This is a genomic window from Hymenobacter segetis (assembly GCF_038448715.1).
GTDB classification, from domain to species: Bacteria; Bacteroidota; Bacteroidia; order Cytophagales; family Hymenobacteraceae; genus Hymenobacter; species Hymenobacter segetis.
Genome location: NZ_JBCEVZ010000023.1, coordinates 1 through 57671 on the forward strand (window position 1 = coordinate 1; position 57671 = coordinate 57671).

General features: G+C 63.2%; 48 protein-coding genes and 1 tRNA gene (1 of these 49 running past the window's edge). 28 read left to right on the plus strand and 21 right to left on the minus strand.

Annotation, left to right across the window (positions count from 1 at the left end):
- Positions 1-173 precede the first annotated feature (173 nt).
- From AAFH49_RS11155 to AAFH49_RS11215, 13 genes are all read left to right on the plus strand, one after another.
- Positions 174-1508, plus strand: coding sequence for an O-antigen ligase family protein (locus AAFH49_RS11155; RefSeq protein ID WP_342298128.1), 1335 nt, complete (start codon positions 174-176; stop codon positions 1506-1508).
- Positions 1477-2517 carry a nucleotide-diphospho-sugar transferase gene (locus AAFH49_RS11160; protein ID WP_342298130.1) on the plus strand — a complete coding sequence of 347 codons (1041 nt, stop codon included), beginning with the start codon at positions 1477-1479 and terminating at the stop codon, positions 2515-2517. Before AAFH49_RS11155 ends, AAFH49_RS11160 begins: the two co-directional genes overlap by 32 nt.
- Positions 2514-3863 carry a glycosyltransferase family 4 protein gene (locus AAFH49_RS11165; RefSeq protein ID WP_342298132.1) on the plus strand — a complete coding sequence of 450 codons (1350 nt, stop codon included), beginning with the start codon at positions 2514-2516 and terminating at the stop codon, positions 3861-3863. The genes AAFH49_RS11160 and AAFH49_RS11165 overlap by 4 nt, the downstream gene beginning before the upstream one ends.
- Before the next feature lie 50 nt (positions 3864-3913).
- Positions 3914-4753 (plus strand): glycosyltransferase family 2 protein, encoded by an 840-nt coding sequence (locus AAFH49_RS11170; protein WP_342298134.1) that lies wholly within the window; start codon positions 3914-3916, stop codon positions 4751-4753.
- A gap of 187 nt (positions 4754-4940) precedes the next feature.
- On the plus strand, positions 4941-5870 hold the full coding sequence (locus AAFH49_RS11175; RefSeq protein ID WP_342298136.1) for an alpha-1,2-fucosyltransferase: 930 nt from the start codon (positions 4941-4943) through the stop codon (positions 5868-5870).
- Positions 5867-7147, plus strand: coding sequence for a hypothetical protein (locus tag AAFH49_RS11180; protein ID WP_342298138.1), 1281 nt, complete (start codon positions 5867-5869; stop codon positions 7145-7147). The genes AAFH49_RS11175 and AAFH49_RS11180 overlap by 4 nt, the downstream gene beginning before the upstream one ends.
- Positions 7148-7755: 608 nt before the next feature.
- The gene (locus AAFH49_RS11185; protein ID WP_342298140.1) at positions 7756-10467 is read left to right on the plus strand and encodes an Ig-like domain-containing protein; all 2712 of its coding nucleotides are present in this window, start codon (positions 7756-7758) and stop codon (positions 10465-10467) included.
- Positions 10468-10724: 257 nt separating this feature from the next.
- The gene (gene gmd, locus AAFH49_RS11190) at positions 10725-11840 is read left to right on the plus strand and encodes a GDP-mannose 4,6-dehydratase (protein WP_342298141.1); all 1116 of its coding nucleotides are present in this window, start codon (positions 10725-10727) and stop codon (positions 11838-11840) included.
- A gap of 58 nt (positions 11841-11898) precedes the next feature.
- Positions 11899-12849 carry a GDP-L-fucose synthase family protein gene (locus AAFH49_RS11195; RefSeq protein WP_342298142.1) on the plus strand — a complete coding sequence of 317 codons (951 nt, stop codon included), beginning with the start codon at positions 11899-11901 and terminating at the stop codon, positions 12847-12849.
- 51 nt (positions 12850-12900) lie between these two features.
- Positions 12901-14109, plus strand: coding sequence for a glycosyltransferase family 61 protein (locus AAFH49_RS11200; RefSeq protein ID WP_342298144.1), 1209 nt, complete (start codon positions 12901-12903; stop codon positions 14107-14109).
- A 59-nt stretch (positions 14110-14168) separates the two neighbouring features.
- Positions 14169-15398 carry a glycosyltransferase family 61 protein gene (locus AAFH49_RS11205; RefSeq protein ID WP_342298146.1) on the plus strand — a complete coding sequence of 410 codons (1230 nt, stop codon included), beginning with the start codon at positions 14169-14171 and terminating at the stop codon, positions 15396-15398.
- A gap of 159 nt (positions 15399-15557) precedes the next feature.
- Positions 15558-16568: a glycosyltransferase family 2 protein gene (locus tag AAFH49_RS11210; RefSeq protein WP_342298148.1), complete on the plus strand. Its 1011-nt coding sequence runs from the start codon at positions 15558-15560 to the stop codon at positions 16566-16568.
- Positions 16569-16930: 362 nt separating this feature from the next.
- Positions 16931-18295, plus strand: coding sequence for a T9SS type A sorting domain-containing protein (locus tag AAFH49_RS11215; protein WP_342298149.1), 1365 nt, complete (start codon positions 16931-16933; stop codon positions 18293-18295).
- Positions 18296-18402: 107 nt separating this feature from the next.
- Here AAFH49_RS11215 and AAFH49_RS11220 read toward each other — a convergent pair whose 3' ends face one another.
- The 10 genes from AAFH49_RS11220 to AAFH49_RS11265 form a co-directional block, all read right to left on the minus strand.
- Complete coding sequence (locus tag AAFH49_RS11220; RefSeq protein WP_342298151.1) at positions 18403-19854, minus strand: T9SS type A sorting domain-containing protein; 1452 nt, start codon at positions 19852-19854, stop codon at positions 18403-18405.
- Positions 19855-20044: 190 nt separating this feature from the next.
- Positions 20045-24487, minus strand: a complete 4443-nt coding sequence (locus AAFH49_RS11225) for an InlB B-repeat-containing protein (RefSeq protein WP_342298152.1) — start codon at positions 24485-24487, stop codon at positions 20045-20047.
- A 74-nt stretch (positions 24488-24561) separates the two neighbouring features.
- Entirely contained in the window at positions 24562-28893 is a 4332-nt protein-coding gene (locus AAFH49_RS11230) for an InlB B-repeat-containing protein (RefSeq protein WP_342298153.1), read from the minus strand.
- Between the two features lie 104 nt (positions 28894-28997).
- Positions 28998-30215 (minus strand): ATP-grasp domain-containing protein, encoded by a 1218-nt coding sequence (locus tag AAFH49_RS11235; protein ID WP_342298155.1) that lies wholly within the window; start codon positions 30213-30215, stop codon positions 28998-29000.
- Between the two features lie 50 nt (positions 30216-30265).
- Complete coding sequence (locus AAFH49_RS11240) at positions 30266-31624, minus strand: NAD(P)H-dependent oxidoreductase (protein ID WP_342298156.1); 1359 nt, start codon at positions 31622-31624, stop codon at positions 30266-30268.
- A gap of 108 nt (positions 31625-31732) precedes the next feature.
- Entirely contained in the window at positions 31733-32284 is a 552-nt protein-coding gene (gene rfbC / locus AAFH49_RS11245; RefSeq protein ID WP_342298157.1) for a dTDP-4-dehydrorhamnose 3,5-epimerase, read from the minus strand.
- A 166-nt stretch (positions 32285-32450) separates the two neighbouring features.
- On the minus strand, positions 32451-33557 hold the full coding sequence (locus AAFH49_RS11250; protein ID WP_342298159.1) for an NAD-dependent epimerase/dehydratase family protein: 1107 nt from the start codon (positions 33555-33557) through the stop codon (positions 32451-32453).
- Positions 33558-33720: 163 nt separating this feature from the next.
- Complete coding sequence (gene rfbF, locus AAFH49_RS11255) at positions 33721-34614, minus strand: glucose-1-phosphate cytidylyltransferase (RefSeq protein WP_342298160.1); 894 nt, start codon at positions 34612-34614, stop codon at positions 33721-33723.
- A 42-nt stretch (positions 34615-34656) separates the two neighbouring features.
- Positions 34657-35427: a WecB/TagA/CpsF family glycosyltransferase gene (locus AAFH49_RS11260; protein WP_342298162.1), complete on the minus strand. Its 771-nt coding sequence runs from the start codon at positions 35425-35427 to the stop codon at positions 34657-34659.
- A 183-nt stretch (positions 35428-35610) separates the two neighbouring features.
- Positions 35611-36963 carry an exopolysaccharide biosynthesis polyprenyl glycosylphosphotransferase gene (locus AAFH49_RS11265; RefSeq protein WP_342298163.1) on the minus strand — a complete coding sequence of 451 codons (1353 nt, stop codon included), beginning with the start codon at positions 36961-36963 and terminating at the stop codon, positions 35611-35613.
- A gap of 678 nt (positions 36964-37641) precedes the next feature.
- Between AAFH49_RS11265 and AAFH49_RS11270 the strand changes: the two genes are divergently transcribed.
- A complete protein-coding gene (locus tag AAFH49_RS11270) occupies positions 37642-38100 on the plus strand; it encodes a BLUF domain-containing protein (protein WP_342298164.1) in 459 nt (152 codons plus the stop codon).
- A gap of 166 nt (positions 38101-38266) precedes the next feature.
- On the opposite strand, the gene AAFH49_RS11275 is transcribed toward AAFH49_RS11270, so the two are convergent.
- The gene (locus AAFH49_RS11275) at positions 38267-38764 is read right to left on the minus strand and encodes a hypothetical protein (protein WP_342298165.1); all 498 of its coding nucleotides are present in this window, start codon (positions 38762-38764) and stop codon (positions 38267-38269) included.
- Positions 38765-39330: 566 nt separating this feature from the next.
- Between AAFH49_RS11275 and AAFH49_RS11280 the strand changes: the two genes are divergently transcribed.
- From AAFH49_RS11280 to AAFH49_RS11325, 10 genes are all read left to right on the plus strand, one after another.
- Positions 39331-40497, plus strand: a complete 1167-nt coding sequence (locus AAFH49_RS11280) for a DegT/DnrJ/EryC1/StrS family aminotransferase (protein ID WP_342298167.1) — start codon at positions 39331-39333, stop codon at positions 40495-40497.
- A gap of 8 nt (positions 40498-40505) precedes the next feature.
- Positions 40506-41438, plus strand: a complete 933-nt coding sequence (locus AAFH49_RS11285) for an NAD-dependent epimerase/dehydratase family protein (RefSeq protein WP_342298169.1) — start codon at positions 40506-40508, stop codon at positions 41436-41438.
- A 181-nt stretch (positions 41439-41619) separates the two neighbouring features.
- Positions 41620-41940, plus strand: coding sequence for an ArsR/SmtB family transcription factor (locus AAFH49_RS11290; protein WP_342298171.1), 321 nt, complete (start codon positions 41620-41622; stop codon positions 41938-41940).
- A 67-nt stretch (positions 41941-42007) separates the two neighbouring features.
- The gene (locus AAFH49_RS11295; RefSeq protein ID WP_342298173.1) at positions 42008-42826 is read left to right on the plus strand and encodes a sulfite exporter TauE/SafE family protein; all 819 of its coding nucleotides are present in this window, start codon (positions 42008-42010) and stop codon (positions 42824-42826) included.
- Between the two features lie 59 nt (positions 42827-42885).
- Complete coding sequence (locus AAFH49_RS11300; RefSeq protein WP_342298174.1) at positions 42886-44241, plus strand: rhodanese-like domain-containing protein; 1356 nt, start codon at positions 42886-42888, stop codon at positions 44239-44241.
- Positions 44242-44295: 54 nt separating this feature from the next.
- Positions 44296-44631, plus strand: coding sequence for a rhodanese-like domain-containing protein (locus AAFH49_RS11305; protein ID WP_342298175.1), 336 nt, complete (start codon positions 44296-44298; stop codon positions 44629-44631).
- A gap of 39 nt (positions 44632-44670) precedes the next feature.
- Complete coding sequence (locus AAFH49_RS11310) at positions 44671-45231, plus strand: YeeE/YedE family protein (protein WP_342298177.1); 561 nt, start codon at positions 44671-44673, stop codon at positions 45229-45231.
- A gap of 9 nt (positions 45232-45240) precedes the next feature.
- The gene (locus AAFH49_RS11315) at positions 45241-45645 is read left to right on the plus strand and encodes a DUF6691 family protein (protein ID WP_342298179.1); all 405 of its coding nucleotides are present in this window, start codon (positions 45241-45243) and stop codon (positions 45643-45645) included.
- A 74-nt stretch (positions 45646-45719) separates the two neighbouring features.
- Positions 45720-47060, plus strand: coding sequence for an MFS transporter (locus AAFH49_RS11320; protein ID WP_342298181.1), 1341 nt, complete (start codon positions 45720-45722; stop codon positions 47058-47060).
- A 111-nt stretch (positions 47061-47171) separates the two neighbouring features.
- Positions 47172-48047, plus strand: a complete 876-nt coding sequence (locus tag AAFH49_RS11325; protein WP_342298183.1) for a DNA/RNA non-specific endonuclease — start codon at positions 47172-47174, stop codon at positions 48045-48047.
- A 95-nt stretch (positions 48048-48142) separates the two neighbouring features.
- Here AAFH49_RS11325 and AAFH49_RS11330 read toward each other — a convergent pair whose 3' ends face one another.
- The 9 genes from AAFH49_RS11330 to AAFH49_RS11370 form a co-directional block, all read right to left on the minus strand.
- Complete coding sequence (locus AAFH49_RS11330; RefSeq protein ID WP_342298185.1) at positions 48143-48856, minus strand: GAF domain-containing protein; 714 nt, start codon at positions 48854-48856, stop codon at positions 48143-48145.
- Positions 48857-49088: 232 nt separating this feature from the next.
- Positions 49089-49165: transfer RNA gene (locus tag AAFH49_RS11335), tRNA-Asn, on the minus strand.
- Positions 49166-49276: 111 nt separating this feature from the next.
- Positions 49277-49723, minus strand: coding sequence for a hypothetical protein (locus tag AAFH49_RS11340; RefSeq protein ID WP_342298187.1), 447 nt, complete (start codon positions 49721-49723; stop codon positions 49277-49279).
- Positions 49724-49815: 92 nt separating this feature from the next.
- Positions 49816-50787 (minus strand): signal recognition particle-docking protein FtsY, encoded by a 972-nt coding sequence (gene ftsY / locus AAFH49_RS11345; RefSeq protein ID WP_342298189.1) that lies wholly within the window; start codon positions 50785-50787, stop codon positions 49816-49818.
- Positions 50788-50889: 102 nt separating this feature from the next.
- A complete protein-coding gene (locus AAFH49_RS11350; protein WP_210514038.1) occupies positions 50890-51054 on the minus strand; it encodes a DUF4295 domain-containing protein in 165 nt (54 codons plus the stop codon).
- Positions 51055-51062: 8 nt separating this feature from the next.
- On the minus strand, positions 51063-51245 hold the full coding sequence (gene rpmG / locus AAFH49_RS11355) for a 50S ribosomal protein L33 (RefSeq protein WP_168674975.1): 183 nt from the start codon (positions 51243-51245) through the stop codon (positions 51063-51065).
- 259 nt (positions 51246-51504) lie between these two features.
- Positions 51505-53205: an aminopeptidase P N-terminal domain-containing protein gene (locus AAFH49_RS11360; RefSeq protein ID WP_342298190.1), complete on the minus strand. Its 1701-nt coding sequence runs from the start codon at positions 53203-53205 to the stop codon at positions 51505-51507.
- 171 nt (positions 53206-53376) lie between these two features.
- A complete protein-coding gene (gene rpmB / locus AAFH49_RS11365; RefSeq protein ID WP_044003635.1) occupies positions 53377-53616 on the minus strand; it encodes a 50S ribosomal protein L28 in 240 nt (79 codons plus the stop codon).
- An 86-nt stretch (positions 53617-53702) separates the two neighbouring features.
- Complete coding sequence (locus tag AAFH49_RS11370) at positions 53703-53885, minus strand: C1orf53 family protein (protein ID WP_342298193.1); 183 nt, start codon at positions 53883-53885, stop codon at positions 53703-53705.
- 80 nt (positions 53886-53965) lie between these two features.
- Between AAFH49_RS11370 and AAFH49_RS11375 the strand changes: the two genes are divergently transcribed.
- The 4 genes from AAFH49_RS11375 (at position 53966) to AAFH49_RS11390 (ending at position 57644) form a co-directional block, all read left to right on the plus strand.
- Positions 53966-54478: a hypothetical protein gene (locus AAFH49_RS11375; protein ID WP_342298195.1), complete on the plus strand. Its 513-nt coding sequence runs from the start codon at positions 53966-53968 to the stop codon at positions 54476-54478.
- 62 nt (positions 54479-54540) lie between these two features.
- On the plus strand, positions 54541-55794 hold the full coding sequence (gene rocD, locus AAFH49_RS11380) for an ornithine--oxo-acid transaminase (RefSeq protein WP_342298196.1): 1254 nt from the start codon (positions 54541-54543) through the stop codon (positions 55792-55794).
- 113 nt (positions 55795-55907) lie between these two features.
- On the plus strand, positions 55908-57047 hold the full coding sequence (locus AAFH49_RS11385) for an NAD(P)/FAD-dependent oxidoreductase (protein WP_342298197.1): 1140 nt from the start codon (positions 55908-55910) through the stop codon (positions 57045-57047).
- Positions 57048-57419: 372 nt separating this feature from the next.
- On the plus strand, positions 57420-57644 hold the full coding sequence (locus tag AAFH49_RS11390) for a hypothetical protein (RefSeq protein WP_342298198.1): 225 nt from the start codon (positions 57420-57422) through the stop codon (positions 57642-57644).
- Between the two features lie 8 nt (positions 57645-57652).
- On the opposite strand, the gene AAFH49_RS11395 is transcribed toward AAFH49_RS11390, so the two are convergent.
- Positions 57653-57671 carry the end of a hypothetical protein gene (locus AAFH49_RS11395; protein WP_342298200.1) on the minus strand. The gene runs 671 nt beyond the window's last position, so only the last 19 of its 690 coding nucleotides appear in the window; the start codon falls outside the window, past its right edge; the stop codon is at positions 57653-57655.

Sequence of the window (57671 nt, forward strand, 5' to 3'; positions counted from 1 at the left end):
TGCTGAGGCTACTCGAAAGAACGTCGAACCAAAAGAACGTCATGCTGAGCGCAGTCGAAGCATCTCTACCTCAATACTAATCCAATTGAAGCAACGAAGCGGTAGAGATGCTTCGGCTGCGCTCAGCATGACGGCCATTGTAGTTGCTAACACCACCCAAACTCCACACCAAAATGAAGCTAAGCCTACGCTTTCTGTACGTGCTGCCGGTGCTGGGGGTGATTATCACCGACCGCGCCTTCACGGAGTTTGCGCTGGCCGATGAGGGCTCGCCGGTGCTGGCGAAGTTCGGACTGCTGCTGCTGGCTACTTCGTGCGGCTTTTCGGTGCTGTACTTCCGGTATATGCAGCCGCTGATGCGGCGCTGGTTTCTGGTGGTGGTGGCGGCGCTGGGCGGGCTGGCGCTGGAGTCGTATGCCGGCTGGGGCTCGTGGGCGGTGTATCCGCACGTGTTTGCCAAGCTATTGATATTAAGCCATGTGTTTGGCCTTTATGCGTTTTACCGCCGGTTTGGGCCGCCGCCATTTGGCCTGCTGATGGGCACCGTGATGCTGGGCCTGCTGGCCGACCTAGCCGTGTACCACCCCGATGCGCTGAGCCTGTCGGCATTTCTGGATAATGAGCGCGGCTTTGCTTCCACTTCGGCCATGATGTTGCTGCTGCCCACGCTCTACTACCTCAACCAGTACCTGACGCGGGGCGGGATGATGCGGCTGCTGCTCTTTTTTATGGGGGCGGCGCTAATTATCTTCCTGCAGCATCGCTCGGTGTGGGTGGCCATGGGCGCGGCGCTGGCCCTGAACGCGGTGCTGCTCATGCTGGGCCGCGTGGAAGGTGCCCGCCTCAGTTCGGCCCGGCTGCTGCCCATGGTGCTGCTGCCGCTGTTCGTCCTGATTTCGGGCGGCCTAGTGGCCCTCAGCGACCCGAAAGTGGTGAAGAAGCTGGAGTCCAGCGTGGGCGACATTCTGCACCCCGACAAGCAGGGCACCGGCAGCTGGCGGCTGAAGCAGTTCGAAGCCTATAAGCCGTATCTGGAAGAATACCCCATTGCCGGCATGCGCCTGAAGGGCTTTGAGCTGCCGGTGCAGTTCTACACCCTGGCCGAGGATGGCGGCGGCCAGGTGCAGGTATGGGCCGATGGCACGGGCCACCATTTCCACAGCTTCTACGTCGACCGGCTGTTCTATTTCGGTATTCTCGGGCTGCTGCTCACGGTGCTGGTGCCGCTGCTGCTGCTGGGCCGCCGCCTGCTGAGCCGCGCCCCACTGCCGCCCACTTCGGCGGTGCTCATCGTGTACAGCATCAGCTCGTTGGTCTACAGCATTTCCTACGATTGGCCGCTGTATTTCTTCGGTCTGCTGGGCCTTTCACTGGCCGCCGCCGCCGAGCCCGGCCGGGTGCCCGTGCCCGCTCCCGCTATCCCGCAGCCTGCCCGCCAGCGCCTGCCTCGCCTCGATTCTCTTGCCACTTCCCGCCATGCCCACGCTCCCAACCTCGCCCGCCCCTGAGCTGGACACGCCCGTGCTGCTCATCGTGTTCAACCGCCCGGAGGCGGCGCGGCGCGTACTGGCGGCCGTGCGCCAGGCCCAGCCCGCCCGCCTCTACGTGGCGGCCGATGGCCCCCGCCCCGGCCGCCCCACCGATGCCGCCCTGTGCAACGAAACCCGTGCCTTAATAGAAGCCGAAGTAAACTGGCCCTGCACGGTCCAGACGCTGTTTCGGGACGACAACCTGGGCTGCGGCCTGGGGCCCGCCACGGCCATCGACTGGTTTTTTCGGCAAGAGCCGGAGGGTATTATTCTCGAAGATGACTGCCTGCCCACGGCCAGTTTTTTCAATTTTTGCGACCAGCTGCTGCGCCGCTACCGCTACGATAGCCGCGTGATGCACATCAGCGGCAACAACCTCTCCCGTGATGCCCGGTGGCCCGTGCCGGCCGAGGCCGATTCCTACCATTTCTCGGGGCGGGTGCACAGCTGGGGCTGGGCCACCTGGCGGCGCGCCTGGCGGCACTTCGATATTCACCTCACCCTGCTCACCGAGCTGCGCCGGCGCGGCGATTTAGATAATATCTACCCCGTCTGGCTGGAGCGCCAGTATTGGCTGCGCAAGTTCGAGGCGGTGCGCCTTGGCCCGCAGCCACCCCACATCTGGGACTACCAGTGGCACTTCGCGGTGGCCTGCAACGGTGGCCTCACCATCATCCCGGCCGTGAACCTGGTCACCAACATCGGCTTCGGCAACGACGCCACCCACACCTTCGACCCCTACGACCAGGATGCTCACCCCGCCGCGCACGAGCTAAATTTTCCGCTGCGCCACCCGCCCACCGTGCTGCGCGATGCCCGCCGCGACGCCCGCCACTTCCGCGAACACCTGGCCGGCCGCGCTTGGGCCACGGTGCGGCGACTAGTGGCCCGGCTGCTCCCGGCGGCTACCCCGCCCGCCCCCTCGTCGCCCAAGCCCGTGGCGTCCCCGCTTGCTCACCCTCACCCCGCTTCTGCATTATCGTCATGAATGTTCTCGTCTCCTCTTATGCCTGCAACCCCGCCCAGGGCGGCGAGTGCGGCAACGGCTTCCACTGGGCCTGGGGCATGGCGCAGCGCGGCCACCGCGTGTGGTGCCTCACCACGCCGTATGGCCGGCTGGGCATCGCCACTTTCCTCGCCAATAATGCCCACGAGGGCGCGGCCGGCCGCATTCAGTTCGTATATCCGAAGGTACCCGGCTGGGTGCAGTTTCTGTATCGCTGGCAGTTTGGGGTGTATCTGCACTACTTCATCTGGCAGTACACGGCCTGGCGGCTGGCCCGGCGGCTCGACCGGGAAGTTGATTTCGACCTGGTGCACCACGCTACCTACAGCAGCCTGAAAATGGGCTCCTGGCTGTGGCGGCTGGGCAAGCCGCTGGTGTACGGTCCGGTGGGCGGCGCGCAGAAAGCCCCCATCGCCTTCCGCCAGTACCTGCCCGACTGGTTCCAGACCGAAACCCTGCGCTCGGCCTTCACCTGGGTGCTCACCACCTTCGACTACAACCTGCGCCAAAACCTGCGCCACGCCGCCCTGGTGCTGGCTTCCAACGACGAATCGGCCAACCTGGCCCGGCGGCTGGGAGCCAAACGGGTAGAGCTTTTCCTCGATACCGGCCTTTCCGAAGCCTTTCGGGCGGCCGAGTTTCCGGCGCGGCCAGCGCGTTCCGTACTGGAGCTGCTGTGGGTGGGCCGGCTCTATCCGAATAAAGCCCTGCCGCTGGTGCTCGATGCGCTTTCGCAGGTCGATAAGCGGGTGCGGTTTCACCTCACCGTGCTGGGCGATGGGCCGATGCGCGACCTCGTGCCCGGCTGGATTGCCCAGTACGGCCTGATGGGCCGCGTGACCTGGCGCGGCAGCGTGCCGTGGGCCGAAGTCCACGCCGCCATGCTCAATAGCGACGTGTTTCTGTTCGGCTCGCTGCGCGATTCGTTCGCCTCGCAATTCATGGAGGCGCTGGCCACGGGCCTGCCCATCATCACGCTCAACCACCAAGGTGCGCGCACCTTTCTGCCCGATGCGGCCGCCATCAAGGTATCGGTCGAGTCGCCGGCCGTGGCCACCGCCGCCATGGCCCGCGCCGTGGAATACGTGTACGACCACCCCGAGGCGCGCCGCGCCATGGGCCGCGCCGGCTACGAATTCGCCCTGCGCCAAACCTGGCCCCAGCGCCTCGACCGCCTCCTGACCATGCTGCACGACCTGAACCTGGCCCCGGCCAAACCCTCCTCCCTGCTGGCCCGGCGGCGCAAGCTGCCGCTCTCGCGCCTGCGCCGCCACAAGCGCCGCCCCGAGGTCGTGCAATCCCACAAACTTTTAACTCCTAACTCTTAACTGCCAACTCTTAACTCCTGCCCTCCATCCTTCCCCTGTAAGCCTTTTTTATGCTGTACGTCGTCATTCCGGTTTTCAACCGCCTGCCCTACACCCGCGCCTGTCTGAACTCGCTTCGACAGCAAACCCGCACCGATTTCCGCGTCGTGGTGGTTGATGACGGCTCTACCGACGGCACGGCCGAGGTGCTGGCCAACGAGTTTCCGGAGGTGGAAGTGGTGACCGGCGACGGCAACCTCTACTGGACGGCCGGCGTGAATGCCGGCATCCGCCGCGCCCTGGCCCTGGGCGCCACCCGCGTGCTCACCATGAACAACGACGTGCTGGCCCTGCCCGATTTCATCGAGCGAATGCTGGCCTACGCCGACCAGCACCCCACCGCCGTGCTGGGTGCGCTGGAGCTCGACGCCGCCACCGGCGAGCCCGTGTACGGCGGCGAGCGCCTGGACTGGAGCACCAACACCCGCCACGACCTGCTCAAGGAGCTCACGCCCGGCGAGCGCCACGGCCTGCACCCCGTCACCTACCTCCCCGGCCGCGGCCTGCTCATTCCGCTGGCCGTCATCGAAGCCATTGGCCTCTTCGATGAAAAGCGCCTGCCGCACTACCTCGCCGATTTCGACTACACCAGCGTGGCCCGCCGCCACGGCTTCCCCGTGTTCTGCAACTACGACGCCCGCCTCAGCACCTACCCCGAAGAAAGCGGCCAGGAGCAAACCCGCCGCCAGCGCAGCCTGCGCGGCTATTTGCAGCACTTATTCGGCATTCGGGGCGGCGGCAACCTGCGCAACTTCACGCATTTCTCCCTCAAAAACTGCCCCCGCCCCTACCTGCCCTACTTCCTGTTGAATGGCTACGCGAGGCGGCTGGCGGGGTATTTCATGCACTAACATAAGCTGTTTAGCTGGCTAAAAAGAACGTCATGCTGAGCGTAGTCGAAGCATCTCTACCTCATAAGTAATCAATGCTGACTCAACGAAGCGGTAGAGATGCTTCGACTACGCTCAGCATGACGGGCCAATGCCCCGACTACTTTCTACTCCCCCTTCCCTTCACCCCCAAATCCTTCCTCCCGCTATGGTTATTCTGACCCAGGACCTCCACGGTTTCGGCAACTGCCTGCTCCTCACCTCGCATTTTTTAGTCAATGCTGTGGAGCACGACTACGAATTGGCCATTCCCGCCTTCAAAAGCTACGCGCCTTATTTTGAAGGCACCGTGGGCCAGCGCGACAGCTTTTTCGGCCGCCTGCCGGTGCGCCTCCACGCCGACCAGCCCGTGCCCGATATGCTGCACCGCGTGCTGCAATGGCGCGTGGGGCCGCCCGTGCTCCTGCGCCTGCCCTGGCTGCCGCGCCTACTGGGTGTGCACCTCGTAGGCGACCTGCCCACCGGCGATGTCGACCTCAACAGCGCCGAATATCTGGCCCAGGCCCACGGCCCGCGCCATCTCATGGTGCACGGCTGGCAATACCGCGACAAGCCCAACTTCGCCCGCCACGGCGACCTGCTGCGGCGCTTCTTCCGGCCCATAAAGCCGCACCGCGATGCCGTGGCCGAAGTGCTGGCCACCAACCGCACCCACGCCGACGTATTGGTGGGCGTACACATCCGGCGGGGCGACTACGCTGGCTGGTACGGCGGGGCCTACCTCTACACCAACGCCACCTACGTGCGGGCCATGCGCGAAATGCGCGCCCTGTTTCCGGCCGATGCGCGGGTACGCTTCCTGTTGTTTTCCAACGAGCCCATCCCCGCCGCGGACTTTGCCGAGTTCGATACCGGCCGCTCCACCGACCACCCGCTGGAAGACCTGTACGCGCTGGCCGGCTGCGACTACATCATCGGCCCGCTGAGCACCTACTCCATGTGGGCTTCCTTCTATGGCCGCGTGCCCCTCTGCCACCTGCACCGCCCCGACCAGCCCATCCAGTCCCTGGCCCAGTTCGTGGTATTTGAAGACCAGGAAACCGTGCGCTGGGAATCGGAAAAAGTGGCACTGGTATGAGCCCGCCCACCTATTGGCCGCGCCCGGCGGCCTACGCCATCATGCTGGCGGCACTGAGCGGCGCGGGCCTCCCGGCGGGCTGCGGACGGCACCCCAGCGGCCCGGCCCAGCTCATCGTCCGCCACGGCGGCACCTATACGGGCACTTTCGGCAGCACCGATTCCAGCTTGCCCTGCGTCAGCATCGAAACCACTGAGCCGGTCACGCTCAGCGGCTGCGTGCTGGCCGGGGCCGGCAACCTGATTGAGGCCACCCGGGGCGGCGCCCAGCTCACCGTGGTGAATTGCCAGGGCTACGGCCTAGCCCAAAGCCTCGATAACATTCGCCACGGGCACTTTCTGGAAGCAAACTCCGCCAAATCCGTGCGCGTCGAGCACAACTATTTTGAGCACACCAGCGGCATCAGCATCTACCAGTGGAGCGGCGACGGCACCCCCGCCCAAACCCTCACCGTGCGCTACAACTCGGCCCGCAACATCGACGGCCGCTACCGCAACGGCGGCAGCACGCCCGTCAATTTCCTGGGCTTGAATGGCCTGCCCAACCTGGCCAACATCGAAGTGGCCTGGAACCAGATTATTAATGACCCCGACCAGTCGCTGGTCGAGGACAACATCAACTTCTTCAACTCGGGCGGCACCCGCACCAGCCCGGCCCGCCTGCACGACAACTACATTCAGGGCGCTTACCCCAGCCCGGCCACCAGCGCCACCTACGCCGGCTCGGGCATCACCCTGGACGGCACCGGCCGCGCCCCCATCACCACCACGGCCTTCGTGGAGGGCTACGACAACCAGCTGGTGAGCACCTGCGCCGCCCTGAATATCGCCTCGGGCCACGACAACCACTTCTACCACAACCGCATCATCACCAGCGGCCTGCTGCCCGACGGCACCCGACTGGTGGCCAACTACGCCGGCATTGGCGTCTGGAATGCCTACAAGCAGCCGCCCACCGTGTTTTTCCACAACCAGGTCAGTAATAACGTGGTGGGCTTCGTGCATTGGGGCGGCAGCACTCCCCTGCCCAACCGTCAGGACCTGAGCCCCGATGCCTGCGCGCCCTGCACCGCCACCACCCACCTACCCAACCCCATCACCCTGCAAACCGAGCAGGCCGAATGGAAGCTATGGCAGCACAAGCTGCGGGCGCAGCGCCTGCACGTAGGCCCGGCCGCCACTCCCGCCCGGCCCCGAATGCGCCTTCAGCAGCCTCCCAGCGTCGATAGCGGGGCCATGCGGAGCATCATGACTTCATTCAGGCCGAAATCATATTGATAGGCAAACTTGAATTAATTCAATTTAAATCAAGTTTTAGCCGTTTTCAACCAAAAATTAAATATTGCATATCTTAAATATAACAACTTATACGCTATTGCACTTTGCGAAGTATTGAAAATTTAATTAATCTCAAATAATTAGCTTAACCAATCATATATATCAGTTACAAAAGCTGATGACGAGCTTTTCCGGCTTGTGATAACGCCGACTTCGGCACCCCAACCCAAAGCCCCCTTAAAGCACATAACAAGCCCCTATTATGTTTAAATGGGCTTTATAAAGGCTGCTTTGATGAAGTTTACCGGCCTGCACACGGCTTGCCAAAGCAGCATTCTCAGCCTGGGAAACCTATCCCGCAGGCGGACCTATGCTAACGAGCAATTTTAAATTGCATTTTATGATATATAACAAATTCTATCAGAAGGCTTGGAACAAATAGATTTTTGGCTGGGTTGAAGGGGCCATTGCCAATCATTTTTTTCGTTTCAAGTTTTTCAAGAATGCAAAAAAATCTCAAGCACACCTTCGCTCTTTCCCCTGTAACACGCCCACTTACTGGCATTCTTTCTGCGGCTATTAGTTGCTTCCTCGCGGTAGCACCGGGTATGAATCCGGCCATGGCGCAGGCCCCCAACGTTACGTATTCCGGCCCGCTCGTTATCACGCAGGGCGGTACTTATACGGGTAACTACCGCAGCACCGACTCTAATGTGCCGGTCATCACGATTCAGACCACGCAGCCCGTCGTTATTGAGAACTGCGTGCTGGCCGGTGCCGGCGACTTGATTGACGCTAAAAACGGCGGCGACAACCTGATTGTGCGCAACAACAAAGGCTACGGCCTGGCCCAGAGCGCCGACAACACCCGCCACGGCCGCTTCCTGGAGGCCAACTCGGCGAAGTCGATTGTGATTGAGCACAACTACTTCGAGCACACCACGGGCATCGACATCTATCAGTGGGGCGGCAACGGCACGGCCTCGCAGACGCTGACCATCCGCTACAACCAATCGAAAAACCTGGACGGCCGCTACCGCAACGGCGGCGGCACCTATTGCAACTTCCTGGGCATGAACGGCGCACTCGGCCTGGTCGGGGCCGAAATTGCCTGGAATGAAGTACTGAACGAGCCCAACCAGTCGCTGGTGGAGGACAACATCAACTTCTACAACTCGTCGGGCACCTCGGGCAGCCCGCTGAAGCTGCACGACAACTACGTGCAGGGCGCCTACCCCTACCCCGCCACGGGGTCGAGCTACACGGGCTCGGGCATCACGATTGACGGCGACGCCCAGTCGGCCAGCGGTGCCACGGCCTTTATTAATGGCTACAACAACCAGCTGGTGAGCACCTGCGCGGCCATGAACATCGCCTCGGGCCACGACAACCACTACTATAATAACCGCATGGTGACCTGCGGCCTGCTGCCCGACGGCTCTAAGATGCCCGCCGGCTACGCCGCCGCCGGCCTCTGGAACGCCTACCAGCAGTCGGGTTCGGTGTTCTTCAACAACGATATGACCAATAACTTCATTGGTTTCTTCTACCAGGGCGGCAACACGCCCTACACCAACCGCCAGGACACCAGCCCCGGCGCCTGCCCCACCTGCACGAGCACCACGCACATTCCTGACCGTCCGCTGACGCTGGCCGATGAGCAGGCCGAATGGACGCTCTGGCAGCAGAAACTGTCGCAGAACGGCATCACCCTTGGCGTGGGCGGCACCAGCGGCGGCGGCGGCACTACTACGCCTACCACGCCCAGCGCCCCCACCGTTAGCCTGAGCGTGCCCAGCACCGGCACCGTAGGCACGGCCCTGAACATGACGGCTACCGCCGCTTCCACCAACGGCACCATCACCACGGTGGAATTCTTCAACGGCGCTACTAAAATCGGTGAAGACCTGACGGCTCCTTATTCCTTTAGCTACACGCCCACGGCGGCTGGCACGCTGAGCCTCACGGCCCGCGCCACCAACAACGCCGGCGCCGCTACTTCGACGGCCGTTTCTTCGGTAACCGTGACGGCCCCGACCACGACTACGCCGCCCACCACGGGCACCGGCACTACGCCGACCAACGCCACCTTCGTGCGGGCCATTAACGTAGGCGGCACCGCCACCACCATCGATGGCCTGAGCTTTGAAGACGGCAACAGCGCCGCTAACTTCCAAATCAACGGCTCGCCCTTCTCGAACCAGAGCGTGACGCTGAACCCGGCCACCGACGCCGCCCGCGCGGCCATGATTCGTGCTTCGGTGTATGACCCCAACATCAGCGCGGCGGTGAGCGGCGTGGCCAGCGGCACCTACAGCGTGTACCTCTACATGTGGGAAGATAACAACCCCGTGACCCTGAACATCACCCTCGAAGGCCAGACCGTGCAGTCGAACTACAGCAGCGGCTCGGCCGGCCACTGGGACCGCCTCGGCCCCTTCACGGCCAACGTGACCGATGGCACCATCAACATCGGGACGGTGAGCTCGAACAACAACAACCTGTCGGGCATCGAAATCTGGAAGCAGAACTCGGGCACTACCACGCCGACTACGCCCAGCGCCCCCACCGTTAGCCTGAGCGCCCCGAGCACCGGCACCGTGGGCACGGCCCTGAACCTGACGGCCTCGGCCGCCTCGACCAACGGCACCATCACGAAAGTGGAGTTCTTCAATGGGGTGACTAAACTCGGCGAAGACCTGACGGCTCCTTACACCTTCAGCTACACGCCCACCACGGCCGGCACGCTGAGCCTCACGGCCCGCGCTACCAACAACGCCGCTGTTGCCACGACTTCGGCCGCCGTTAGCGTGACCGTAACGGCCCCCACGACCACCACACCGCCCACCACCACCGCGCCCACCTTCGTTCGGGCCGTGAACCTGGGCGGCGGAGCCATCACCCTCGACGGCAATAGCTGGGCCGCCAGCTCGGGCGCAGCTAACTTCCGCGCCACCGGCCTCACCGCCTTCTCGAACCAGAACGTGACCCTGACCCCCACCACCGATGCCACCCGCGCCAGCATGATTCGCTCGTCGATGTACGGCAGCAGCACCGGCCTGGCCCTGAGCGGCGTAACCAGCGGCACCTACAGCGTGTACCTCTACGTGTGGGAGGATAACAACGCGGAAACCTTCAACATCTCGCTCGAAGGCAAAACCGTACTGAGCGGCTACAACAGCGGCTCGGCCGGCCACTGGGACCGCCTCGGCCCCTTCACGGCCAACGTGACCGATGGCACCGTGAACGTGGGTACCACCGGCGGCATGGCCAACATCTCGGGCATCGAGCTCTGGAAGCAAGCCACCCCGCTGCCCTAGTATCTTCTCTAAATGCGCGACGCGCACCTGCTCAAAAGCCTGGCCCCTGCGGCCAGGCTTTTTTGGTTTCGGGAAGAGGGTGGGTTTTATAGTCGGTGCTACAACAGCTCCTCGGTAGAATAACAGGTTTTTCTTGTCGGAAAAATAAATTAATGAATGAACAATATATGAATGTTGATATAAATCACTATCTTGCTATCACCTACTCTATCCGGGGTGCCTGACAGTCATTTCTCACCTCATTTTCACTACTGCTTATGAAATGCGCATTAATTACTGGAATTACGGGCCAGGACGGGGCCTACCTCGCCGAGCTGCTGCTGAGTAAAGGGTACGAAGTACACGGCATCAAGCGCCGCTCGTCGATGTTCAATACCGACCGCATCGACCACCTGTACCAGGATTTGCACGAGAAAGACGTGCGCTTCAAGCTGCACTACGGCGACTTGTCCGATGCGACAAATCTGATTAGAATCGTGCAGGAAGTGCAGCCCGATGAGATTTACAACCTCGGGGCCATGTCGCACGTCAAGGTTTCGTTCGACACGCCCGAGTACGCGGCTGATGTGGACGGCCTGGGCACGCTGCGCCTGCTGGAGGCCATCCGCATTCTGGGCCTGGGCAAGAAAACCCGGCTCTATCAGGCCAGCACTTCGGAGCTGTACGGGCTGGTGCAGGAGGTGCCGCAGCGCGAAAGCACACCCTTTTACCCCCGCTCGCCCTACGCCGTAGCCAAGCTCTACGCCTACTGGATTACGGTGAACTACCGCGAGGCCTACGGCCTGTATGCCTGCAACGGCATCCTGTTCAACCACGAAAGCCCGCGCCGGGGCGAAACCTTCGTCACCCGCAAGATTACGCGGGCCGTGGTGCGCATTGCGCTGGGTTTGCAGGACCGTCTCTACCTGGGCAACCTGGACGCCAAGCGCGACTGGGGCCACGCCAAAGACTACGTGGAGGCCATGTGGCGGATGTTGCAGCAGGACGAGCCGCGCGACTACGTCATTGCCACCGGCGTGACGACTAAAGTGCGCGATTTTGTGCGCCTGGCCTTTGCCGAGCTGGGCATCGAAGTAGACTTTGCGGGCGAGGGCGTGGCCGAAGTGGGCTTCGTGCGGGCCTGCCACAACCCCGATTTCCAGCTGCGGACCGGCCAGCAGGTGGTGGCCGTGGACGCGGCTTACTTCCGCCCCACGGAGGTGGAATTGCTCATCGGCGACCCCAGCCGGGCGCGGGCCGAGCTGGGCTGGGTGCCCAAGTACGACCTGGCCGGCTTGGTGAGCGACATGGTGCAGAGCGACCTGACCCTGTTCCGGCGCGATACCGTGCTGCTCGAAGCCGGCCACACCGTGCTCAGCTACCACGACGAATAGCCGGCCCCGGGCACCCGCTGCCGCGCCATTCCACCGTTTCGCTTTCGCTTTTTTACTCATGGAAAAGAATTCCAGCATCTTCATCGCGGGCCACCGGGGCATGGTGGGCTCGGCCTTACTGCGCGAGCTCACGCGCCGGGGCTACACCAACCTCATCACCCGCACGTCGGCCCAGCTCGACCTGACCAACCAGGCGGCCGTGGGCCGGTTTTTTGCCGAAACCCGGCCCGAATACGTGCTGCTGGCCGCCGCCAAGGTGGGCGGCATCCACGCCAACAACACCCTGCGGGCCGATTTTATCTATGAAAATCTGATGATTACGGCCAACGTGCTGCACGAAAGCCAACGCTGCGGCGTGCGCAAGCTGCTGTACTTGGGCTCGTCGTGCATCTACCCCAAGCTGGCCCCGCAGCCCATTCGGGAGGAATACATCCTCACCGGCCCGCTGGAGCACACCAATGAGCCCTACGCCATTTCCAAAATCGCGGGCGTGAAGATGTGCGAGGCCTACCGCGACCAGTACGGCTGCAACTTCATCACGGTGATGCCCACCAACCTCTACGGCCCCAACGACAACTACGACCTGGAAAGCTCGCACGTAATGGCCGCTTTGCTGCGCAAGTTTGAGGAAGCCGTGCAGCACAACCGGCCCCGCGTGGACGTGTGGGGCACCGGCACCCCGCGCCGCGAGTTTCTGCACGTCGACGACCTGGCCGAGGCCTGCCTCTACCTGATGGACCACTACGACGAAGCCGCCCCCGTGAACGTGGGCACCGGCCAAGACCTGTCCATCCGCGAGTTAGCCGAGCTGATTGCCGAGCTCACCGGCTTCGCGGGCGAAATCCACTTCGACTTCTCGCGGCCCGACGGCACCATGCGCAAGGTGCTTGATGTGAGCCGGATACACGCACTGGGTTGGCGCCACCGCCTCTCGCTGAAAGCCGGCCTGCGCCAGGTCCTGGCCTCGGCCGAGTGGCAGGCCGCCGGGCAGGGCCAACCCGTGGAGTAGCACGGCCGCCACGCCCTCATTCTTCGCTTTTACCCTTTTTCTGCTGTGAAAATGCCTGACATTCTGAACCGGGGGCGGCAGCGGGCGGGCCGCCTGCTGCGCGAGCTATTGCCCCGCCGCCAGCACTACCGCCCTGTGGGTGTGCATACCAGCAGCCGGGGGTTGGCCGCGTGCCCCGGCAGCGGGGCTAGCTACACCGAGGCCTACCCCGCGCAGGTGTCGTACCTGAACGTGACGCCCGACCTCTACGCCCACACCACCGACTACGGCGGCCTGCACGCCAAGCCCAACCGCGTGGAGAAGGCCCCGGCCGCCTTCGTGCTAAGTCTGGTGGAGGGCCGCCTGCTGGCCGACAACGCCCTGAGCGTGGCCGTCATCAGCCCCGACAACCGGCTGGTGGGCGATGCCTCGTTTCAATACGATGCGCAACGCTCAGACCTGGCCCGGCCGGAGGAAAACAACGTGTTTGTCCAGCGCTGGTTCTCGGAGCCCCAGCGGGTGCGCGGCACGGTGGCCAGCCTGCTGTCGGGCGGCGGGGCGGCGGTGGGCAACTATTACCACTGGCTGATTGACTCGCTGCCGCGCCTGCATCTGCTCAAAAAAGCGGGTTTGTGGGATGAAATCGACTATTTCCTGGTGTATGATGGACAGCGGCGCTTCGTGGCCGACTCGCTCCGTGCCCTGGGCATCCGGCCCGAGCAGGTACTCGACCTGCGCACTCACCGCCACCTCGTGGCCGACCGCCTGCTGGTAACCTCGCCGGTGCGCGGCGCGGGCACCCACACCCCCCAATGGGCCTGCGCCTTCCTGCGCGACGAGCTGCGCGCCGCCGCCGCCCCTCAAACCTTCAGCCCCTACGTGTACCTGAGCCGACGCGACGCCCCCGCCCGCCACGTCCTCAACGAGCCCGATGTGGAAGCCCTGCTGCGGCCCTACGGCTTCGAGACGCACGTGCTGAGCGACTACAGCTTTGAGCAGCAGCTGGCGCTGTTTGCCGGGGCACGGGCCGTGGTAGCGCCCACCGGCGCGGGCCTGGCCAACCTGGTGTTTGCCCCGGCCGGGACGCCGGTAGTCGAGCTGTTTCCCAAGCACTTCACGGTGGTGGAATACCCCGAGCTGTGCTACCGCCTGGGCCTGCGCCACCGCTATCTGGTAGCCGATGCCGCCGATGGCCCCATCACCTCCCGCCGCGCCGGCTGGCGCGAAAACCTCACCGTGGACCTCAACGCGCTCAGCAGCTGCCTGCACCAGGTATTGTGATACCCGACCGACCACCATCATCCGGGCCTTCCCCCTCCCACCAGCAAACTCATCTGACCATGCAAGACCTCATTACCCGTGCCCAACGACGCACCGGCCGGCTGTTGCGCGACCTGGTGCCGCACCACGAGCACCTGCGCCCCATCGGCGTGCACCCCACCGCCAAAGCCCTGGCCAACCAGCCCGGCAGCGGCGCGCACTACGTGGAAGTGTACCCCGCCTACACCTCGCACCTCACCGTGCCCGACGAGTTTGTATCATTAGCCCCGGCCTACTACGACCGCATTGCCGAGCAGGAGGAAGTGGCCGCCGCCTTTGTGCTGCTGCTGCCCAACGCTCGCATCAACGCCGATAATTTCGGCACCATCGCCGTGGTCGCGGCCGATAACCACCTGGTGGGCGATGTGTCGCTGCAATTCTCGGCGGGCAATTTCGCAGTGGCCCCGCCGGCCGAAAACCCCATTTTCCGGCAGCGGTATTTTCGGTCGCCGGGCCAGGTGTCGGGCACGGTGTGCAGCCTGCTTTCGGGCGGCGGCGCGGCCATGGGCAACTATTACCACTGGCTCCTCGACTCGCTGCCCCGTCTGCATTTGGTGGAGGAAGCCGGCCTGTGGGATGAAGTCGACTACTTCCTGATTTATAGCCGCGAGCAGCACTTTGTGATGGAAACGCTGCTGGCCCTGGGCATTCGCAGCGAGCAGATTATCGACCTGCAAACCACCACGCACCTGCGCGCCCAGCGGCTGCTGCTCACCTCGCCGGTGCGGGGCACCGGCCGCCACGCCCCGCGCTGGGCCGGCGAGTTTATGAAGGACGCCTTCCGGCCCCTAGCGGCCGCGGCGGCTCGCGCCACCCGCTTCAGCCCGCTGGTATATGTGAGCCGGCGCGATGCCGCCTTCCGGCGGGTGCGCAACGAGGCTGAGGTGGAAGCCCTGCTGGCTGAATATGGCTTCGAAAGCTACGCCCTCACCGAGCTTAGCTTCCGCGAGAAAGCGGCCCTGTTTTCCGGGGCGCGGGCGGTGGTGGGGCCGGTGGGCGCGGGGCTGGTCAACATCATGTTTTGCGCCGAGGGCACGCCGCTCATCGAGCTGTTGCCCCGCAACCTGGTGGTGCCCGATTACCTCGACCTCACCGCCCGCCTGGGCATGCCGCACTACCCCATCATTTGCGCCCTGGAATCGGCCTCGGCCCAGCGCGCCACCGCCGACCGCCAGGACGACCTCACCGTGGACCTGACGGCCCTGCGCCAAGCCGTGGAAATAGCCCTGCGTCAGCCGGTTAGTGCGTGAGGGAGTAAAATTTTAGAGTGTAAAAACCGGTCATGCTGAGCGCAGCCGAAGCATCTCTACCGCTTCGTTGCAGTCGTCATTGATTACTGGCGCGGAAGAGATGCTTCGGCTGCGTTCAGCATGACGTTCTGGATAACAGTACAAACCTCCCCTACCGCCATGCCTTCCGTTCTGATTTCCGTCGTCAGCTGGAATAGCGCCGACGTCATCGAAGCCTGCCTGCGCTCGATACTGGCCCAAACGTATGCCGACTTTGAGGTGTGGGTGGTGGATAACGCCTCGGCCGACGACACCTGCGCCCGCGTGGCCGCCCTGGCCGCCACCGATGCCCGCGTGCGCCTGCACCCGCTGCCGCGCAACACCGGCTTCTGCGGCGGCCACAACTACACCCTCGACCGCACCACCTCGGAGGCTGTGCTGCTGGTGAACCCCGACATCGAAATGGCCGTGAACTACCTGGGCCGGGCCATGACCACGCTGCGCGCCCACCCCAGTGCCGGCACGGTGTGCGGCCTGCTGCTGCAAAGCCCCGGGGCCGCCCCACGCATCGACAGCACCGGGCTGGAGGCCCTGCCCGACGGCCGCTTTCGGCTGCGCCACCACGGCCACCTGCTGGCCGAAACGCCCCTCATTGCCGGCCCGGTGGATGGGGCCGATGGTGCGCTGCCGCTCTACCGCCGCGCTTTTATCGATGATTTGCGGGTGGATGGGCAGTTTTTCGACGAGCGTTTTTTTGCCCACAAGGAGGACTGGGACATTGCCTGGCGCGGCCGCCTCTACGGCTGGAGCACCTGGTTTGAGCCCGCCTGCCGGGCCCTGCACCCGCGCGAGTTCCGCCCCGCCGACCTGCGCCGCCGCCTGCGCCTGAACGGCACCATCAAGGCCGATGCCGTGAAAAACCAGTGGCTGCTGCTGCTCAAGAACCCGCCGGCGCGGCAGCTACCGGGCCAGTGGCTGCGGGCGCTGCCCCGGCAGCTGGGCATTTTGCTCTACTGCCTGCTGCTGGAGCGGCCCTCGCTGCGGGCCTACCGCTACGTGTGGCAGCACCGGCGCGGCATCTGGGCCACGCGGGCGCTCATTCAGGCGCGGGCGGCACAGCCGAGGCCGGCGGCAACTCAGGCCCCGGCGGTATCCCGGCGGGCGGCGAACACGCCGGTCACTACTGCCTAGTAGCGGCTGGAACAACCATCTTACATCTTAGCACGGGTTAGAACAGTGTTTATCACGGCAACTTATCAGTACTTCCGTGCTGATAAGTTGCCGTGTGCTCTTGCGCTCTTGCATCGCCGGCGTGGACCGCCGCCCGAGCTACCGTGTAGTTAGGGTTCTGGCAGGCAGCACACTACTGTTGGGCTATTTTATCTCAAAAGTTTGCAATAAATATACAATAAGCAGAACCTCGAACTTAGAAAGTTTATATTTATTAATTAATTATATATATTATATTTGCAATAACTCATCCACGCATACTCTTTCTGGATGCCAGTGTCTGGGTGAGCCGGTTAAGTATCCACTTTCAACGTCTCCCTGTCATGAAAATCAAGGTCTACTTATCGCTATTAATCAGCCTGTTTGCCTGGGTTACACCGTTGCTCCCTACTTGGGTAGCAGGCACCGGCACTACGGCCAGAGCTGCCTCCATCGTCAGCTTCACCCTGATAAATGCCGACACCGACCAGGACCTATTCATCATGACGCCGGGCATGGTGATAGACCTGGCCACGCTGCCCACCCGCAACCTGAACATCCGGGCCAATACCGACCTACTCCCGGTTGACAGCGTGGTGTTTAACCTAAGCGGTGCGCAGACACGAAATAGCACGGAAAGAATTGCGCCTTATGCCTTGTTCAGCGATTTCCAGGGTGATTATTTTCCGTGGGTGCCCCCCTTGGGCAGCTACTCCCTGCTGGGTACGCCCTACTCCCCTGGGGGCGCATCGGGCGCGCCCCTCACGCTCAGCTTTTCGTTTGTCAACTCGGTGGGCGGCGTAAGCAGCTTTTCCCTGGTCAATGCCGACACTAATCTCGACATACAGGTAATGGTACCCGGCATGACCCTGATTCTGAATGGCCTGCCCACCCAGCACCTGAACATTCGGGCCAACACCACCCCCGCCACGGTGGGCAGCGTGGTGTTTGAACTAAGCGGCCCACAGGTGCAATCCACTGTGGAAAACCTGCCTCCTTATGCCCTGTTCAGCGACCTGAACGGGGCCTACAACTCCTGGACACCGCTGGGCGGGACGTACACGCTTACGGCCACACCATTTGACGCACCCCAGGGCGGTGGAACGGCAGGCTCGCCCCTGACCATCAGCTTCGTGGTGGTGGCCCCGCCGCTGCCGGTGCGGCTCACGGCGTTTCTGGCCGAGCCGCTGGGGGCTGGCGCGGTGCAGCTGCGCTGGAACACGGCCACCGAGGAGCAGAACAAGGAATTTGTGGTGCAGCGCAGCACCGATGGGCGCGAATTCACTTCGGTGGCCCACCTGCCCGGGCACGGCAACACCACGCTGGCGCAGGCCTACCAATACGTCGACAAACAGCTGCCCGCCAACCTGAGCAAGCTGTATTACCGGCTGCAACAGGTGGATGTGGACGGCACGAGCACCTATTCGCTGGTGCGCGTGGTGACCGTGGTGCCCGGCGCGGCCCCGGCCCTGCTCCTGGCCTACGTGCCCACGCCGGGCGATGGCCTGCTGCACTACACCTTTGCCGGCCCGGCCACCGGCACCGAGGAGCTGGAGCTGTATTCCATCATGGGGCAGCGGCTGGGACGGTATCCGCTGGCGGCCTCGGGCAGCGGCACGGTGCCGGTGGCCGGGCTGGCGGCCGGCACCTACGTGCTGCACCTCGTGAATGCGGGCGGCCGCTACGCGGGGCGCTTCGTGCTGCCGTAGCGGCGTTTGAAGAACAAAAATTCAGGCCGTCATGCTTCGACTTCGCTCAGCATGACGGCCTTCTTATTCCTTATTCTCCATTCCCTCATCCTATCCCCATCCTCAACCTACTCCCGCACAAACGTGCGGCGCACGCGCCCGATGGCCGTTTCCAGCTCCAGCTGGTAGAGGCCGCCGGGCAGGCCGGCCAGCTCCACGGTGGCCTGCCCGCCGGGCATGGAGCCCTGCCGCAATAGCTGGCCGAGGGAGTTGCGCACGCGGTAGGCCGTGGCAGCCGCCCCCGCGATGAAAAGCTGCTCCCGGGCCGGATTGGGATAGAGCGACACCGGCGCGACCACCGGCCCTACCGCCGTCACCGGCGAGAAGGTAGCCGCGCCGCTCACATCCACCTGCCGCAGGCGGTAGTAGAGCGCCGCCGACGGGGCCAGGGCATCGAAAAACGCGTAGCTGGTGGGCTGGGAAGAATTGCCGCTTCCCGGCACGGTGGCGATGGTGGCAAAGGCCCCGCCATCGGGGCTGCGCTGCACGTCGAAACGGGCATTTTGCAGCTCGGTGGCGGTGGCCCAGCGCAGGCGCACGCCGGCTGCTTGGCGCTGGGCGGCAAACGCGGTGAGCACCACGGGGAGCGCCACGCCGGGCATAAATACCTGCTGAAATGCAACCTGCTGCAAGGCCACGGCGGTGGGGCCGGTGATGTCGAGGGCCACGGCGGCCTGCTCGGCGGGGCCCAGGGTGCGCGGGTCGATGTCGGTGAGCTGGGCGAACAGGACGCAGGCGGCCAGGTACGAGCCCCACTTGCTGGCGTGGAGGTTATCGCCCCCCCACAGGTTGAGTTGGGTGGCGCTGGGGTTGTTGTAAGGGTCGCGCACGGCGAGGCCGGCCTGCATGGCCCGCAGCCAGGCATCGCCCACAGGGGCCACGGCGGCGATGCGGGCGTTGTGGGTGGCCAGGTAGCCGTAGGTTCGGCGCAGGTCGCGCATCATGGTATCGATGGGCAGGCCGGAGTAGGGCTGGCCGGTGGGGTAGGTCATGTCGGCCCGGGGCCAGGTCTGGAACAGGTAGACGCGGGCGGCGGGGCTGCTGGCGTGCACGGCCTGTTCGAGGCGGGTGGCATAGGTCAGAAAATCGGCAGGCTGGCCGGTGCGGGCCACGGGCAGGGGCTGGGTGCTGTTTTCCTGGAGCACCACCTGGTCCCAAGGGCCCTGCTGCACCACGGGCAGGGCGTTGGTGTAGTGGTAGGCCAGCGTGGCCGCGCTCACTACTTCGACGTGCACATCATAGGCCCGGCCGGTCTGGTCGGCCATTTTCTTGAAGATGCCCGGCACGCCGCCCCAGGGGCCGGGCATGGTGGGGTCGGTCTGGTAGCGGGGACTGCCGGGCGGCAGGCCGTAGTTTTCGTCGGTGATGCCGGCGGCGTTATAGTTCAGCACCGGCGTGTACTTGCCATTTGTGAAGCTGTTGCCGATGAATAGAATGCGTATTTGCGCGGCAGCCGGCCCCGCCAGCAGCCAAACCCAGCAGCAGCTCAATAGTCGGAAAAAATGTAAGTGGTGCACCATACCGGAAGCCTGAAAAGCAAGAGATAAACGGGTCGGAAAAAGCCCTCGCGGACCGGTCCGGGCCACGAGGGGAAAGCCTATTCAACCAGCCGCCCTGTCATTCCGACGCAGGAGGAATCTGAGGAAATTCGCCTAACGGTTTTCCTCAGACTCCTCCTGCGTCGGAATGACAGGGCGGCTCACTCAGCCCCTACTGGCGCAGCAGCTTGAGCCGGGCGGCAGCGTGGTCGTTTTCGAGCAGCAGATAATAGAGCCCGGCCGCGTTGATTTCATGCGAGAAATCGAGGCGCTGCACCGGGGCATCGGCCGGGAGGGTGCCGGTGGCCACGGTGGCCCCCAGCGCCGTGAGCAGGCGGTAGCGCACCGCGCCCTGCAAGGCATCGGGCAGGCGCAGGGAGTAGCGGCCGTCGGCGGAGGGGTTGGGGTAGGCGGCGGCCTGACTCAGGCTTGCCTTGGTGGACGAGGCCGCTGTCGCGGCCGCCACGCGGGCCGCCTGGTTGGTCACCGTGAAGCTGATGCTGAGCGGAGTCCCGGCCGTGCCGCCATTGTCGGCGGCGGAGTAGGGCGTGGCGGTGAGGGTGTAGCTGCCCAGGGCAATGGCCGGGCTCCAGGGGTTGAAGTCGCCGTTGGAATCGGCAAACAGGGCGTAGGGAGCCAGGTTTTCATTGTGATTGACGGACTGCGTCCCGCTCAGCACGAAGAGCACGCTGCCCACCGTGGCCGGGCTGGTGATGGCCCGGATGGTGAGGTTGGGCGTGGGCAGGGTGGCCAGGTTCAGCACCGCACCCGTGGCCAGAGGTTGCAGGTCGAGGTCGGTGTCGGCATTCACCAGCACCAGACTTGTCACCTGCTGGCCGCTGGCCGTGAAGGTGGCGGTGATGGATTTGTTGGCCGTCATCGTGACGGTGAGCGGGTTGGTGGTGCCCGTGGCCGCGCCGCTCCAGCCCGAGAAGGTATAGCCAGCGGCGGGCGTGGCCGTCAGCGTCACGCTCGTGCCGCTGAGGTAGCTGGTCTGGTTCGGGCTTTTTGTCACCGTGCCGCTGCCCGTCACGGCCGTGGTGAGGGTGTAGGAGGTCGTCGTTGCCACGAAGGTGGCCGTGATGCTTTTGTTCGCATTCATCGTCACCGTGAGCGGGTTGGTGGTGCCGGTGGCGGCCCCGCTCCAGCCATTGAACTTGTAGCCTGACGCCGGGGTGGCCTGGAGGCTGACCGTGGTGCCACTGGCGTAGCTGGTCTGGTTGGGCGTTTTGGTTACGCTGCCGCTGCCGCTGGTGCTCACCGTGAGCGTGTAGGTAGTGGTGGCGGTGAAGGTGGCGGTGATGGATTTGTTGGCCGTCATCGTGACGGTGAGCGGGTTGGTGGTGCCGCTGGCATCGCCGCTCCAGCCCGTGAAGGCGTAGCCGGCAGCCGGCGCGGCCGTCAGGGTCACGGTGCTGCCGCTGGCGTAGGTGGCGGTGTTCGGGTTTTTGGTCACCGTGCCGCTGCCCACCACGGCCGTGGTGAGGGTGTAGGTGGTGGCGGCCTGGTCAATCACGCTGAAGGCCAGCGTGAGCGGCGTGCCGGCCGTGCCACCACCCCCGGCCCCCGTGAAGGGCGTGGCCGTGAGCGAGTAGCTGCCCACCACCGGCGTCCAGGGGTTGTAGGCCCCGCCATTGTCCGAAAACAGCGCGTAGGGCGCTACCGACTCGGTCTGGCTCCGGGTTTGGGCTCCGCTCAGGGCAAAGACCACGCTGCCCACGGTGCTGGGGTTAGTGTTGGCCCGGATGTTCAGGTTGCGGGTGGGCAGGGTGGCCAGGTTCAGCGTCATGCCGGCCGTCAGGGTCTGGATGTCGGCGTTGCTGTCGGCACTTACCAGCGTGTAGCTCGTGACCTGCTGCGTGGAAGTAGAAGTGAAGGTGGCCGTGATGTTCTTATTGGCATTCATGGTCACCGTGAGCGGGTTGGTGGTGCCCGTGGCCCCGCCGCTCCAACCCGTGAAGGCGAAGCCCGCCGCCGGCGTGGCCGTGAGCGTCACGGTGCTGCCGTTGGCGTAGGTGGCCTGGTCCGGGCTTTTGGCAATGGTGCCGCTGCCAAACACGGCCGTGGTGAGCGTGAACGGCCCCGGCGTGCCGGTATCCGTCACCGAAAAGCTGATGGACAGCGCCGCGCCCGGCGTGCCCGTGCCGCCGCTGCCCGAGTAGGGCGTGGCCAGCAGCGAATAGTTGCCCACGGGCGGCGTCCAGGGGTTGTAATCGCCGCCATTGTCCGAAAACAGCGCGTAGGGCGCTACCGATTCGGTCTGGCTGCGGGATTGGGCTCCGCTCAGGGCAAAGACCACGCTGCCGGTGGTGCTGGCATTGGCATTAGCCCGGATGTTGAGGTTGCGGGTGGGCAGGGTGGCCAGGTTCAGAATAGCCCCGTTGGTGAGGGCCTGAATGTCCACGTCGGCATCGGCATCCACGAGCGTGAAGCTGGTGGCGTTGCAGTCGGGGTCGAGGCGCACTTCCCGGGTGGTGGCCAGGCCGCCGGCATCGGTCACGGTGAGCACGATGCGATAGTAGTAGGTTTCGGCCCCGCAGCCGTAGGGCACGATGGTAGTGCTGGTTTGGCGGGTGGTGTCCACGGGGTCGGGGTGCTCGTGGCTGGCGTGGTGCAATATGGTCTGCCACTGGTAGCTGAGCAGGTGGCCGCTCTGCTCGGCATCGGTCACGGTGGCCCGCAGCTGGTAGGTGGTGTTGCTGGTGAGCGGGTACAGCGTGCCGGCGGCCGGGCTGGTGATGGTGACCTGCGGCGGCGTGTTATTCACCGAAATCAGCAGCGTGGTCTGGTTGCTCAGGCCCTGGGCATTGGTCACGGTGAGCTTCACGGTGTATTGCGTGACGGCCGAGGTGGGCGGCGAAAACGTGTGGCTGGGGTTGGCCGCCGAGCTGGTGGCGGTGCCATCGCCAAAATCCCAGCGGTAAGTCAGCGCGCTGCCGTTGGGGTCGGTCGAGTTGCTGCCCGTGAACTGCACCGCGAGCGGGCCGGGGCCGTAGGTTTTGTTGGCAGTAGCCACCGCCACCGGCGGGCTGGCCGTGGTCACGTAGCTGATTTTGCGGATTTCCGAAGGGTAAAAATTGACGTAGAACAAGCCCGTTTCGCCGGGGCTGGTGGCGAAGGCCACCGGCACGGCCCCACTGGGCACGAAGTCGCCCACCGCGCTGGGCTGGTTGCTGCTGTTCACGGTCAGGTTTTTAATCCAGCCGCCCACGTAATCGCCAAAAAAATAGGTATTCCGGTACTGCAGCGGGAAATCGGTGTAAGGATAAAACACCCCGCCCGTAGACGCGCTGCCCCCAAACTGCGAGCCCGTCACCGGCGAGCCGGCCGCGCCAAGATTGGCCGTAGTAGCCGTGCTGCCGCTGAACGTGCCCGTGCGCGACGGCCCCGTGCCGTGCCCCCAATCAATGAGCGGCCGGACGTGCACGAAGGTGGGAATGCTGCTCGGCACGGTCTGGCCCGTATTGCAGGAGTTGGGGAACGTGGCCGTGCCCGTGGGCGTGGCCTGCTTGATAAGGTCCTGGAAATAGAAAAACTGCTTGGTGCAGCCGCCCACGTTGTAGAGCGGGTTGGGCGCGTCGCGGTTGTACACGTTCGAGGTGGTGAAGGCGTCGTAGGGCGTGAGGCCTTCGAACAAGGGCCAGCCAAAATTCTGGCGCGGGCCGGTCACCACGTCCACTTCCTCCCAGCTGGCCGCGCCCACGTCGCCCAGGTAAATGGTGCCGGGGCTGCCCACCGAGGGGTCGGTGCTGCCGGTGCCAGGCTTCAGCGTCATCCGAAACGGGTTGCGGAAGCCCAGCGCCCACACTTTGGAGCGGGGCGCACCGGGGTTGGCCGCGTCGTAATACGGGTTGCTGGCGATGCCATTGCCGTTGCTGGGGTCGATGCGCAGGATTTTGCCGTTGTAGCAATCCACGAGTTGCGAGCGCAGCGAACCCACGTCCTCCTTCGCTTTGATGATGCCATCGGCCAGGGCCTGGGGCGCGTAGGTGGCCGTCCAGGCCCCGAAATCGGGGTACGGGTGGGCGCCGTCGCCGGTGGCTACCAGCAGCGTGCCATCGGTGCCGAACTGCAGGGCCGCCGTGACGTGGCCGTTGAAGGTGGACGGGATGCCGTTGGTTTTGCTCGACCCAATCAGGATTTTGCGGCTGGCGGGGTTCACCGTGTAGCTCGTGCCGCTGGGCGTGGCCGTGTAGCGCGTGAGCCGCCCAATGGTGGCGCTATAGTAGTCGTTGGTGGTAGAGCTGTAGCTGGCCGTGCCGAAGTTCATGAGGTAGTGCCGGTCCACCACGTAGAGCAGGTACATGTAGCCGTTGGTGTCGAAGTTGGGGTCGAGCGCGAAGCCCAGCAGGCCCTGGTCTTCCCAAGCCCCCACCTCTTCGGTGATGTCGAGCAGCTGCTGGCGCTGGCCGTTCACCACCACCCACACTTTGCCGGGCCGCTCCCAGACAAACATTTTGCTGCCGCTGCTATTGAAAGTCAGCCCCACCGCCTCGTTCCAGCCCGAGGATACGGTGGTGGACGTGAAGCCCGCGGGAGGCGTCTGGGCCTGCACCCGGCCGCAACAGCAAGCCAGCAAAAACGCCAGCAGGAAACAGGTTAGCGAAGATTTCATGGGCTTGGGAGAATAGGTTTGCAGAAAAGAGATGGGACGAAAAAGAACGGTCGGGTCGGCCAGGGCCGGGGAGGTTACTGCCGCAGGAGCTTGAGCTGGGCAGCGTGGCGGCCATCCTCCAGCAGCAGGTAGCTCAGGCTGGTGCCCGAGAGCGGCTGGGTGAAATCCAGCTCGGCCGCGCGGGTTCCGGCCGGCAGCGTGCCGCGGGCCAGCGTCTGGCCCAGGGCCGAAATCAGCCGGTAGCGCACCTCGCCGGTGAAGTCGGCGGGCAGCAGCAGGTGGAAGCGCCCGTTGGGCGAGGGGTTCGGGTAAGCTTCGGCCGGAGCCAGGGCCAGGCCGGAGCTGAGGGAAGCGGCGGCCACCCGTGCGGCGGCATCGGTCACGCTGAAGGTGATGGTGAGCGGGGTGCCGGCCGTGCCGCCGCCCCCGCCGCTGGTGTAGGGCCGGGCCGTGAGCGTGTAGCTGCCCACCGCGGGAGTCCAGGGGTTATAAGTCCCCGCCCCGTTATCGCCAAACAGCGCATACGGGGCCACCGACTCGGTCTGGTTCCAGGTTTGCGTGCCGCTCAGGGCAAACACGACGCTGCCCACGGTGGCCGGGCTGGTGGTGGCCCGCACGTTGAGGCTGCGCGAGGGCAGCGTGGTTAAATTCAGCGTAGAACCGGCCGTAAGGGCCTGGATGTCGGTGCCGGTGCTGGCGTTCACCAGCACGAAGCCGCTGAGCTGCTGCCCGCCGCTGGTGGCCGTGAAGGTGGCCGTAATGGTCTTGTTGGCCGTCATCGTGATGGTTAGCGGATTGGTGCTGCCCGAGGCATCGCCGCTCCAGCCCGTGAAGGCGAAGCCGGCCCCTGGTGCGGCCGTGAGCGTCACGGTGCTGCCGCTGGCGTAGCTGGCCGCGTTCGGGTTCTTCGTCACCGAACCCGTGCCCACGGTGTTCACCGTCAGGGTGTAATTCGTCGTGGTCGTGGCGGTGAAGGTGGCGGTGATGTTCTTATTCCCATTCATCGTTACCGACAAGGGATTAGCGGTACCCGTGGCATCGCCGCTCCAGCCGCTGAAGGTGAAACCGGCAGCCGGCGCAGCCGTGAGCGTCACGGTGCTGCCACTGGCGTAGGTGGCGGTGTTCGGGTTTTTCGTCACGGTGCCGCTGCCCACCACGGCCGTGGTGAGCGTGTAGGTGGTAGGGGTGCCGCCGGTTTGCTGCCAGAGCTCGACGCCCGAGAAATTGGGCCAGCCGCCGGTGCTGGTGAACGCCACGCTGCCCGTGGCCGCCAGCGTCACGTTGTAGGGCCCGAGCCGCGCCCAGGTGCCGGCCGGGCCGGTACTGTAGTTGGCGCGCACGCTCTGCCCGTTCAGCGACAGATTAATGACCTCGGGGTTGTTATCCTCCCACACGTAGAGGTAGGCCTGATAAGTGCCAGCTGGCACGGCCGAGAGCGTCACGCTCAGATTGGGCCCGAAGACGGCCGCCCGAATCATGCCCGCCCGCGTGGCGTCGGTGGCCGGAATCAGTGGCACGGCTTGATTCTCAAAAGCCGAGCCGTTGGTAGAATAGTTGGCCGCCGTGGAGCCGCCCCAGGCGTTGCCGTCCAGCGTGAGGGCCGGCCCGCCCAAGTTGATGGCCCGGTAGAAGGTGTAGCTGCCACCCGAGGTAGCCGTGAAGGTGGCGGTGATGTTCTTATTCCCGTTCATCGTCACCGACAAGGGATTGGTGGTGCCGCTGGCATCGCCGCTCCAGCCCGTGAAGGCGAAGCCGGCGGCCGGCGCGGCCGTGAGCGTCACGGCGCTGCCACTGGCGTAGGTGGCGGTGTTCGGGTTTTTCGTCACGGTGCCGCTGCCCACGGTGGCCGTGGTGAGCGTGTAGGTAGTGGGAGCCCCGGAATCCGTCACCGTGAAGTTGATGGTGAGGGGCGCGCGGGCCGTGCCGCTGCCATTGGCCCCGCTGTAGCCCGTGGCCGTGAGCTGGTAGTTGCCCACCGGCGGCGTCCAGGAGTTATAGTCGCCGTTCACGTCCAGAAACAGCGCAAATGGGGCTGCGTTATCGGTCACGGCCTGGGTTTGCGGGCCGGTGAGGGAGAACACGACGCTCCCGGTGGTGGCCGGGTCGGCATTGGCCCGGATGTTCAGGCGGCGGGTGGGCAGGGCGGCCAGGTCCAGAATGGCACCGTTGGTCAGGGGCTGAATATCGGCGTCAGTGGCGGCGTCGGCATCCACCAGCGTGAAGCTGGGCGTGGTGCAATCAGGGTCGAGGCGCACTTGCTGGGTGGTGGCGAGGCCCCCGGCATCGGTCACGGTCAGCGAGATGGTGTAGTAGTAGGCTTCGGCCCCGCAGCCGTAGGGGCCGATGATGGTACTGGTTTGCCGGGTGGTGTCCACCGGGTCGGGGTGCTGGTGCGTGAGGTGGTGCAGCACCGTTTGCCACTTGTAAGCAAGCAGGTGGCCGCTCTGCTCGGCATCCGTCACGGTGGCCCGCAGCTGGTAGGTGGTGGTGCCCGTGAGCGGGTACAGCGTGCCGGCGGCCGGGCTGGTGATGGTGACCTGCGGCGGCGTGTTATTCACCGAAATCATCAGCGAAGCCTGATTGGTCAGGCCCTGTGGGTTGGTCACCGTCAGCGTCACGGTGTAGTTGGTGACGGCCGAGGTAGGCGGCGAAAACGTGTGGCTGGGATTGGCCGCCGAGCTGGTGGCGGTGCCGTCGCCAAAATTCCACCGGTAAGTCAGCGCGCTGCCGTTGGGGTCGGTCGAGTTGCTACCCGTGAACTGCACCGCGAGCGGGCCGGGGCCGTAGGTTTTGTTGGAAGTAGCCACCGCCACCGGCGGACTGCTGCTGGTGACGTAGCTGATTTTGCGGATTTCCGAAGGGTAGAAGTTGACGTAAAACAGCCCCGTTTCGCCCGGGCTGGTGCCGAAAAACACCGGCACGGCCCCGCTGTCCACGAAATTGCGCACGGCACTGGGCTGGTTGCTGCTGTTCACGGTCATGTTCCGAATCCAGCCGCCCACGTAATCCCCGAAGAAATACGAGTTGGCATACGGGGCCGGAAAGTCGCTGTAGGGATAAAAAACCCCGCCCGTCACCGAATTCCCCCCAAACTGCGGCCCGCTCACCGGCGAGCCCGCCGCCCCGATATTAATGGTAGTAGGCGTGCTGCCGCTGAAAGTGCCCGTGCGCGCCGGCCCGCTCAGGTTATGCGCCCAGTCGATGAGCGGCCGGGTGTGCACGAAGGTGGGAATGCTGGCCGGAATCGTTTGCGAGGTATTGCACGGGTTGGGGAACGTGGCCGTGCCCGTGGGCGTGGCCGGTTTGATGAGGTCCTGGAAGTAGAAAAACTGCTGGGTGCAGCCGCCCGTGTTGTAGAGCGGGTTGGGCGCGTCGCGGTTGTACACGTTCGAATTGGTGAATGCCGAATAGGGCGTCAGGCCCTCGAACAGCGGCCAGCCCAGGTTCACGCGGGGCCGGTCCACCACCGATACTTCTTCCCAGGTGGAGGCCCCCACCACGCCCACGTAGAGCGTGCCGGGGTTGGCAGCGGCGGGGTCGGGGCTGCCGGTACCGGGCCGCAGGCTCATGCGGAAGGGCGTGCGCAGGCCCAGGGCCCACACCCGGGAGCGGGGGGCGCTGGGATTGGCCGCGTCATAATAGGGGTTGCTGGGCACGCCGTTGCCGGTGGCAGGGTCCAGGCGCAGGATTTTACCACTTAGGCAGTCTACCAGCTGGGCGCGCAGGGCGCCCACGTTTTCCTTGGCGGAGATGATGCCATCGGCGAGCGCCTCCGCGTAGTAGGTTTCGTTGTAGCTGCCTAAATCCGGCGCCCAGTGGGCCCCGTCACCGGTTGATACGAGTAAGGTGCCATCGGTGCCAAACACCAGCGAGCCGGTGCAGTGGCCGTCGTGGGTCGAGGGAATGCCCGTGGTTTTGGTGGCCCCGAGCAGGATTTTGCGGCTGGCGGGGTTCACGGTGTAGCCCGTGCCGGCCGGCGTGGCCGTGTAGCGCGTGATGCGCCCAATGGTAGCGCTGAAATAGTCGTTGGCAGCGGGGTCATAGTTGGCCGTGCCGAAGTTCAGCAGGTAGTGCCGGTCCACCACGTACATCAGGTACATGTAGCCGTTGGTGTTGAAGTTGGGGTCGAGCGCGAAGCCCAGCAGGCCGTGGTCGCCCCAGGCCCCTACTTCTTCGGTGATGTCAATTAATTGCTGGCGCTGGCCGTTCACCACCACCCAAACTTTGCCCGGTCTTTCCCAGACAAACATCTTGCTGCCCGTGCTATTGAAGGCAAATCCGACAGCTTCATTCCAGCCCGAGGAAACGACGGTGGACGTGAAGCCCGTGGGCGGCGTCTGGCCCCGCAGCGGCTGGCCGCCCACCAGTAGCAAGGCGCAAAAAATAACAGTCAAAACACTTTTCATGGCGAAACTGGTGCGAATGCATCGGATATAAGCGTGAGGTGGATGAAGAAATTGAATGGATATCGATAGCCGCCGCAATGCCCGGCCGCAGCCGGGCGGCGGGCCTAGTCCTCGTCGGTGAGGAAGCGGTAAATCTTGGTCAGCGGGTCGCCCAGAAAAGCGCCCACGCTGGTATCGCGCAGCGAAAACCGCACGTCATCGGGCCGGCGCACGCGGCGGCCGTAGCGGTACTTGAAGTAGTTGGCAAACGGGATGTAGCGCCCCTCGCGGAAGGGCGCGGGCACCACCGCCCGCCCGGCCGCCACCTGGCAGGCCAGCACCGGGAAGTTCACGCCCGCCGCCAGCGCCGAGCCCACCACCGTGAGCCAGAAGCGGGTGTTGATTTCGATGACTTTGATTTCCTGAGTGCGGGCGTCGTAGCGCAGGTCGAGGTGGGCCACGCCGTTCCAGCGCAGGGCCTTCATCAGGCGGTCTACCACGGCCAGCACGGCGTCGTGGTGCACAAATTCGATGGCTTCGGTGGGGGCGTATTCGTCGCCCGTAGCCACCAGGCCCTTCTGAATGGAATGGGCAATGAGCTGCCCATTCTGGTACAGCACGTTGCAGTCAATATCGTAGCCCTCGATGCAGTTCTGGATGATGTAGCGGCTGCTATCGGGCAGCATGGCCACGGCGGCCAGCAGCGCCTCGGGCGAGGCGTAGCGCACAATGCCCCGGCCGCCGGCACCCTCAATGGGCTTCAGCAGCACCGGAAATTCGAACTTCGCCAGCTTGGCCGCCAGGTTGTGCCGGATGTCCACGATGGTGTCGGGCGCGGGAATACGGTGCTCCTGCATAAACGCGCCCAGCAGGCCCTTGTCGGTGGCAATTTCGTAGTACGCCGCCGCCGGCAGCGGCAGCAGGTGCAGGGCCGTGGCCAGCGCCGTGCGGTGCGCAATCACGAAGCGCATGCCGGCCACGTCCACGGGCAGCAGCACTTCGGCCCCGGTGGCGCGGGCCGCGTTCTGGATGAAGGCCACGAACACCTCCGCCGGGCTATCGGGCGAGAGCAGATGGAAGGAATGCACGTAGCTCGAAAACCGGTACGGGCTCAGCCTGTCGCGCGACAGCAAATGCACGCGCACCCGGGCCTGCCGGCTCAGGCAAAACAGCACGGCTCCCGTGAGGCGGTACTCGCCCTCCAGCACCAGCACCGTGAGCGGGGCCGTGGCGGGGCGTGGGGCGGGCGGGGCCGGCGTGGCGGCCGGGGCCGTGCCGGGAATATTTTGCCGCGTGGGTAGCGGGTCGGAGTGCTTCAGAAACTCAACCAGGGTGGGATTCATGGCGACGAGGCTTCGGGGTAATTAGAAGGAAAGGGACAGTTTTGGTTGAGTCAGAGGTTGGCCAGGGCGAAATCGGCGGGCACGAGGGGCTCGGCGGTGGCCGCCAGCACGGGCGGGTTGAAATGAACTTCCTGCTCGCGGCGCAGCTGGTCGATGAGGCGGCCGGGGGGCAGCGCCACATCGCCGTAGGTCAGCACCTGGTCTTTGGGAATGTCGCGCAGCAGGCGGCAGCCCTCGGCCACGCCAATGGGCAGTAGGTTTTCGGCGCGGGCAGTGGTGTAATTCTCGGCCAGCCCATAGGTCATATAGTGGCCGATGCCGTCGAGCGTGTCGCCGGCCCGCAGGTCAATTTTGGCGGCCGTAATCACCTCCACCTTGGGGGCGCCGGCCGGCGCCAGGCAGGCATCGCCAAAGAGCACCGCCCGCGCCACCGAATTCGGCGTTTCGAAATGGCACAAGTGGTAAGGCGTGTAGAAGCAGTACAACGGCCCCGGCCCCAGCTTGTACAGCTTGAGGTAGTGCTGCTGAATGGGGTCGTCGTGCGTGCCCAGGATGAACACGCCGGGGCCGGGCTCGGCCCCCACCACGTAGTCCACAATGCCGGGGCCGCCATCCAGCAGGCGCTCCGTGGGGTACCACTCGGCGGCCTTGCTGATGGGCGTGCCCGGGGCCACGGTAGGGCCGTACATGCCACGCCGGGCCACTTCCATGCCCAGCGCATTGGCGATGACGGCCTGCTCGAAGCTGATTTTGCTGCCGTCGGCGAAGCTGGTTACCATGCTCGGGTTCTGGCCCCACTGCTTCGCAAAGCCCTCCTGCGTGGTGGGGTTGCGGTAAGGGTCGTGCAGGCCTTTGATGTTGCCGCACAGCACCGGCTTCACGCCCAGGCCCAGCACGAAGCGCGCTAGGTTGAGGGTCACGCCGGGCTGGTCGCCGTCGCTCACGGTGTACACCACGCCGGCGCGGTCAGCATACACTTTCAGGATGGCCCCGGCCGTGCCGTCCAGCTCGGCGTTCAGCAGCACCACGTGCTTGCCGTGCCGGATGGCCTCCAGCACCACATGCGCGCCGTGCTCCACCGCCCCGGTTACCTCGATGATGGCATCGATGCCCTCGGCGCGGCTCAGCAGCAGCGCATCGTCGGTGATGGCGCGCTCGCCCCGCTGGATGCAAGCCTCCAGCGCGTGTACCGAGCTTACCTCACTGGTCACCAGCTCGCCGGCTTCGTGGTAGGCCCGCCGGGCCTGGCTGATGGTGCGGTTGGCGATGGCCACCAGCTCCATGCCGGGCACGTAGCGGCAGATTTGCAGGGCCACGCCCCGGCCCATAAAACCCGCGCCCACCATGCCCACCCGAATGGGCTGGCCGGATTGCTGGCGCTTCTTTAAGGCATTGTCAACAAGTATCATAATGCAGAAAGAAAGATGAGAAAAGCAGAGAAGTAGCGCGGACTCGCAGAGTCCGCGCCGGGTTGGCCCAAGCATCGTTCCGGCGGGCGCGGACTCACAGAGTCCGCGCTACATTACCATTGGCACGGCCAGCCCCTGGAAATCGGGATGAGCCTGGTCTTTCGCCGAAATGAGCAAGGGCTGAAAAGGCCAGCGGATGCCAATAGCGGGGTCGTCCCAGCGCAGGCCGCGCTCGGCCCCGGGCGTGTACTTGGCCGACACCTGGTAGCACACGTCGGTGTTGTCTTCGAGGGTGAGGAAGCCGTGGGCGAAGCGGCCGGGCACGAATAGCATCCGGTAGTTATTGGCGTTCAGCTCCACTCCTATCCACTTGCCGAAGGTGGGCGACTCCTCGCGCAGGTCCACTATCACGTCCAGAATCGCGCCCCGGGTGCAGCGCACCAGCTTGGTTTCCTCGTAGGGAGGCAACTGGTAGTGCATGCCGCGCAGTGTGCCCCGGCGCGGGTTGAAGGACAGGTTGGCCTGCTGCGGCGGCATGGCAATGCCGTGGGCGGCAAACTCGTCTTCGCACCAAGAGCGGGCAAAAAAGCCGCGCTCATCGCTCAGCCGGTCCACGTCGATAATGAAGGCCCCTGCAAGGGCAGTTTCGGTAAATTTCATCGCATTAAGGGTAAGGTTGAAGGGTTGATTTTTGGCGGCTGGGTATTGGTTTAACGTCTGTCATCCTGAGCTTGCGAAGGACCTTATCACGGCTGCGCCGATTGAATTACTGCGAGCTTTTCTTCGTTGATAAGGTCCTTCGCAAGCTCAGGATGACAGTCGAAGCTCAGACTACCACAAGCTCCGGCCGGTACAGCGGCACGGCCGCTTTGGCCGGGCCAGCAGCCCAGGTCAGGTCCTCGGTCAGCTCATCCTGCTCGCGCAGGGCGGCCAGCACGCGCAGCCGCATCAGCCGGGAGGCGCGGAAATTGGGGTCGCGGAAGCCCATTTCCAGCAGCTTGCGCTGGAGCTCACTGATGGTATCGGCCAGGGTGTGAATGGGCTGGCAGTCGGGCGCGAGGCGACGGAACAGGCTGAAGTCGACGCGATACGAGCGCAGGTCGGGCGCGGCGTCGGGGTTGAGGCGCACCTGGGTGCCGGGGATGGCGGCGGCCACAGCTTCGGCCAGCTCGCGCACGCGGTAGTTCCAGTTGTTGGCCCCGGCGTTCACGGCCACGAAGGCCCCGCCGTTGCTGGCCTCGCGCGTCACGGCCCAGCCGATGGCGCGGGCCATGTCCAGCACATGAATGAGGGGCCGCCAGGGCGTGCCGTCGCTCAGGATGCTGATTTCGCGGGTGGCCACCGCGCCGGCCACGAAGTCGTTCAGCACCAGGTCGAGGCGCAGGCGGTCGCTCCAGCCGCAGGCTGTGGCGAAGCGCAGGCAGGTCACCCGGAAGTTCGCATCGGCCAGCGGAGCCAGGTCGCGCTCACTGCTCACCTTGGAGCGGGCGTAGGCCGTGAGCGGATTCAGGGTGGAGGTTTCGGTTTTGGCGTCCTCGCCGCCCAGCCCATACATGCTGCATGAGCTGGCAAACACGAAGCTTTTCACGCCGTAGGTTTTGGCGCGCTTGGCCAGCGCGATGCCGGCGCGGTAGTTCACGTCCATCGTCACGCCCTCGTAGGCCGTGCCCATGGGGTCGTTGGAGATGGCGGCCAGGTGCACTACGGCATCCACGCCGGCCAGCAGGCCCGAGGGCAGCGTCCGCACGTCGCCAAACACCTGGCGGTCGAGCCGCGACTCGGGCAGGCGCGTGGCCCCGGTGAGGCAATGGGCGAAAAATCCCATGTCGTAGCCAATCAGCTCCGCGTTGGGGTACGTCTGTCGGAGGTGGCGCACCACGCCGGGCCCCACGTAGCCCATGTTGCCGGTGATGAGTATGCGGGAGGGTTTCATAGGAGATTCCATTAGAAGTGAGGTTTATACAGCCATCAATCAACCAGAATGCCATGCCGGGCGCGCCAACTCATTGCGGCCGTGGGAAGGGGCTCCGTTCTATCTCAGCGGAGCTGCGGCAATGCGCCAGCGGCGCTCGGCAAGGCGTTCGGGGTGGTTGTTTTCAGTCGCTGGGCATAAGTTTGGTAGTGGCCGCGCGGCCGCGCCCGGCCGGCGCGGCCAGCGGCGTAGTCAGGATGGTTTCGAGTTCGGGCACTGTCACGGGAGCGGCGGGAATCTGGTCCCAGAGCTTCCATTCGGCCTTGCCAGCCTGCCAGAGTTCCTCCAGCATGTTGCGGTCGCGCAGCGTGTCCATGGGCTGCCAGAAGCCGGCGTGGCGGTAGGCGGCCAGCTGCCCGGCGGCGGCCAGGCGCTCCAGCGGGGCCTTTTCCCACACCGTCTGGTCGTGGTCGAGGTAGTCGAAAATACCCGGCTCCAGCACGAAAAAGCCGCCGTTAATCCAGGGCGTTTCGCCGCCCTCGGGCTTCTCCATGAAGTTGCTCACGTGGCTGTCGCCGTCGCTCAGGTTGAACACCCCGAAGCGGCCCGGCTGCCGCACCGCCGTGAGGGTGGCCAATACGCCCTGCGAACGGTGGTATTCGATGCTGGCCGCGATGTCGACGTTGCTCACGCCGTCGCCGTAAGTCAGGCAAAACGTCTCGTTGTCAAGGTATTTCTGCACGCGGCGCAGGCGGCCACCGGTCATGGTTTCCAGGCCGGTGTCCACCAGCGTCACGGTCCAGGGCTCGGCGTTGTTGCGGTGAATCTGCATCTCGTTGCGGTCCATCCGGAAGGTCACGTCCGAGTTCAGCAGGAAATAATCGGAGAAATACTGCTTAATCATGTGGCCCTTGTAGCCGCAGCAAATCACGAAATCGGTGATGCCGTGGTGGGCATAAATCTTCATGATGTGCCACAGAATAGGCTTGCCGCCGATTTCGACCATGGGCTTGGGCCGTACGCCGCTTTCCTCGCTGATTCGGGTGCCGTAGCCGCCCGCTAGTATCACTGCTTTCATGTGAAAAAAGGTTGGGATGAAATCGACTAAAAAGCGGCCCATTCAGGCCACGGCCGGCAGCCAGCCGGCCAGGTTTTCGAGCGTGGCGCGGGCCATCAGGTACACGAAGCGGGTGTTGGTGACGAAGTAGCGGCGGGCCAGGCGGCGCGGCTCCTGCCACAGCCGGAAGGCCCATTCCAGCCACAGCTTGCGGGCCCACGCCGGCAGGCGCGGCTCCATTCCGGCATACACCCGGAAGGCCTGCCCCACCCCCAGCATGCACGCCCCAATGCGCCCCTGGTGGGCCGCCATCCAGCGCTCCTGGCGCGGGCAGCCCAGCGCCACAAACAGCAAGTCCGGGTCGGCCGCGTTGATGGCCGCCACCTCGTCGGCGTCCTCCTCAGCCGTGAGCGGGCGGAACGGCGGCGCATATGCCCCCACCACCCGCAGCGCGGGCAATTCCCAGCGCGCCCGCCACACCATGGCCTGCAAAACGTCATCGGTAGTGCCGTAGAAGTACACCGACTGGCCCCGCTCGGCGGCGTGGCGCAGCAGCTCAGGCAGCAGGTCCATGCCCGCCATGCGCTCCTGCGCCGGCCCCCGAAACCAGCGCACCGCCGCCGCCACCGGGCTACCATCGGGCGCGGCTACGGCGGCATTGTTCACAATCTGCCGGAACTCGGCGTTGCGCTCGGCTTCCACCAGCATGTGCACGTTGGCAAAGCACACGTAGGCCGAGGTGCGCGCCGCGCCCAATTCCAGAATGGTATCGACGAAATCAGCGGTGCGCCCCGTCGAGATGTTGGCGTGCAAGACAGCGTGTTTGGGTAGCATGGTGGGTTTGGTTGGTGGATTGGTGGGCTGAACTCAGAACGGTCATGCTGAGCGTAGTCGAAGCATCTCTACCGCTTCGTTGAGTCGGCATTGATTACTGAGTGCGGTAGAGATGCTTCGACTGCGCTCAGCATGACGTTCTACTAATCAGCGTGACTGTTCTAACTGCTTCGTTCTAGTCACTCAATAGGCATTCTCCTCGCCGCGCACCATGTTCCGCACGGTTTTGCCGATGATTTGCAAATCGAGCCCGAACGACCAGTTCTGCACGTATTTCAGGTCGTATTCCACGCGCTTTTCCATGGCGTTGGGGGCGCGGGTTTCGCCCCGGAAGCCGTTCACCTGCGCATAGCCCGTGATGCCGGGTGTCACGGCGTGGCGCAGCTGGTAGGTGCGGCCGCGCTTGGAGTATTCCTCCAGCTGCGACACCATGTTGGGCCGCGGCCCCACCACCGACATATGCCCCAGCAGCACGTTGAAGAACTGCGGCAGCTCGTCCAGATTGTACTTGCGCAGGTACTTGCCCACCCGCGTTACCCGGGGGTCGGCCTTGGTGGCTTGCAGCTCGGTCTGGCGGTGGTCGGCGCGCATGGTGCGCAGCTTGTAGCACGGAAACAGCTTGTTACGCTTGCCCGGCCGCATCTGCTTAAAGAACACCGGCCCCGGCGAATCGAGCTTAATGAGCACCGCCAGTACCGGCAGAATGATGGGAAACAGCCCCAGAATCACGAACAGCGAAAACCCCAGGTCGAACGCCCGTTTCAGCACCTGATTGGTGCGGAAACCCAGCGGCTCCTGTCGCACCATGAGGATGGGCAGGTGGTCGTGGAAATACACGCCCACATCCTTGCCCACCGTGCCCTGGTAGTCGGGCACGATGCGGAAGGCCAGGAAATGGTCCTCCGCGAAGCGCGACAGCTCCTCAATCAAATCGTGCCTGTCCAGCGGCAGCGCGTAGTAGATTTCGTCCACCGGCGTGCTCAGGCAGTAGTTCATCAGGTCCGTCACGGCGCCGCGCCGCAGGCCGCGCAGGTTGGTGGGAAGCGCCTCATCGGCAAAAAAGCCCTTGAACTGGTACGCGCCCGAATCATCGGCCGTGAGGGCGTGGTACAACTCCTGCCCGCTCTGGCTGGCCCCCACTATCACAAAGCGGTTGTGGGCCTGGGCGAAGTACCGCAGCCAGGCGCGGTAGCTAAACGTGACCGCAAAGCGGCCCACCACCACGGCCGCCACCGCAAAGCCGTAAATGGCCGCCAGGTAGCGCGTCGAGAGGTAATTGATGCGCAGCGCCACCACCGTGCCCACCACCAGCACGCCGTGCAGCAGAAAGGCTTTCAGCAGGTGCCGCAGCTTCTCGCCATACGAAATGCGCCGGTCGAGCCGGTACACGTTGGCATACTGCCGCGAGAGCAGCCACCACAGCAGCGCAAACGTGATGATGAAAAAGGGCGTTTCGCCCTTCATCGACCACGAGTGCCACACCACAAACTCGGCCATATGGAAGGCCAGCCAGATAAGGCCCCCGTCCACAGCCATCAGAATAAAACGGGAAGTATCCGAGTATCGCACATAGCGCTCCATAGCTCAGGAAGTAACAAGTTGCTTACTGCATCCCGCAAGCATCTGCCGCGGGATGAATACAGGAGTAAGTTATGCACTTAATATTTAATTATCAATATTTAATATGATTAAATATTTGTTGAGTTATTTTGTTTACTGAAATAATCACAAGCATTACAACTGAATTACAAGACATTAAAGTTTTAAATATTCATTATTTAATATATTAAATAATGCGCCAATTCTGTTCTATTATTCTCCTATCAGCCTGTGGTTGTGCTATGCACGCCCGTCCTCAGTAATCGTCATGGTCGCTGGCGGGCCATGGTTGGCGCTGGGTTTGCCGCACCATCTCTGCCATATAGTATACCCCGCAGTATATCGTCTTTTTTGAATCAAATTAATATGCAATATGTAATATAAAAAATTATATGTATATTTGAAAACATTCACATTATAAGTACTTGTAGCTCTTCTACTATACCCACAGTATGCAGCAGTCTGGCTTACTTCGTGCCCCACTGGCTGTCGATGGCTATCCGCGCCACCACTGCCAGCGCCGCTGGCAGCCATCAACGGCCTTTTTTGGGCAAGTCTCCCGTTCGTATTTCTTACAGCCGCCGCCGCGGTCTCAGTTGCTTCCCCATCATGGGCTTGTATCACCTTCTATACCAGAGCCTGGCCCTGGCCAGCTTCAGCCTGTCGGAACTGCTGGAGCTGCTGCAGAAATCCCGTGCGTACAACGCTGCCCGGGGCATCACCGGCATTCTGCTGCACGCCCCCAACGGCCAGTTCCTGCAGCTATTGGAAGGCGAAAAGGGGGCCGTGCAGCACCTCTACTACCACCGCATTGCCGCCGACCCGCGCCACGAGCACCTCGTGGTGCTCAGCGAAGGCCCCAGCACCACGCCCATGTTCCCGGACTGGAGCATGAGTTTTCGCTCGGGCACGGGGCCGCTGGCGCTGCCGGGCTACCTGGCCCCCAGCGCGGCCTACTTCCGCGTGAGCAACCTGCCCCAGGCCCCGCCCGAACTCAAGCGCCTGCTCCTGGACTTCACGGCGGGCTACGACGACAGCCCCCTAGCCGAAAGCATGATTGGCAGCCGGCGCTAAGCAGCGCGAACTGTTAGTTCGCGCTGCTTAGCGCCGTTAAAATCGTTCGGGTGTCGTTCGGAGGCGCGAACTAACAGTTCGCGCTACGTGCCCACCGGCCAAAAAAAACACCGCCCGGCCAAAGTGGCCGGGCGGTGCAGCATGCCCAGGAAGGAAGTTGGTGTGCTTAGCGCGAGAACACCGAGGTGTACACCGAGCCTTTGCCGGTAGCGCCTTCCGAATGGGTGAGGCGCAGCGTGTTATCCGTCAGCTCGGCCACGGCGAAGCGGCGGGTGCGGTCGGCTTGCGTGAGGATGAGCGAGTCGGCCGAAGCCGTCAGACGCCAAGTGCCGCTCACGGGCTCGGCGGTTTGCTTGCCGGCGCGGGGGCCGCGCAGCAGCGTGTAGGTGCCGTCCGACTTATATACGGCGCTCTGCACCAGCATAGAAGGTTTGGCTTGGGCAAACAGGTCGGAGGTAGCAGCGGGGGCCGTGCCTTCGCCGGGCGTGCTCACGGTGAGGCCGGTCTGGCGCCAGGTGCCGGTTGTGAGCAAGTCCGGTTTGGCCAGCGTCGACGCAGCGGAGGAAGATGAAGGAGAGCTATTTACTTTCTCAAGCTCTTTTTCGCAGGAGGCGAGGGTCAGCGCGGCAAAGGCCACACCCAGGTACAGGGGCATTTTTTTCATGCAAACAACTTTTGAGGTTTACGCCGCTCCGATGAGGGAGCCTGCATAGTGAAACATATAGTTATTTAATGGGCAAGCATTTGAATTCAGCAGCTGGACTATATCCGATACTTGGGAGCCTAACTTTTCCCGTTTTGTTTTGGTTCAGCCATTCGCGGAAAAAGACTATTATTAGAATTTTCTATTTGTAAAATTACATTGCATAATCTTGTATAAAAACACTCTATTGCAGCATATTACAAATATAAAACCCAGCAATTCGGCAATTCAGCCCTAATTGGGTTTACTTCGATATTGGTTTTGTTTTAAATCAATTTTTCCTATTGAACAGCTACCGGAATAGTTTCACCGGGAGCATGTAGCATGCACCGGACAGGATATGCCCTCAAGGTGCGGCGGCACCGGCCGGTTGCGGGGCTCGGCCAGGCATTGTTCGGCACCGCCCCAATGGCCCGCTATTCACAGCAGGCCACTATTTTTTCCTCAAAAAAACTTATTATCAAAAACAACAAATGAATATCCAAAGATATTATTATATTTAAGCCACATTTCTCCACTTCACTGCGATGGTCAATCCTTACATACCCTCTCCACTCGTTGGGACTACGCCCCCGGTCCTCGCACCGGGCCAGCTACTGCCCATGTTCAGCACGTTTGTGCACCCCAGCGCAGCCCGGCGCGTGGGCAAAGTTTTGGCCAGCACCTATTTGAGCGAGGGCAAGCTGGTACAGGAATTTGAAGCCCGGCTGAGTGCCGAGCTGGGCATGCGCCACCCGGCGGCCCTCAACTCGGGCACCAGCGCCCTGCACCTGGCCCTGGAGTGTGCCGGCATAGGGGCCGGCGACGAGGTGATTCTAGCCCCGCAAACCTTCATCGCCACCGCCCTGACGGTGGTGCAGGTGGGGGCCAAACCCGTATTTGCCGATATCCAGTACGAAACCGGCAACATTGACCCGGCCGACATCGAGCACCGCATCACGCCGCACACCAAGGCCATTATGGCGGTGCATTGGGGCGGCTACCCCTGCGATTTGGCCGAGATTCAGGCCATTGCCGATAAGCATGGGCTGATGGTGATTGAGGACGCCGCCCACAGCCCCGGGGCCAGCTACCGGGGCCAGGCCATCGGGGCCATTTCGGACTTCACCTGCTTCTCGTTTCAGGCCATCAAGCACCTCACCACCGGCGATGGCGGCGCGCTGTGTGCCCGCTCGCCGGAAATGGCCCGCGAGGTATTCCGGCGGCGCTGGTTTGGCATCGACCGGGCCAGCTCGCCGGTGAACGAACTGGGCGAGCGCGAATACGACCTCACCGACGTGGGCTACAAGTACCACCTTTCCGACTACGCTGCCGCCCTCGGGCTGGCCAACCTCAATGGCTTTGGCGAGCGCATGACGGCGCGGCGCGCCCGCGTACAGCAATACCGCGACGGCCTGCGCCAGGTGCCCGGCCTCACGCACTTCATACATCAGCCCGACCGCGAAAGCGCCCACTGGCTGTTCGGTTTCCACGTCGAAAACCGGCTGGAATTCATCCGGGCGCTGCGGGCGAAGGGCGTGGCCTCGTCGGTCGTGCACGATGGCATCGACCACAACGCCTTGTTCGGCGGCAAGCGCCCCGACCTGACCCGGCAGCGGCGCTTCGACGAAACCCAGATTCACGTGCCCCTGCACGATGCTTTGAGCACCGAGCAGGTGGCCTACATCGTGGACGTAATCAAGCAAGGATGGTGAGCGCGGCCATGAAAGTCGTTTTGTTTGGCCACACTGGCTTTGCCGGCCGCAACATGGCCCGCGAGCTGTGCCAGCGCGGCGTGGCCTACGTGGGCGCGTCGCTCAGCACCGGCCTCGACCTGCGCGATGCCGATGCCACGGCCGCGTTTCTGCGCGCCCACCGCCCCACGCACATCGTGAACTGCGCGGCCCACGTGGGCAGCCTCAACTACGTGACCGAGCAGGCCGCCACCGTGATTGCCGACAACTCGCGCATGATTCTGGGCATGTATGAGGCCGTGGCCCGCGAATGCCCCGAGGCCTTGGTAGTCAACCCCATTGCCAACTGCGCCTACCCGGCCGATGCCGACATCTTTGAGGAAAGCGGCTGGTGGAACGGCCACCTGCACCGCTCCGTGCTGAGCTACGGGGCCAGCCGCCGCCTGCTGTGGGCCACCGCCGAATGCTTCGAGATGCAATACGGCGTGCGCAGCATCCACCTGCTCACGCCCAACATGTACGGCCCCTACGACTCGACCGACCCCAACAAAGCTCACGCACTCAACGCGTTGATTTCGAAGTTTGTAAAAGCCGAGAACCTGGGCCAGCCCGAGCTTTCGATTTGGGGCACGGGCCTGCCCATCCGCGAGTGGCTCTACGCTTCCGACTTTGCCCGCCTTGTCTGGGAAGTGCTCCAGAACCCCGACCGCCCCGGCCTCGACCAGCCCACCAACCTGGCCCAGAACGACGGCCTGAGCGTGCGCGAGCTGGTGGGCATCATCCAAACCAAGTTCGGTTACCACGGCCAGCTCCGCTGGGATGCCAGCAAGCCCGACGGTGCCCCCAAAAAGGTGATGGACAACGCCAAATTCCGCCAGGTATTCCCGCTGTTCCGCTTCACCGATTTCCAGGACGGCATCGCCGAAACCATCAAATACTACGAGTCGGTGTTTCCGTACTGAACTGCCTTTTAAATGGCGGTTCGGTCATCCTGAGCCTGCGAAGGACCTTACCACGGCAGGAGAATTTGTTCTGACGTGATAAGGTCCTTCGCAGGCTCAGGATGACAAATATTGAACGACCGGCGAACCAAACAATTGCAACACTTGTATAAATGAACAATTGTTCATAAGTTTGCATTCGATGATGACTCCCGCCGCCCCTGCTGTCGACATGAACCTCTCTGTTGAGAAAATGGAAAAGGTGGCCTTCATTCTCAAAACCACGGCGCATCCCACGCGCATCGCCGTGGTGCAGCTGCTGGCCAACCACGAAAGCCTGTCGGTTTCCGACATCAGCGAGCGGCTGAACGTGGAGCAAAGCCTCCTCTCCCACCACCTCTCGGGCATGAAGCTGAAAGGCATCCTCAGCAGCACCCGTGACGGCAAAAACATCTACTACGCCCTGAAAATGCGCGAAGTCATCGACGTGATTCAGTGCTTGGCCGCGTGCACTTTTCTATAAGGACAAGGCGTTTTTTTAGCACAATACATGAACAATCATTCATAATTTCATACGTCTACGGTCCCTCATGCTACACTATTTCGGCTATTTCGCCGCCATTTTCATTGGGCTTTCGCTGGGCATTATGGGCGGGGGCGGTTCCATCCTCACGGTGCCCGTGCTGGTGTACCTGATGGGCGTGAGCCCGGTGCTGAGCACAGCCTACTCGCTGTTTGTGGTGGGCAGCACGGCGGTGGTGGGGGCCTCGGGCTACTTCCGCAAAGGTCTGGTGTCGCTGAAAACGGCCGTGGTCTTCCTGATTCCTTCGTTGCTAGCGGTGTTTGCGGTGCGCAAGGTGCTCATGCCGGCCATTCCGCACGAGCTTTTCAGCATCGGGGGCATTGTTTTCACCAAGGACTTGCTGGTGCTGGTGGCTTTTGCGGGGCTGATGGTGGCGGCGGCCGCGTCGATGATTCGCAGCCGGCAGGCCGAAGTGGTGCTGGACGAGGAACTGCACCACCGGCACGCGTTTAATTACCCGCTCATTCTCGGCATTGGGCTGGTGGTGGGCACGCTCACGGGGTTTGTGGGCGCGGGGGGCGGCTTCCTCATTATTCCGGCGCTGGTGCTGGGCGCACGCCTGCCCATGAAACTGGCCGTGGGCACTTCGCTGGCCATCATCGCGCTGAATTCGCTTATCGGCTTCGTGGGGGATTTGAGCGCGGGCACGGCCGTGGCTTGGCCATTTCTGCTGGGGTTTCTGGCTTTTGCGTTGGGCGGAATCGTGCTGGGCACCTATTTGGCGCGCTTCATTCCGGGGGGCCGGCTGAAGCCGGCGTTTGGCTGGTTCACGCTGGCCATGGGCACGTTTATTCTGACTAAAGAGCTGCTTTTTCACCACGTCTAAGGGCTGGTTTTTCACCTGATTCCTCCCTACTCTCTCACCCGCTTTTTCTGTTGCTTGCTATGAAAATCGAACAGTTTGAAGACAAGGGCCTGGCCCATTTTTCCTACGCCATTCTGAGCGAGAGTGCCCGCGAAATCGTCCTCATCGACCCGTCACGCAACCCGCAGCAATACTACGACTACGCGCAGGCCCACGACGCCCGGATTGTCAGCGTTATCGAAACCCACCCGCACGCCGATTTCGTGTCGTCGCACCTGGAAATTGCGCAGCACACCGGCGCCACCATCCGCGTGAGCCAGCTGCTGGGGGCTGATTATGCCCACGAGGGATTTGATGACGGCGATTCCTTCACCATTGGCCAGCTCACCTTCCGCGCCTTGAATACGCCCGGCCATTCGCCCGATTCCATCAGCATCGTGCTCAGCCGCGCGGGGCAGGATGTAGCCGTGTTCACCGGCGATACCCTGTTTATTGGTGATGTGGGCCGGCCCGACCTGCGCGAAAATGCCGGCAACCTGACCGCCAAGCGCGAGGAGCTGGCCCGCCAGATGTACCACTCGCTGCGCGAGAAGCTGATGCCGCTGGCCGATGCCGTGCTGGTGTACCCGGCGCACGGCGCGGGCTCGCTCTGCGGCAAGGCCCTGAGCGGAGCCAACAGCAGCACCATCGGGGCCGAAAAAGCCGGCAACTACGCCCTGCGCCCAATGAGCGAGGCCGATTTCATCAAAGAACTGCTGGCTGACCAGCCCTTCATCCCGAAATATTTCGGCTACGACGTGGCCCTGAACAAAGCCGGCGCGGCCGCCTACGCCCCCAGCGTGGAGCGGGTACCGCGCCTGGCCACCGGCACCAAATTGGAAGCCAGCGCGTTGGTGGTGGATGCGCGTCCCGAAGCCGAGTTCAAAAAAGGCCACTTCACCGGGGCCATCAATATTCAGCAGGGGGGCAAGTTTGAAACGTGGCTGGGCTCCGTAGTGGGCCCGGCCGAGCCGTTCTACCTGGTGGCGGCCGACGCGGCGACGCTGGAAAACCTGATTCAGAAAACCGCCAAAATCGGCTACGAGCCGCTGATTAAGGGCGCGCTGGTGGGCACCCCGGCTACCGATGCCACGCTGCTGACGCTGGATGTGGCGCAGTTCCGCCAGCACCCGGAGCAGTACACCATCGTGGATATCCGCAGCGCGACGGAGCACCGCGACGAACCAATTTTCGAAGGCTCCCTCAGTATTCCGCTGCCGGAGCTGCGTGAGCGAGCCCACGAAATCCCGACCGATAAGCCCGTGCTGGTGCATTGCGCGGGTGGCTACCGCTCGGCGGCGGGCAGCAGCGTGGTGGCAGCGGCCCTACCCGGCGCGCGGGTATTCGATTTGGGCGAGGCCGTAAAGTCGTTCCAAATGGCCGGCGCGGCGCATTAGCCGTACCTTAACCACAATTCAGATTTTAGCATTCATTTTCAAATAATTACCATCATGTTCGAAGTATCAAAAACCGATTCCACTTATAAAAACCTCTCGTCCGAACAGTTTGCCGAAGGCCTGCAGGATGGCCGCGCCGTGCTGCTGGACGTGCGCCGCCGCGAGGAGTTTGCCCAGGGACACCTGCGCGGGGCACGCCACATCGAAGTGACCAGCCCGGACTTTGCCCAGCGCGTGGCCAACCTCGATTCTACCCGACCCACCTACGTGTACTGCCGCAGCGGGGCGCGCTCGGCCACGGCCGCCAAGCAGCTGAAAGCGGCGGGCTTTGGGCAGGTTTTCAACCTGGCTGGCGGTATGCTCGACTGGCCATTCCCGGTGACGCGCTAGTTTGCATGCGCTTCTTTTTTGGGTTGATTTCATTGATTCATGCTTGAACTTTTGCAAAAGCCCTGGCCCTGGTACGTGGCCGGGCCGCTCATTGGGCTGACGGTGCCGGCGCTGCTCCTCGCGGGCAATAAAGCATTGGGCATCAGCTCGTCGCTGCGGCACATCTGTGCCGCTTGTGTGCCGGCGGGCATCCCGTTTTTGAACTACAACTGGCGGGCCGAAAGCTGGAACCTGGTGTTTGTGCTTGGCATTGCGCTGGGCGGCTTCATCGGCTACCGGCTGATGGGCCACCCGGCGGCAGTGGCCATCTCGGCCGAAACCGTGCGGGACCTGAAGGCGCAAATGCACCTCACCGACTTCACCGGCCTGCTCCCGCGCGAGCTGTTCGCCCTCGAAAACCTGGGCAACTGGAAGGGCTGGGTGTTTATGATGCTGGGCGGCTTTCTGGTAGGGTTCGGCACGCGCTATGCGGGTGGTTGCACCTCGGGCCACGCCATTTCGGGCCTTTCGAATCTGCAGTGGGTTTCGTTGGTGGCAGTGGTCGGCTTCTTTGCCGGTGGCCTGGTGATGACCTGGCTGATTTATCCGCTGCTGTTTTAATGCGTTGTGATGAAATACTTCCTGGTGCTGGGCACGCTGTTCGGCATTATTCTTACCAAAAGCGAGGTCATCAGCTGGTTTCGGATTCAGGAAATGTTCCGGTTCCAGGCGTTTCACATGTACGGCGTTATCGGCTCGGCCATTGTGGTGGGGCTGGTTTCGATTCAGATTATCAAGCGCAACCGCCTCAAAAGCCTCAGCGGCGAGCCCATCGTCATCGCCGACAAGCAGTTCAACCACGGCGTCTGGATTGGCGGCTTCATTTTTGGGCTGGGCTGGGCCATCACCGGGGCCTGCCCCGGCCCGCTGTTTGCGCAGCTGGGCAGCGGCGTGGGTGCGGCGGCGGCAATGATTATAGCTGCCCTGGCCGGCACCTGGACCTACAGCGCCCTGCGCGAAAAGCTGCCCCATTGAGCGAAGCTGAAAGTGCGGCAGAAGTACCCTGACTTGGTCGCAAAACCATCTGAAAATCAAAACTCGTCTTCCGGATGAATACTCCGCAGCTCGGTTTGCGCGAAAACTGGCGGCAGTTTGGCCTGCTGGTGCTCGTCAACGCCTTTGTGGGCGGCATGGTGGGGCTGGAGCGCAGCATCCTGCCCCGGCTGGCCGAGCAGGAGTTCCACCTGGTGGCGCGCTCGGCCATTCTCTCGTTCATCGTCGTTTTTGGCCTCACCAAGGCTGTGGCTAACTACTACGCCGGGGCCTGGGCTAATACGATTGGGCGCAAAAACCTGCTGGTCATTGGCTGGCTCTTCGGGCTGCCCGTGCCGCTGCTGCTGCTTTGGGCGCCGGGCTGGGGCTGGGTTATCTTCGCCAACGTGCTGCTGGGCCTCAACCAAGGGCTGGCCTGGTCGAGCACGGTGGTGATGAAAATTGACTTGGTGGGCCCCAAGCAACGCGGCCTGGCCATGGGCCTGAATGAGTCGGCGGGCTACCTGGCCGTGGCGGCCACGGCCTTCGCCTCGGGCTGGCTGGCCACCGAATACGGCTTGCGGCCCTACCCTTTCTACCTCGGCATTGGGCTGACGGTGTTGGGGCTGCTGGGTTCGCTGCTGGTGCGCGACACGCGTCCCCACGCCGCTCTGGAAGCCGCCCTGGCCCCGTCCACGCCGGCCAGCCCGCCGCTTTCGTTCTGGGACGTAACGTGGCGGCACCCGAATCTAGGTTCCGTGACGCAGGCCGGGCTGGTGAATAACCTCAACGACGGTATGGTGTGGGGCCTGCTGCCGATGCTGCTGGCCAGCAAAGGCTTTTCGCTGACGCAGATTGGCACGGTGGCGGCGGTGTACCCGGCCGTGTGGGGCTTGGGCCAGCTGCTCACCGGCCCGCTTGCCGACCGGCTCTGCAAGAAAGACCTGCTCTTTTGGGGTATGCTGCTGCAAGGCGCGGTGCTGCTGGCCATGCTCTTCACCAATGCCTACCCGGTATTCCTGCTGCTGGCGGCGCTGTTGGGCGCGGGCACGGCGCTGGTGTACCCCACATTTCTGGCCGCCGTGGCCGAGTATGCGCCGGCTCCGCAACGGGCGCGTAGCGTGGGCATCTTCCGCTTCTGGCGCGACGCGGGCTACGCCATCGGGGCACTGCTCACCGGCCTGCTGGCCGATGCTTTTGGCTTGAGGGCGGCGCTGGCCGCTATTGGCGGGCTCACGGTGCTGTCGGCACTCATCATCCAGCGGCGGATGTACTGCCTGCCACTAGCTACGGCACCGGGCGCTACGGGCACCTGCGCCCGGCCCGCGCCGGTGCGGTCCCATACGCGCTGGCGAATGGCTAGTGCTTCTGCGGCCGTATCGGTGCCAGGAAGATGCGGCCTGAACCTTTCGGCCTGACGGCCAATGCCCTCAACCAACCTAATCCATTGAAGCAGCTTGAATTGGCTGAGGCGGGGACTTTTTTGCCCCGCATCCACGTAGTAAGGGCCATTGCTTCTTAATTAGCCTATGCAAAACACCTTTCGGCATTTCCGTTTTCCGATACTCGCCTTATCCCTCCTGCTGGCTGCCTGCCAGCGCGAAACCGTAGCCCCCGCGCCCACCGGCCCCGGCGCTACGGCCCAAAACCTGCCTGAGCACCTCACCCTCGGCAATCCCAGCGGGGCCACCACCGACCTCGCGCAGCCCACCAACTACCTGCTGATGAAACCCCAATATGCCCTCAGCTACCACCGCGACCGGGGCATTCCCAACTGGGTGAGCTGGCACCTGAGCGCCGACTGGCGCGGCAGCGCCGCCCGGCAGGACGACTTCCGTGCCGATGATACCCTGCCTACCGGCTGGTACCAGGTGCAGGCCACCAGCTACACCGGCTCGGGCTTCGACCGCGGCCACAACTGCCCCAGCGCCGACCGCACCAGCTCCGTGGCCGACAACTCGGCCACCTTCCTCATGACCAACATGATGCCCCAGGCCCCGCGCAACAACCAGCAGACCTGGGCCAACCTGGAGGACTACTCCCGCACCTTGCTCGGTACCGACAACGAAGTCTACATCATCTGCGGAAGCTACGGGCGCGGCGGCACGGGCACCAACGGCTACGCCACCTCCCTCGACCAGGGCCGCGTGACGGTGCCGGCCCGCTGCTGGAAAGTCGTCGTGGTCCTTCCCACCGGCACCAACGACGCGGCCCGCGTCAGCACCAGCACCCGCGTTATCGCCATCGATACGCCCAACGATAACTCCATCAGCACAACCTGGGGCAGCTACCGCACTAGCGTCGACGCCATCGAAACCGCTACCGGTCTCGACCTGCTTTCGGCCGTGCCCACGGCCATTCAGCAGGTCATTGAAGCGCGCATCGACACCGGCCCCACTAACTGAGGGGAGCTTTTTTATTTCGACTTCCAAAACCAAAACGAGCGGGCCAGATGGTCCGCTCGTTTTGGTTTCGAGGAGCAAAAACCTAAGAAAAACGGCTAACGCGGCGGCTCATTTAGCAAGCGCTGCAAGTCGAACAGGCGGCGCTCTACTTGGGTCAGCAGGTCGGCAGGCACGGGGATTTGCACCCCGTGGCGGGTGAAAAGGTAGCGCACCAACGCCGTGAGTTCGCGGAGCTCTTCCTGAAGCTGAGTGCGTAGCCGCTCCCACTCCCCGGCACCACCGGGCGGCTGGGCCAGGCAGGCGTGCCGCACGGCAATGGTCTGGCTGACCACGGCCGCCAAGTGGTCGAGCACCTGTTGCTCATCGGCGCTGAAGGTGCGCGGCTGGCGGTCGATGATGCAGAGGGTGCCGAGCAGGCGCTGGTCGGGCAGGCGCAATGGGGCTCCGGCGTAGAAGCGTAGCTCGTTGTCTTGGGCGGCGCGGGCGGCTTCGGGCGTGATGGTCGCGCTGCTTTCGAGCACCAGGTCGTGATACACCACCGCGCGGGCCTGCTGGATGGCGCTGGAACACAGCGCTTCGACGCGGGGCTGCTGGTCGTTGCCGGGCATGCCGTGGTTGGCGGGGTAATACACGTCGTCTTCCTCCACCAGGGCAATGAGGGAGATGGGCAGGCTGAATACCTGCGCGGTGAGGGCCACGAACTCATCAAACAACGGCTCGGCGAGGGTCGGCAGCACATCGTAGGCACGGATGCTTTGCAGCCGCTCGGGTTCGTCGGCGGGCAACAAAGAGGGAGGAGTGGCGGGCATGGGCACAGGGCGTAGGGAAAGGCTACAAACATAAGCCCCGCAGCCCGGTAGCGCGCCAAGAGTAAAAACGGACGTTGGTTCTATGCTTTAATGGGCAGTTCGTCTTTGTTCCTTCCAATTCCCCATCTGTGATGCTATAGCCTTCAATAGCCGTTGGGCTGAATTAAAAACACACCCTAAGCTGAGCTTAGACGCAAAAATGCCCGCCGGTTAGGGCGGGCATTCTCGGTATTGGCGCTCCCTCCTGGGCTCGAACCAGGGACCCTCTGATTAACAGTCAGATGCTCTAACCGGCTGAGCTAAGGAAGCTTTTTTCTAGTCCGAAACCCGGTTGCTGTTGTTTCGGAGTGCAAATCTACAACGGGCTTTTGAAGATACACAAGCTTCAATCCGTTTTTTTTCAAAAAAATCTGCGGCCGCTTAATTCGTAATGCTGAGAATATTGCCTTGCAGACTGGTACTGTACTGTTTAAGTGGCCGGGGCGTGGGGCCGCCCGTTATTTGGCCCTGCAAATCAAATTGTGAATTGCAGCACGAATCACGCATAAAGAGCCGTGACCGGTCTAAGCTGACCGTGGCGCAGGCATCGTACGGGCGGTAAGGGCAGTTGCGCTCGAAGGCCAGATACGTACTAGCATTTTGGCGCACCACGATTACGCCCTTCACGCCACCGGTGCCGGCCGGGCCTTTCACGGGCAACGTCACTGCACCGTTGTTGGCGCGTAGGTTCACGTACTCCTGGTTGGTGAGCACCAAGCTCAGGTTAACCGGAGCATAGGGAATGAGTGGCTGGTCGTCGTTTTTGGAGCCGCACGCTGCAACACCCAGCAGCAAGCACAATGTGAGGAATAGCGGGAGGCGCTGCATAGTGGGTTGGAATAGATGCGTGGCTCACTAAGCGTTTGCGGGGACACAAAATTCCCGGCGCCCCGCTCGCCACCAACGCAAACCGGACGCGCTTATTTCTTAAACAGCGAATTGACGAACGTGTGGCGGTCGAACAATTGCAAGTCAGTCATCTTCTCCCCTACCCCGATGTAGCGCACCGGGATGCTGAACTGGTCCGAGATGCCGATGACCACGCCGCCGCGCGCCGTGCCGTCGAGCTTGGTGATGGCCAGGGCCGTGACTTCGGTGGCTTTGGTGAACTCCTTGGCTTGTAGGAAGGCATTCTGGCCGGTGCTGCCGTCCAGCACCAGTAGTACTTCGTGCGGGGCATCAGGAATCATCTTTTGCATTACGCGCTTGATTTTGCTCAGCTCGTTCATCAGGTTCACCTTGTTGTGCAGGCGGCCGGCGGTGTCGATGATGATGACGTCGGCCCCCATTTCCACGCCTTTTTGCACGGCATCGAAAGCTACGGCAGCGGGGTCGGTGTTCATGCCGTGGCTCACCACGGGCACACCCACGCGTTGGCCCCAGATGATGAGTTGGTCGACGGCCGCAGCGCGGAAGGTATCGGCTGCGCCCAGCACCACCTTTTTGCCGGCGGAGTGGAAGCGGTGGGCCAGCTTGCCGATGGTCGTGGTCTTGCCCACGCCGTTCACGCCCACCACCATGATGACGAAGGGCTGGCCGGTGCTGCCAGCGCGGTCCAGCACAGCCGTGGAGCCGGACTTATTATCCTCCAGCAGGCCCACTATTTCCTCGCGCAGGATGCGGTCGAGTTCGCCGGTGCTCACGTACTTGTCGCGGGCCACGCGGGCCTCGATACGGTCGATGACCTTCACCGTGGTTTCGATGCCCACATCGGCGTGCACGAGCAGGGTTTCCAGGTCGTCGAGCACCGACTCGTCCACGGTGCTTTTGCCCACCACGGCCTTGCTCAGCTGGTCAAAAAAGTTGGTTTTGGTCTTTTCCAGGCCGGCATCGAGCGAGGCTTGCTGGGCAGGAGTTTCCTTGTCCTTTTTAAAAAAATCGAAGAGGCCCATGAGGGGAGGGAGGATAATGGGGCGGGGAAATACCCCTACACGCAAAAAGTCCCACGAAGGTGGGACTTTTTAAACTTTTACAAAGCCGAAGCCGGCGGGCAACTATTTGTTGCCGGTAGCCAGGTACTCCTGCACTTTGTCGAGCAGCACCATTTCCTCGCGGAAGGTGTAAGCACCGGTTTTCTCCGATTTAACGGCACGAATTACTTTCGCCCAGTTCTTGGCGTTCTCAACGGTTTTCAGCGTTGCTACTACTTTCTTAGCCATTGTTCAGGTTATTTAATTTCCTTGTGAACGGTCATTTTCCGCATAATCGGGTTGAATTTCTTCAGCTCGATGCGCTCAGGGGTGTTCTTGCGGTTCTTGGTGGTGATGTAGCGCGAGGTGCCCGGCAGGCCCGAGGTTTTATGCTCGGTGCACTCCATGATAACCTGCACCCGGTTTCCTTTCTTGGCCATCTCGACGGGGGTGTATGTGTTTTAAAATTTAGGACTGCAAAGGTACGGGGATTTTTGGAAACAGCAAAGGACTGAGCCGCAACTTTCAGTTGGAGAAGCAGAACGGGAGAAATGATTGCTGAAGAACGTCATGCAGAGCGCAGCGAAGCATCTTTACCGCAGTAGTAAATCCCATCGAAAGGATTAGTAACTACGGTAAAGATGCTTCGCTGCGCTCTGCATGACGTTCAATAAAATGCGGAGTCCGACGGATTGCCAACTACTTCAAATCCGGCAGTTTAAAGCCTTCCAGGGCGCTGGGTTCGGCCATTAGCTTCTCGATATCGGCCACGGTACGGGGCGCTTCGGCCGACAAATTTTCGTAGCCAGTGGCGGTAATCAGGGCATCGTCTTCGATGCGGACGCCGATGTTCCACCACTTGGGGTCGCAGGGCGAGCCGGCGGGGATGTAGATGCCGGGCTCCACGGTTATGACGTTGCCGGCTTGCAGCGGGCCGTAGCTGCCGCTGTCGTGCACGTCGAGGCCGAGGTAGTGGCTGGCTCCGTGGGGGTAGTATTTGCGGAATTCTTCCTTCTTTTTGATGATGCCGAGCTTTTGGAGGCCGGCGGCTACTACCTCTTGCGTGGCTTTGTTGGGCGCGTCGAAGTTGGCACCGGGGCGGCAGGCGGCAAAACCGGCTTCCTGGGCGGCCAGCACCAGCTCGTAAATCTGGCGTTGGGCGGGGCTGAAGGTGCCGGAAGGCGGCGCGGTGCGGGTGACGTCGGCGGAATAGCCGTGGTATTCGGCCCCGCAGTCCATGAGCACGAGGTCGTTGTCGAGGCGCTGGCGGTCGTTGGTTTCGTAGTGCAGGATGCAGCCGTTGGCCCCGCCGCCCACGATGCTGGGGTAGCCCTGGAACTCGGCCCCGTAGCGGCGGTACACGTATTCGTGCAGGCCCTGCACGTCCATTTCGCCCATGTCGGGGCGCAGCAGCTTCATCACTTCGCGCTGGCCCTGGGCGCTGATGCGGATGGCGCGGCGCAGCAAGGCCAGTTCCTCGGGGGTTTTGATTGCGCGCAGGTCGCCGAGTTTTTCGCCCAATGTGGCATCGTCGAAGCGGCCGGGCGGGTTGGCGTCGATGGCGGCTTGGCGGGCGGCATCGGTGGTGGCGGCCAGGTAGGCGCGGATGAGCGGCGTGGTGCCGAGCGCGGGCGTTTCTTTCACCTGACTGCTCAGGTATTCGGTCACGCGCCTGGCGTTGCGGATGCCGTTGCGGCGGATGAGGTTGTTGAACTCGGTAACGGCTGGGTTGTAATCGGCGGGCACAGCGGCTTGCTGGCGGAAAGTCGCCACGAGGCTGTGTAAATCGGCCGGGTTGGAGAAGTCGTCGCGGGTATCGGCAGGCAGGCCGGGGACCAGGATTTTATCAAAATCGGTCCACTTGATGCCGGCGGCGGAAAAGTCTTTGTTGTCGGCGGCGTATTGCAGGGCCAGTTGGCCTTTAGCACCGGCAGCGCCCAGGCGGCGGCCGGTCCAGGACTCGCGGGCGGGGTCGCGGGGTTGGGTGAAGAGGGCTTCCGTCACGCCGGGCTGGCCGCCCACGGTGCGCGGCTCCTTGAAGAGGAGCAGCACGGCATCGGGCTCTTCGTAGCCGGTGAGGTAGTGGAAATCGGGGTTTTGGTGGTAGATGTAGTCCACATCGTTGGCCCGGTTGCGGACGGGCGCGGCGAACACTACGGCCACGCTATTGGACGGCATTTGGGCCCGCAGCAGCTCGCGCCGCTGCTTGTGGAAGGCGGGCGAGAGGAAATCGGTGGGCCGGGCGGGGGCCGGATTGTTGGTCAGCGGCTCGGGGATGGACGTGGGGGCCTGGGCCGTGGCTGTAAAGCTTAGCAGCCCCAGCAAACCGGCAAAAACCACGGAAGAAGCTTGTGGCCACGGCCGGGGCAACAGGAAACGGGAAGAGAACCGGAGCAGCATAAGCGTCAGGGTTTGGACGAACAATCAGACTACCAGCCAAGGTAGCCGCCAACAGACAAAGCCAGCGCCGATACAGTTGCCTCGAAAGGCAAGCGTATCGGCGCTGGCTTTGAAAATTTGAAGCGAAAAGCCGGCTATTTCAGCCAACTACCCGCCGCAACATCACTATTACTAGTAAACGATGAAGCCCTGCTCCTTGGCCTTCTTCAGGACCGACATGATGCCGTTCTTGTTGATGGTGCGGATGGTGGAGGTAGCAACTTTCAGGGTCACCCAAGCATCCTGCTCGGGGATGTAGAAGCGCTTTTTCTGCAGGTTCGGATAGAACTTGCGCTTAGTCTTGTTGTTAGCGTGCGAAACGTTGTTACCAACGCGGGTACGCTTGCCGGTCAAATCACAAACACGGGCCATGATATCGGAGGGTTAAATTATTTACAAAGCAGGGAAACGGGCCGCAAATATCGGCAAAAGTCTGGCATTCACCAAACACCCCGCCCTTATTTCCGGTCGGATGCGCCCTGAGCGCCTGGTTTGGGCCGAAATTTCCAGGGACAGTGGCGGCAGCCGCTCTGGCAGCAGCTGCCCCGGCGGCGGTGGTACTGCTCGGTGAAGACGAGGTAGCCTTCGGGCGTGTAGTAAAAATCGCCGGGCTGGAGCGGCTGGGGAACGGGAGCGGGCATCGGTGAATCAAAGTTAGGGCCGGTGGCGTTCAATGGCCGGGGTGTCGTACCTTGTGCTATTGAAATTTGCTATTCATTCTATGAAAATGCCTACTGGTTTCGCATTGTCACTTGTGGCTGGGGCCGCTTTGTTGCTTACGTTCCCTACTGTTGCTCAGGCCCCCACGCCGGTGGTATTGACGGCCGCCACGGCTCCGGCGGGGGTGCGCCCGGCACTGGCCCGCGACGAAACCGCGCTGGCTGACCCGGTGCGCGAGGCTTTGCGCACGCTGCCCCAGGCCAAGAAGAAATTCCTGGCCGGCCTGCCCATCGGCGACCAGTTTTTGCTATCGGTGCGGGTGATTGCGACGGATACTAGCTTCCGGCAGGCCTCGGCGCGGGTGCTGGGCTGGCACGGCAACACGGTTCAGGCACTGCTGCTGCCCGAAACCACCACCGCCTCTACTACTCCGGCCGAACCCACGCCGGTGACTTTCCCCGAAACCGCCGTGGTGGACTGGACGCTGCTACGGGCCAGTGGCCGCGAAGAAGGCAACTACGTGGGGCGCTATACTGACACGGCGCATCAGGTGGAGGGCATGCGGCTGCGCTAAGGCAGCGCGGCGGGCGGGGCGAAAATCCGTAATTTCGGGCCTCATCAACTCCCGCCCTTGCCATGTCCGCCACCACCTCCCCCACCGCCACGTCCAGCCGCGCCGCCGAGCTCATGCAGCTCGAAGACCAGTACGGCGCCCATAACTACCACCCGCTGCCTGTGGTCCTGAACCGCGGCGAAGGTCCGCTGCTGTGGGACGTGGACGGCAAGCAGTATTTCGATTTTCTCTCTGCCTATTCGGCGGTAAACCAAGGGCATTGCCACCCGCATATCATCGGGGCGCTCACAAAGCAGGCACAGCAGCTTACGCTCACGTCGCGGGCATTTTTTAATGACCAGCTGGGCGCGGCGGAAAAGCAGCTTTGCGAGCTATTTGGCTATGACAAGGCGCTGCTGATGAATTCCGGGGCCGAGGCCGTGGAAACCGCGCTGAAACTGGCCCGCAAATGGGGCTACCAGGAGAAAGGCATTGCGCCGAACATGGCCCGCATTATCGTGGCCGAGCACAACTTCCACGGACGTACCACGGGCATCATTTCCTTCAGCACCGATGGCGATAGCACGGGCGGTTTCGGGCCGTATATGCCGGGCTATCAGGTGGTGCCGTACGATGATTTGGCGGCGCTGGAAGAGGCGGTGAAGGAGCCGCACGTTTGCGCGTTTCTGGTAGAGCCCATCCAGGGCGAGGCGGGCGTGATGGTGCCTTCAGAAGGGTATTTGAAACAGGCGGCGGCTATTTGCCAGGCGCACAACGTGCTGTTTATCGCCGATGAAATTCAGACCGGGCTGGGCCGCACGGGCCGGATGCTGGCTTGTGACTACGAGGGCGTCGACCCTGACATTCTCATTCTGGGCAAGGCCCTGAGCGGGGGCGTGATGCCCGTATCGGCGGTGCTGGCGAATGACATTATCATGCTCACCATTCAGCCGGGGCAGCACGGCTCCACGTTTGGCGGCAACCCGCTGGCCTGCGCCGTGATGCGCGCCGCGCTGGATGTGCTGACCGAAGAAAAGCTGGCCGAAAAGGCGTTTAAGCTGGGCGAAATCTTCCGCGAGCGGATGCGCCAGGTGCAGGCCCAGCGCCCTGAAACGGTGGATTTGGTGCGCGGCAAAGGCCTGCTGAATGCGGTGGTGATTATTCCCGCCGAAGACGGCCGCACCGCCTGGGACGTGTGCGTGACGCTGATGGAGCGCGGCGTGCTGGCCAAGCCCACGCACGGCGACATCATCCGTTTTGCCCCGCCGCTGGTGATTACGGAGGCGCAGCTGCACGCGGCCTGCGATGTGATTGAGGCGGTGATTCTGGCATTTTAAAGCCCAATCTGTCATCCTGAGTGCAGCGAAGGACCTTCTCACGTTTGAGCAATTTGTTCGGGCGTGACAAGGTCCTTCGCTGCACTCAGGATGACAGACTTTTTCTTTGCCTCATGTCCAACGCTAACCTGTCTTACTGGGAGCACCAATCCTTCTTCGGACCGGCTGAAGTCGCCATCATCGGCGCGGGCTTGGTGGGGCTCACGGCGGCTATCTACCTAAAACAGCAGCGACCTAACTGGCACGTGGTGGTGCTGGAGCGTGGCTCGCTGCCCAGCGGCGCATCGACTAAAAATGCCGGATTTGCGTGCTTTGGGTCGATTTCGGAATTAATCGAGCAGGAAAAGCGCGGCGACTTGCAGGCAGTGGTGGCCGCCCGCTGGGCCGGGCTGGCGCGGCTGCGTGAGCTATTGGGCGATGCCGCGCTGCATTACCAGCCGGTGGGCGGCTACGAGCTTTTTCGGCACGAAGAAGCCGGGCTGGCGGCCAAGTGCCGGGATAAAATCGACTACTTCAATACGCTGCTGGCCCCGGTCACTGGGCACGCCCGCACCTTCCGCGATGCCAGCGGGGAGGCCGGACAGTTTGGTTTCGGGGGCGTGAGGACTTTGCTCAAAAATGAGCACGAAGGCAGCCTCGATGCCGGCCGCATGATGCGCGCCTTGCTGGCCCGCGCCTGGGCCGCCGATGTGCCGGTGCTCACCAATTGCGCCGTGGAAGATGTGGAAAGCAGCCCCGCTAGCCACCGCCTGCGCTTGGCCAACGGCGCGATTGTGACGGCCAGCCAGGTGCTGCTGGCCACCAATGCCTTCGCCACCGAGCTGCTGCCGGAATTGGCCGTGACGCCCGGCCGCGGCCAGGTGCTGGTGACCGAGCCACTGCCCGGAGTGCACCTGCCCGGCACGTTCCATTACGACCACGGCTATGCCTATTTCCGCCAGCTGGCCGACCACCGGATATTGATCGGCGGCGGGCGTAACCTCGATTTTTCAGGCGAAGAAACCACCGCTCCCGGCCTCACGCCCACGGTGCAGCAATACCTCGAAAAGCTGCTACAAGAGGTGATTCTGCCCAGCCGGCAGCCGCGCATCGACTACCGCTGGAGCGGGGTGATGGGGTTTGGGCCGGCGCTGGCTCCTATCATCGACTGGGTGCGGCCGGGGGTGCTGGCCGCCGTGCGCTGCAACGGCATGGGCGTGGCCCTGGGGGCGGGCATTGGCTGGGAGGCGGCGCAAAAGCTGGCCATCGGGTAGCGGAAATCAGCCAATATTCGTACAGCCCTGCGCAGACCTTATTTCCGGACTCTCACTATGCTTTTTGCTACGCGCCCCCGCTTGTTTCACTCCCGTTTGCTGGCTTTGCTGGTGGTAGCTGGCGGCCTGGCCAGCGGCTGCCAGAGCAGCCGGCCCAGCTTCTCGTTTCAGCCGATGCCGGGGCGCGTGCGGGAGGTGAAAGCGGCTGAGGTACCGGCATCGGCCGCGGTGTCAATGGATATGGCTTCGGCCAAACCAGTCACTCAATCGGTAATTTCTTTGCCCGTAGCCCCGAAGCAGCGCCGTACGGTGCCAAAGCCTAGGACGGCAGTGGCATCCACTGAAAATACATCTATTGCTCCCTTACCCATTATGCGCCCGGCCGCCACGCACCGGCGGCCGTTACTGGCCCGGTCCCATGCTACGGCCGAGGTTGGCCTCGGCACCACGGTGCTGGGGGTGCTGGGGCTGGTGGTGCTGCCCATTGCCCTGCTGGGCCTGCTGCTGAGCGGGGGCGGGCTGGTGTGGGGTATTGTGGCGGGGGCGGCAGCGCTGGCGGTGCTGGTGGCGTACATCGACCCGTTTGGGCAGCGGTAGGGTTTCAGCTATTGTATAGGAAACTTA

Bases quoted from the DNA above. Each gene is read 5' to 3' on its own strand.
- AAFH49_RS11155 (WP_342298128.1), top strand. From the start codon at position 174: ATGAAGCTAAGCCTACGCTTTCTGTACGTGCTGCCGGTGCTGGGGGTG.
- AAFH49_RS11160 (WP_342298130.1), top strand. From the start codon at position 1,477: ATGCCCACGCTCCCAACCTCGCCCGCCCCTGAGCTGGACACGCCCGTG.
- AAFH49_RS11165 (WP_342298132.1), top strand. From the start codon at position 2,514: ATGAATGTTCTCGTCTCCTCTTATGCCTGCAACCCCGCCCAGGGCGGC.
- AAFH49_RS11170 (WP_342298134.1), top strand. From the start codon at position 3,914: ATGCTGTACGTCGTCATTCCGGTTTTCAACCGCCTGCCCTACACCCGC.
- AAFH49_RS11175 (WP_342298136.1), top strand. From the start codon at position 4,941: ATGGTTATTCTGACCCAGGACCTCCACGGTTTCGGCAACTGCCTGCTC.
- AAFH49_RS11180 (WP_342298138.1), top strand. From the start codon at position 5,867: ATGAGCCCGCCCACCTATTGGCCGCGCCCGGCGGCCTACGCCATCATG.
- AAFH49_RS11185 (WP_342298140.1), top strand. From the start codon at position 7,756: ATGAATCCGGCCATGGCGCAGGCCCCCAACGTTACGTATTCCGGCCCG.
- gmd (WP_342298141.1), top strand. From the start codon at position 10,725: ATGAAATGCGCATTAATTACTGGAATTACGGGCCAGGACGGGGCCTAC.
- AAFH49_RS11195 (WP_342298142.1), top strand. From the start codon at position 11,899: ATGGAAAAGAATTCCAGCATCTTCATCGCGGGCCACCGGGGCATGGTG.
- AAFH49_RS11200 (WP_342298144.1), top strand. From the start codon at position 12,901: ATGCCTGACATTCTGAACCGGGGGCGGCAGCGGGCGGGCCGCCTGCTG.
- AAFH49_RS11205 (WP_342298146.1), top strand. From the start codon at position 14,169: ATGCAAGACCTCATTACCCGTGCCCAACGACGCACCGGCCGGCTGTTG.
- AAFH49_RS11210 (WP_342298148.1), top strand. From the start codon at position 15,558: ATGCCTTCCGTTCTGATTTCCGTCGTCAGCTGGAATAGCGCCGACGTC.
- AAFH49_RS11215 (WP_342298149.1), top strand. From the start codon at position 16,931: ATGAAAATCAAGGTCTACTTATCGCTATTAATCAGCCTGTTTGCCTGG.
- AAFH49_RS11220 (WP_342298151.1), bottom strand. From the start codon at position 19,854: ATGGTGCACCACTTACATTTTTTCCGACTATTGAGCTGCTGCTGGGTT.
- AAFH49_RS11225 (WP_342298152.1), bottom strand. From the start codon at position 24,487: ATGAAATCTTCGCTAACCTGTTTCCTGCTGGCGTTTTTGCTGGCTTGC.
- AAFH49_RS11230 (WP_342298153.1), bottom strand. From the start codon at position 28,893: ATGAAAAGTGTTTTGACTGTTATTTTTTGCGCCTTGCTACTGGTGGGC.
- AAFH49_RS11235 (WP_342298155.1), bottom strand. From the start codon at position 30,215: ATGAATCCCACCCTGGTTGAGTTTCTGAAGCACTCCGACCCGCTACCC.
- AAFH49_RS11240 (WP_342298156.1), bottom strand. From the start codon at position 31,624: ATGATACTTGTTGACAATGCCTTAAAGAAGCGCCAGCAATCCGGCCAG.
- rfbC (WP_342298157.1), bottom strand. From the start codon at position 32,284: ATGAAATTTACCGAAACTGCCCTTGCAGGGGCCTTCATTATCGACGTG.
- AAFH49_RS11250 (WP_342298159.1), bottom strand. From the start codon at position 33,557: ATGAAACCCTCCCGCATACTCATCACCGGCAACATGGGCTACGTGGGG.
- rfbF (WP_342298160.1), bottom strand. From the start codon at position 34,614: ATGAAAGCAGTGATACTAGCGGGCGGCTACGGCACCCGAATCAGCGAG.
- AAFH49_RS11260 (WP_342298162.1), bottom strand. From the start codon at position 35,427: ATGCTACCCAAACACGCTGTCTTGCACGCCAACATCTCGACGGGGCGC.
- AAFH49_RS11265 (WP_342298163.1), bottom strand. From the start codon at position 36,963: ATGGCTGTGGACGGGGGCCTTATCTGGCTGGCCTTCCATATGGCCGAG.
- AAFH49_RS11275 (WP_342298165.1), bottom strand. From the start codon at position 38,764: ATGAAAAAAATGCCCCTGTACCTGGGTGTGGCCTTTGCCGCGCTGACC.
- AAFH49_RS11280 (WP_342298167.1), top strand. From the start codon at position 39,331: ATGGTCAATCCTTACATACCCTCTCCACTCGTTGGGACTACGCCCCCG.
- AAFH49_RS11285 (WP_342298169.1), top strand. From the start codon at position 40,506: ATGAAAGTCGTTTTGTTTGGCCACACTGGCTTTGCCGGCCGCAACATG.
- AAFH49_RS11290 (WP_342298171.1), top strand. From the start codon at position 41,620: ATGATGACTCCCGCCGCCCCTGCTGTCGACATGAACCTCTCTGTTGAG.
- AAFH49_RS11295 (WP_342298173.1), top strand. From the start codon at position 42,008: ATGCTACACTATTTCGGCTATTTCGCCGCCATTTTCATTGGGCTTTCG.
- AAFH49_RS11300 (WP_342298174.1), top strand. From the start codon at position 42,886: ATGAAAATCGAACAGTTTGAAGACAAGGGCCTGGCCCATTTTTCCTAC.
- AAFH49_RS11305 (WP_342298175.1), top strand. From the start codon at position 44,296: ATGTTCGAAGTATCAAAAACCGATTCCACTTATAAAAACCTCTCGTCC.
- AAFH49_RS11310 (WP_342298177.1), top strand. From the start codon at position 44,671: ATGCTTGAACTTTTGCAAAAGCCCTGGCCCTGGTACGTGGCCGGGCCG.
- AAFH49_RS11315 (WP_342298179.1), top strand. From the start codon at position 45,241: ATGAAATACTTCCTGGTGCTGGGCACGCTGTTCGGCATTATTCTTACC.
- AAFH49_RS11320 (WP_342298181.1), top strand. From the start codon at position 45,720: ATGAATACTCCGCAGCTCGGTTTGCGCGAAAACTGGCGGCAGTTTGGC.
- AAFH49_RS11325 (WP_342298183.1), top strand. From the start codon at position 47,172: ATGCAAAACACCTTTCGGCATTTCCGTTTTCCGATACTCGCCTTATCC.
- AAFH49_RS11330 (WP_342298185.1), bottom strand. From the start codon at position 48,856: ATGCCCGCCACTCCTCCCTCTTTGTTGCCCGCCGACGAACCCGAGCGG.
- AAFH49_RS11340 (WP_342298187.1), bottom strand. From the start codon at position 49,723: ATGCAGCGCCTCCCGCTATTCCTCACATTGTGCTTGCTGCTGGGTGTT.
- ftsY (WP_342298189.1), bottom strand. From the start codon at position 50,787: ATGGGCCTCTTCGATTTTTTTAAAAAGGACAAGGAAACTCCTGCCCAG.
- AAFH49_RS11350 (WP_210514038.1), bottom strand. From the start codon at position 51,054: ATGGCTAAGAAAGTAGTAGCAACGCTGAAAACCGTTGAGAACGCCAAG.
- rpmG (WP_168674975.1), bottom strand. From the start codon at position 51,245: ATGGCCAAGAAAGGAAACCGGGTGCAGGTTATCATGGAGTGCACCGAG.
- AAFH49_RS11360 (WP_342298190.1), bottom strand. From the start codon at position 53,205: ATGCTGCTCCGGTTCTCTTCCCGTTTCCTGTTGCCCCGGCCGTGGCCA.
- rpmB (WP_044003635.1), bottom strand. From the start codon at position 53,616: ATGGCCCGTGTTTGTGATTTGACCGGCAAGCGTACCCGCGTTGGTAAC.
- AAFH49_RS11370 (WP_342298193.1), bottom strand. From the start codon at position 53,885: ATGCCCGCTCCCGTTCCCCAGCCGCTCCAGCCCGGCGATTTTTACTAC.
- AAFH49_RS11375 (WP_342298195.1), top strand. From the start codon at position 53,966: ATGAAAATGCCTACTGGTTTCGCATTGTCACTTGTGGCTGGGGCCGCT.
- rocD (WP_342298196.1), top strand. From the start codon at position 54,541: ATGTCCGCCACCACCTCCCCCACCGCCACGTCCAGCCGCGCCGCCGAG.
- AAFH49_RS11385 (WP_342298197.1), top strand. From the start codon at position 55,908: ATGTCCAACGCTAACCTGTCTTACTGGGAGCACCAATCCTTCTTCGGA.
- AAFH49_RS11390 (WP_342298198.1), top strand. From the start codon at position 57,420: ATGCGCCCGGCCGCCACGCACCGGCGGCCGTTACTGGCCCGGTCCCAT.